We start from the raw sequence: 55,828 nt of genomic DNA, 5'->3' as shown, positions 1-55,828 counted from the left end.
CGCGCACCAGGTTCTCGGGCACCTTCTGGCCGCCCGAGATGTAGTGCACCGGCAGGCGGTGGCGGATCACGGTGTCGATCAGCGCGCCCGGGTGCGTGGCCTCGTCGACCTTGGTGAAGATGCAGCCCGCCAGCGCATGGCCCTGGCGGTAGGCGTGCACCACCTCGTTGAGCGTGTCGCCGTGGCTGGTGGCGTTGAGCAGCAGCAGCCGCTTCACCGGCCGCTGGCTGCTGCCGAGCATGGCGATCTGCTCGGGCACGGCGCGATCGCGCTGGCTCATGCCGACGGTGTCGATGAGCACCATGTGCCGATCGCGCAGGTCGTGCAGCACCAGCTGCAGGTCGGCCGCGTCCTTCACGGCATGCACCGGCACGTTGAGGATCTGGCCGTAGATGCGCAGCTGCTCGTAGGCGCCGATGCGGTAGCTGTCGGTGGTCACGAGCGCGAGCTTGTCGGCGCCGAAGCGCATCACGCAGCGCGCGGCCAGCTTGGCGGTGGTGGTGGTCTTGCCGACGCCGGTCGGGCCCATCAAGGCATAGACGCCGCCCTGCGCGAACAGCGCGTCCTCGTCTTCATGCACCGGCACCGCGCGCACGAGCTCGGAGCGCACGAAGGCCATGCCGTCGGCGTAGCTCTGGCCCGTGGGCAGCTTCTCGAGCATGGCCTTCGACAGGCGCGCGCTGAAGCCGGCGCCCAGCAGCGTGCGCAGCAGGCGCCCGCGCACCGGGTCGCGGCGCTGGCTGTCGCTCCAGACCACGCTGGCGAGCTGTTCCTCGATCATGCCGCGCATCGAATGGAGTTCGCTGAGCACGGTAGGGTCGGCCGGTGCGGCCGTGGCAGGCACGACTGCGGGCACCGCGGCCTGCACCGTCTGCTGCACATCGCCCTCGGCCATGGCGACGATCTCGACGCCCTGCGCGGTGGCGCGGTGCGTGAGCACGATGGCCTCGGCGCCGAGCGATTCGCGCACCAGGCGCAGGGCCTCGCGGCCGGTGGCGGCGACGAATTTGCGTGCGGTGGTGCGCACGTCGGTCTGGGGGTTCAAACGGCTCGTCCTCCAATGGCGGCGGTGATCTTGATGGTCCGGGCGTCAGGGATCTCGGCGTGCGAGAGCACCTTGAGCTGCGGCAGGCTGCGCCGCAAGAAGCGCGACAGCAGCACGCGCAGCGCGTGCTGCACGACCAGCACCGGCGCCAGCCCCATCTGCTCCTGGCGCACCATGGCGGCCTGTGCCTGCTTGAGCAGGTTGTCGGCAATGCCCGGCTCGATGCCGCTGCTGTTGTTCAGGGCCTGCTGCAGCACGCTGTCGAGCGAGCCGTCCAGGCCGATCACCTGCATCTCTTCGTCGCCCGGGAACAGCTGCTGCGTGATGGCGCGGCCCAGCGCCAGGCGCGTGAGCGTGGTGAGCTCGGTCGGGTCTTTCACCGTCGGCGCGTGCTCGGCCATCACGTCGAGGATGGTGCGCATGTCGCGGATCGGCACCTCTTCGTCGAGCAGGTTCTGCAGCACCTTGTGCAGCGTGCTCAGCGACAGCACCTTGGGCACCAGGTCTTCGGTGAGCTTGGGCGCGGTCTTGGCGATCTGGTCGAGCAGCTGCTGCACTTCCTGGCGGCCCAGCAGCTCGGCCGCGTGGGTGTGGATCAGGTGGTTCAGGTGCGTGGCCATCACGGTGCAGGCATCGACCACGGTGTAGCCGTACACCTGCGCCTGCTGGCGCAGGCTGCCGTCGATCCAGGTGGCCTCCAGGCCGAAGGCCGGGTCGCGCGTGGGCGTGCCGGTCAGCGTGCCCGTCACCTGGCCGGGGTTGATCGCCATCCACTGGTTGGGAAAAGCTTCGCCGCGGCCGATCTCCACGTCCTTCAGGCTGATGACGTAGGCGTTGGGCTTGATCTCCAGGTTGTCGCGGATGTGGACCACCGGCACCAGGAAGCCCAGCTCCTGCGCGATCTTCTTGCGGATGCTCTTGATGCGGCCCAGCAGCTCGCCCTGCTGCGACTGGTCCACCAGCGGGATCAGCCGGTAGCCGACCTGCATGCCCAGCGGGTCGACCATCGCCACGTCGTCCCAGGTGGCTTCGGCCTGCTCGGCCGAGGCGGGCACGCCCGCCCCCTGCGTGGCGGCGGCCGCGGCGGCCTGTTGCGCGGCGGCCTGCGGCTTGCGCTGCACCAGCCGCTTGCCGAGCCACACCAGGCCGCCCGCGATCAGCAGGAAGGCCAGGTTCGGCATGCCCGGGATCATGCCCAGCAGGCCGACGATGCCGGCCGTGAGGAACAGCACCTGCGGGTTGGAAAAGAGCTGGCCCGTGAGCTGGCTGCCCACGTCCTCGTCGGTGGTCACGCGCGAGACGATCACGCCGGCCGCGGTGGAGATCACCAGCGCCGGAATCTGCGCCACCAGGCCGTCGCCGATGGCCAGCAGCGTGTAGGTCTTGCCGGCCGTGGAGAAGTCGAGCCCATGCTGCAGCATGCCGACCACCAGCCCGCCGATGATGTTGATCACCATGATCAGCAGGCCCGCGATGGCGTCGCCGCGCACGAACTTGCTGGCGCCGTCCATCGAGCCGTAGAAGTCGGCCTCCTGCGCCACCTCGGCGCGGCGCTTGCGGGCGATCTCCTCGCCGATCAAGCCGGCGTTGAGGTCGGCGTCGATCGCCATCTGCTTGCCCGGCATGGCGTCGAGCATGAAGCGCGCGCCCACCTCGGCGATGCGGCCCGCGCCCTTGGTGATCACCATGAAGTTGATGAGCACGAGGATGATGAACACCATCACGCCCACCGCGAAGTTGCCGCCCACCAGGAAGTGGCCGAAGGCCTCGATCACCTTGCCGGCCGCGTCGGGCCCGGTGTGGCCGTGCATCAGCACCACGCGCGTGGAGGCCACGTTGAGCGACAGGCGCAGCAGCGTCGAGAACAGCAGCACCGCCGGGAAGGCCGCGAAGTCCAGCGCCTTCATGGTGTACATGCTCACCAGCAGCACCATCACCGACAGCGCGATGTTGAAGGTGAACAGCAGGTCGAGCAGGAAGGGCGGCAGCGGCAGCACCATCATGCTCAGGATGAGGATGATGAGGATCGGGCCCGCCAGGCCCTTGAACTGCGAGCCGGAGAAGATCCGCGCCGGCAGGCGCATCAGGTCGTTCAGTCCGTTCATGCCACCGCCGGCGAATACTGCAGGTCGGCCGGCACCGGCAGGTCGGTCGGCGTGCGCGGCGCCTCGCCGCCCTCGCTGTTCCATCGCTTGAGCTGGTACACCCAGGCCAGCACCTCGGCCACGGCCGTGTACAGCCCGGCCGGAATCTCCTCGCCCAGCTTCGTGTGCCGGTACAGCGCGCGCGTGAGCGGGGGCGCCTCCAGGATCGCGACCTTGTGCTCCTTCGCCATCTCGCGGATGCGCGCGGCCACCAGCTCGGTGCCCTTGGCCACCACGCGGGGCGCGCGCATGTCGCTGTCCAGGTACTGCAGCGCGACGGCGAAGTGCGTCGGGTTGGTGAGCACGATGTCGGCCTTGGGCACCTCAGCCATCATGCGGCGGCGCGCCATCTGCTGCTGTTGCCGGCGGATCTGCGCCTTGATGTGCGGATCGCCTTCGCTTTCCTTGTGCTCCTGGCGCACGTCCTCGCGCGACATGCGCAGCTTGCGGTAGTAGTTCCAGAGCTGGAACGGCACGTCGACGAGCGCGACGAGAAAGAGCGTGGCGGCGATGAGCGCGCAGTGCTTGGCCACCAGCACCAGCGCGTGCGGCAGCGCCTCGTGCGCGGGCTGCGACATGAGCGCCATCACGGCCTCGATGTCGTCCACGATGACCCACCACGCCACGCCGCCGATGAGCGCCGACTTGGCCAGCGCCTTCACGAGTTCGGCCAGCGCCTGCGCCGAGACCATGCGGCCGATGCCGGCCAGGGGATTGAGCTTGCCGAAGTTGGGTGCAACGGCCTTGCCGGAGAACATCCAGCCGCCGAGCATCAGCGGCGCGGCCACGGCCGCGACGACCATCATGGCGAACAGCGGCCCGATGGCCATGAGTGCGTGCAGCACCATGAGCCCGCTCTGCGAGAGCATGTGCGCGGGGTCGAAGGCGCTGGCGCGTTCGAACTGCAGGCCGCGTCGCAGCGCGCCGCTCAGGCTCGCGCCGAGCGACTCGCCCGCCAGCCACAGGCCGGCGCTCGCGGTGGCGAGCATGACGAAGGTGGTGAGCTCGCGCGAACGGGCCACGTTGCCTTCCTCGCGCGCCTTCTCCAGGCGCCGCTCGGAGGCGGGTTCCGTTTTCTCGAGATCGCTTTCCTCAGCCATTCATGCTCCGAACCAGCACTGGCGAAGTACGCCTTGCCCAGAACCAAATTATTGGATCCGGTGGTGCGGAACAATCTGCCGATCAGGGCCGGTATCGCCCTGCAATTCGGCCAATCAAGCAGGCTGCAAGCGGCTCAGAAACCCAGGCTTTCGAGCAGGTCGTCGACCTGCGCCTGGTCGGTCACGGCGTCGGGGTTGCCGGGCTTCACCTGCGGCCCGTTCTGCAGGCTCTGCACGGCCTCGTGGCGCTTCTCGGGCGGCGAGTTGTCGATGAGCACCTGCAGCAGCTGCGTCTCGACATCGTTCACGACTTCCATCATCTTCTTGATGACCTGGCCGGTGAGGTCCTGGAAGTCCTGCGCCATCAGGATCTCCATGAGCTGCGTGTTGATGGCGCTGGCGCGCTGGGGCACGTCGTTCAGGTAGCCGCGCGTGTCCAGCACGAGCTCGCGCGCCTGGTCGAGTTCGATCGGGTTCTCGAACCATTGGTCCCAGCGCTGCGTCAGGGCCTTGGCGTCGGTGGCCAGGGCTTCCTGCAGCGGCTGCGCCACGTCGATGGCGTTGAGCGCGCGGTGCGCGGCGCGCTCGGTGGTGGCCGCCACGTAGTTGAGGCGGTCGCGCGCATCGGGAATGGCCTGCGCGGCCTTGGCCACCTGCTTGTCCAGGCCCAGCTCGCGCAGGCCTTCGCGCAGCTGGCGCGTGAGGTGGCCGATGCGGCCCAGCAGTTCCTCGGTGGTGTTGTTGGTGGCGTCCACCGCGCCCGGGGTGTCCTGGCTCATGCCTTGGCCAGCTTCTCGAAGATCTTGGTGATCTTCTCTTCCAGCGTCGCCGCGGTGAAAGGCTTCACCACGTAGCCGTTGGCGCCGGCCTGCGCGGCCGCGACGATGTTCTCCTTCTTGGCCTCGGCCGTGACCATCAGCACCGGCAGCGTCTTCAGCTCGGGGTCGGCGCGGATGGTCTGCAGCATGGTCAGGCCATCCATGTTGGGCATGTTCCAGTCGGACACCACGAAGCCGAAGCTGCCGCCGCGCAGCTTCTCCAGGCCGGCCACGCCGTCCTCGGCCTCGTCGACGTTGAGGAACTCCAGCTCCTTCAACAGGTTGCGCACGATGCGCCGCATGGTCGGGAAGTCATCCACCACCAGGATCTTGATGCTCTTGTCGATCACGATTTTTTCCAGCTCCACAGGTCGTTGTTCAAACTCGTCATACCCGGTTCGCACGTTCACCGAACGTGCGAAGGTGCGCCATCACGCGGCGACTGATCTCGTTCAGCGGCGACACCTCGTCCACCGCGCCCAGCGCCACCGCCTCGCGCGGCATGCCGAAGACCACGCAGCTGGCCTCGTCCTGCGCCAGCGTGTGCGCGCCCGCGCGCCGCATGCGCAGCAGGCCCTCGGCGCCGTCCTTGCCCATGCCGGTGAGGATGATCCCGATGGCGTTCTTGCCCGCGTGCTTGGCGGCCGAATCGAACAGCACGTCGATCGACGGCCGGTGGCGGTTCACGGGCGGCTCCTGGTCCAGGTGCGCCACGTAGTTGGCGCCGCTGCGCGCCAGCGACAGGTGAAAGCCGCCCGGCGCGATGTAGGCATGGCCCGGCAGCACGCGCTCGCCCTGCTCCGCCTCTTTCACGCGGATGCGGCACAGGCCGTCCAGGCGCTGCGCGAAGGAGCGCGTGAAACCGGCCGGCATGTGCTGCGCGATGAGCACCGCGGGCGCGTCGGGCGGCAGCGGCTGCAGCACCTCGCGGATGGCCTCGGTGCCGCCGGTGGAGGCGCCGATGATGAGCAGCTTCTCGGTGCTCAGCAGCGGGCTGCGCAGCAGCGCCTCGGGCGCGGCCTCGTGCGCGGGCCGCGCCGCCGTGGCCGCTGGGCGCGCGGGCAGCAGCCGCGCACTGGCGGCCGTGCGGATCTTGCCGGCGATGAGCTCGGTGTAGTTGAGCAGGCCGTCGCGCACGCCCAGGCGCGGCTTGGTCACGAAGTCGATGGCGCCCAGCTCCAGCGCGCGCAGCGCGATCTCCGAGCCGCGCTCGGTGAGCGAGGACACCATGACCACCGGCATCGGCCGCAGGCGCATGAGCTTCTCGAGAAACTCCAGGCCGTCCATGCGCGGCATTTCCACGTCGAGCGTGAGCACGTCGGGGTTCGTGACCTTGATGAGGTCGCGCGCCACCAGCGGGTCGGCCGCGGTGCCGACCACGGTCATGTCGCTCTGGCTGTTGATGATCTCGGTCATCACGCTGCGGATCAGCGCCGAATCGTCGACGCAGAGCACCTTGATCTTTTTCTTGCTTGGCAGGCTCACCGGCTTCCTTTGGTTCTGTCGATCTCGTGCGGCGCGGCGGGCACCGACAGCCGGCGCAGCAGTTCGCCTTCGTCGCGGCGCACCCGCAGCACCTCGGTCTGTGCGCGCAGGCGGCGCACCACGGCCTTGCCGCTCTCGGGCAGGAAGCACACGCGGCGCGCATGCGGCCCGCGCAGGTCCTGCGCCGCCACTTCGATGCGTTCCGCCTCCAGGTAGCGCAGCACGAAGTCGGCGTTGCGGTCGCCGATGTTGAGCGTGGTCATGCCGGCCAGCACGGCGCCGCCGCCGAACACCTTGGCCTGCAGCCGCTCGCGCCGCGCGCCCGCGCGCACCAACTCGCGCACCAGCACGTCCATGGCGAAGGCGCCGTAGCGCATCGAGCCGCCACCGGGCTCGCCGTCGTCGGGCAGCATGAAGTGGTTCATGCCGGCCACGCCCGCCTGCGCGTCGTGCAGGCAGGCGGCCACGCAGGAGCCGAGCACGGTGCTCAGCACGGTGTGGTCGGTGGTCACGTAGTACTCGGAAGGCAGCAGCTTGACGGCCATGCGCCCGACATCGCGGTCGAAGTAGTGGTGGCTCGCCAGGCTCATGCGAGGCCCGGTGTGCGCGACAGCTCGTACACCGTCTGCCCCAGCGGGCGGAAGGCCGGGTTGACGAGCGAGGCGTTCTCGGAATGCCCGGCGAACAGCAGGCCGCCCGGCTTGAGCAGCGGCGCGAAGCGGTCGAGCACCTTCTTCTGCGTCGGCTTGTCGAAATAGATCATCACGTTGCGGCAGAAGATCGCGTCGACCGGCTCCTTCACCGACCAGGCGCTGTCCAGCAGGTTGACGCGCGAGAACTTCACCAGCGTGGCCACCTCGGGGCGCACGCGCACCTTGCCGGCGTTGGTGCCGGTGCCCTTGTTGAAGAAGCGCCGCAGCCGCTCGGGCGACAGGCGCCGCACCTGCTCGGTGGTGAAGACGCCGGTGGCGGCCTTGGCCAGCACCGCCGTGTCGATGTCGCTGGCGATGACGCGGGCCGAGCCCGCGCGCTCGCCCAGCGCTTCCATCAGCGTGATGGCGATCGAGTACGGCTCCTCGCCCGTCGAGGCGGCGGCGCACCACACGGTGACCGGGCCCGGCCGCTTGCGCACATGGTCGGCCAGCGTGGGAAAGTGGTGCGCCTCGCGAAAGAACGAGGTCAGGTTGGTGGTGAGCGCGTTGATGAACAGCTGCCACTCGTCGCCGTCGTGGCGCGCCTCGAGCTGGTCCAGGTACGGCGCGAACGCCGGCAGCTGCAGCTCGCGCAGGCGCCGCGACAGCCGGCTGTACACCATCTGCCGCTTCTGCTCGCCCAGGGCGATGCCGGCGCGGCGATGGATGAGGGTCCGGATTCTGGAGAAGTCGTGGTCGGTAAAGTGGAACTCGGTCGTCACAGCCAGCCTGGAAGCGTGACTTTCAATGGTCACGGAAACCGCCGTTTCCAATCGGCCGATCAGACGCGCAAAAGCCTTGCATTTCCGGGGGTCAGGCGGGCGGTGCGGTCACGGCCGGGCCGGCGTCGAGCGCCCATACCAGCGCCGACAGCTGCGCGGCGTTGACCTGCGCGGCGCTCAGGAAGAGCGCCTCCGACAGGCGCGCCGCGCGGCCGTCGTCGGTCTCGCAGCTTTCGGCCAGCGCCACGAAGGGGCCGTAGACGCCGCTGCGCGACAGAATCGCCTGCTGCACCGCCTCGGTGAGCTGCACCTTGCGCAGCACGCCTTCCATGGGCACGCCCAGCAGCTGGTCGAGCAGCGAGAACATGCCCGCCACGAACAGGTTGTCGGCCTCGCCGGGCGGCAGCATGCCCTGCCCCATCAGCTCGACGAAGCGCCCGCGCAGGATGGCCTTCTTCATCATGAAGGGCGAGCTGACCTTGTTGCTGGTGGCCAGCAGCAGCGACAGCCAGCGGTACAGCGGCGAGTAGCCCAGCATGGCGACCGCATGGCGCAGCGAGTGGATCTCGACCGCCAGCCCGACCGAGGGCGAGTTGATGTAGCGCAGCAGCCGGTAGGTGAGCGCCGCGTCGTGCTTGAGCGCGCCCTCGATGGCACGCACGTCTTCGTTGCGCAGGATCATCTGCATCAGGTGCACGATGAGCTGCGACTCGGGCTGCAGCGCATCGGCGCTGTCGCGCGCCGGCGGCAGGCGCACGGCGCCGTCGACGAAGACCTGCACGCCGCGTGCGGCGCAGGCCTCGAACTCGGCCCAGTTCGCCACGCGCGCGGCGATGGGCGCGGGGCCGGCGGGCGACACGTCCGCCAGCTGGGAAGGCAGCACCTCGCGGTGCGTGACGATGGCGCGCAGTTCGTCGTCGTCCGGCAGCGCGACGCCGCCGCACAGCATGAAGCCGAAGCCCTGCTCGCGCAGGAACAGCAGGATGGAGCGCATGTCGGCGTCCATCAGCTCGTCGGCCTTCATGCACAGCACGACGTTGCGAGGCGGCAGCGACTGCAGCTCGCTCTGGAACAGCGCATCGACGGTGACGTCGACGAACACCATCTGTGCGCCCAGCAGCCAACCGTGGCCGCCCGGATTCAGGTGCAGGCCCAGCGTGTCCATGAGCGCCTTGACGCCAGCCGCCGCACCCGCGTCGGTGCCTTGCCCCACCGCGCGCCAGGCCATGCGGTAGCCGACCACGCGGCGCTTGCCGTCCAGCAGCATGGCGTAGGCCACGTGGCCGTCGGCACCCACGGCGGGCGTGATGGCGGGCGTTGTGTCGGCTTGCGCCCCGTTGCCGTCGACGCCGGGGCGCCGGAAGAAATCGAACCTCATGCGGCCGTCCCTCGCGTCGGGATCAGGAAGCCAGCGCGTCGGAGCGGCGCGCGGCGCCCGCCAGGGCCGCCGCGCTGGCGGCCTGCGCGCGCTGGATGCGCGGCATCGCGCCCACGTCGACGATGAAGGCCACGCTGCCGTCACCCACGATGGTGGCGGCCGAGATGCCCGGCACCTTGCGGTAGTTGGTCTCCAGGTTCTTCACCACCACCTGGTGCTGGCCGAGCAGCTCGTCGACCAGCAGCGCGAAGCGGCTGTCGTCGGCCTGCACGATCACCAGGATGCCCTGCGTGGGCTGCGTCTGCGCGCCTGCCACGTCGAACACGCGGTGCAGCTCGATGAGCGGCAGGTACTCGCCGCGCACGCGGATCACGTGGCCGTCGGCGGTGATGGAATGCAGGTGCTCCGGCAGCGGCTGCAGCGACTCGATCACGTAGCTCAGCGGCAGGATGTACGCCTCGCTGCCCACGCGCACCGACATGCCGTTGAGGATGGCCAGCGTGAGCGGCAGCACGATGCGCGTGGACGTGCCCTGGCCGCCGCGCGAATGAATCTCGACATGGCCGCCCATCTCCTGGATGTTGCGCTTGACCACGTCCATGCCCACGCCGCGCCCCGAAATGTCGGTGACCTGCTCGGCCGTGGAGAAGCCGGGCGCGAAGATCAGCTGCCACACCTCTTCGTCGGGCATGGCGTCGTTCACCGGCAGGCCCTGCTGGCGCGCCTTGTCGAGGATGCGCTCGCGGTTCAGGCCCGCGCCGTCGTCGCTCACCTCGATCACGATGTTGCCGCCGTGGTGCTGCGCCGACAGCAGCAGCTGGCCGGTGGCGTCCTTGCCCTTGGCCAGGCGCACCTCGGGGGCCTCGATGCCGTGGTCCAGGCTGTTGCGCACCAGGTGCGTGAGCGGATCGACGATGCGTTCGATGAGGCCCTTGTCGAGCTCGGTCTCCTTGCCGTAGGTGTCCAGGCGCACCTGCTTGCCGAGCTTGGCGCTCACGTCGCGGATCACGCGCGGGAAGCGGCTGAACACATAGTCCATCGGCATCATGCGGATGGACATCACGGATTCCTGCAGGTCGCGCGCGTTGCGCTCCAGGTGGCCCAGGCCGCTCAGGAAGCGCTCGTAGGCCACGGGGTCGAGCACGGTCGCGGCCTGCGTGAGCATCGACTGCGTGATGACGAGCTCGCCCACGAGGTTGATGAGCTGGTCGACCTTCTCGACGTCGACGCGGATGGAGCTGGATTCCTTGGCGCCGGCGGGCACGGCCGCGGCCGGCACGGGGGCCGGTGCGACGGGTTGCTGCACGACGGGTTCTGCCACTGCGACCACGGGTGGGGCAACGTCGGCCACTTCGCGCGTGATGTCGATCTGCGATTCGTCGATGACGAAGCAGCACACGGCCACGATGTCGTCGGGGTCGCAGGTGGTGGCCAGCCGCACGGTCAGCTGGTCGTTGCTGCGCGTGCGCGTCAGCACGGTGCCCAGGTTGGTCAGCTCGCCGGCGAGCAGCTCGCATTCGCTGTCGGACAGGCGCGCGAAGCGCACGACCAGCACGCCGTCGCTGCTGCTGCCACCTTCATCGGCCGGCGCAGCGGCTTGCACGACAGGCGCCGGTGCGGGCGCGGGTGCCGGCACCGGTGCGGCGGCGGCGTTGTTCTCCATCGCCAGCTGCTGCAGCACGCCGCAGATGTGGGCGACCCTCTCGGCGTCCGGCTCCTTGCCGGCCTGGTAGGCGGTGAGTTGTTCTTGCAAGGCGTCCTTCGTTTCCAGAAAGGCATCGATCATCGGAGCGCTCAGGTGCAGCTGCCCGTGGCGGGCCCTGTCCAGCAGCGTTTCGAGCACGTGCGTGGTGTGGGTCAAGGCGGTGAAACCGAACGTGGCCGCGCCGCCCTTGATGGAGTGCGCCGCGCGGAAGATGGCGTTGAGCTGCTCGCCGTCGGGCGCCTCGACGTCGAGGTCGAGCAAGAGCTGCTCCATCTCCGCCAGCAGCTCGATGGCTTCGACGAAGAAGGCCTGGGTGAATTGACTGAGGTCCATCTGTGGTGCTCCGGGGCCCGCGCTCGCGCACATTCACGCACGCAGGCCGCTTCCTTGTTCTTGTTATCCCGCCGTGTGTCCTGCCGCCGTGCGCGCCTGCGCGGCCGGTGGCGGCAGGCCGATGCGCGTGGCGCCGGCGTCGTTGCTGTTCTCGCGCTCAATGCGCTCCTGCGTGCGGTGGTTCAGCAGGATGATGCTGATGCGGCGGTTGATGGGGTTGCGCGGGTCGGCGCGGTCCAGGTGCATGCTGTCGGCCAGGCCGATCACGCGCAGCACCTTGTCCTCGGTCATGCCGCCCGTGACCAGCTCGCGGCGCGAGGCGTTGGCGCGGTCGGCCGAGAGTTCCCAGTTGCCGTACGAACGGTCGTTGGTGTAGACGATGGCGTCGGTGTGGCCCGACAGCGTGAGCTTGTTGGGCAGGCCGTTGAGCACCGGCGCCAGCTCGCGAAGAATGGCGCGCATGTGCGGCACCACGCGGGCGCTGGCCAGCTCGAACATCGGGCGGTTCTCGCTGTCCACGATCTGCAGGCGCAGGCCTTCGGTGGTGATGTCGATGAGGATCTGCGAGCGGAACTGCTGGAACACCGGGCTCTTCTCGATCAGCTCGTCGAGCTTCTTCTTCATCTCGGCCAGGCGGATGGCGTCGGCCGCGTCCTCGCTGTCGGCCTCGGTGTGGCGCACCTCGCCCTCGGCGTGCATCACGTCGGCGCCGCCGCCGGGAATCATGCTGGTGCTCATGCTGCTCTTGTCGCCGCCGGCCAGCGCCACGCGCAGCGGCATGCGAAAGTGCTCGGCAATGCCTTCGCGCTGCTTGGGGCTGGAGATCGACAGCAGCCACATCACGAGGAAGAAGGCCATCATGGCCGTCATGAAGTCGGCGTAGGCGATCTTCCAGCCGCCGCCCGCATGGCCGCCGCCGTGCCCGCCGCCGTGGGCGCGCTTGATGATGATGCGGGGCTTCGCGTCGCTCATGGCCGTCGGGGAATCAGCGTGCCTTGACTTCGCGCACGTGGTCGTCCAGCTCGGTGAACGAGGGGCGCTCGGTCGAGAACAGCACCTTGCGGCCGAACTCCACGGCCAGCTGCGGCGCGTAGCCGTTCAGGCTGGCCAGCAGCGTGACCTTGGCGCACTGGTAGATCTTCATGCCCTCCTCGACCTTCTGCTCGATCAGCGAGGCCAGCGGCGACACGAAGCCGTAGGCCAGCAGCACGCCCAGGAAGGTGCCGACCATGGCGTGCGCAATGAGCGCACCCATTTCCGACGGCGGCAGGTGGGCCGAGCCCAGCGCATGCACCACGCCCATCACGGCCGCGACGATGCCCAGCGCGGGCAGTGCATCGCCCACGCGCGAGAGGCTGTGGCCGGGCACGGCCGCCTCGTGGCGGATGGTGTCGATCTCGTGGTCCATGAGGGCCTCGATCTCGTGCGCGTCGGTGTTGCCGCTGATGACCAGGCGCAGGTAGTCGCACAGGAACACGGTGATGCCCTCGTGCGCCAGGATGGTCGGGTAGCGGCCGAAGATCTCGCTTTGCTCCGGCGCTTCGACGTCGGATTCGAGCTTCATCATGCCCTCCTTGCGGGCCTTGGCGAGCAGCTCGTACAAGAGCGCCAGCAGGTCCATGTAGAGCTGGCGGTTGTGCTTGGAAGAACGCAGCAGGAGCGGCAACTCCCGGATGGTCGCCTTGATGGTCTTGCCGTTGTTGCCCGCGATGAACGCGCCGAGCGCGGAGCCGCCGATCATGAGCAGCTCCACGGGCTGGAACAGCACGCCGAAATGCCCGCCCATGAGGCCGTAGCCGCCGAAGACGGCGCCGATCACCACCAGATATCCCACCAGTACCAGCACGCGCTTCCCCTATGCCCTGAGGCGTCCAAAACAAAAAACCCGCGCCGGGCGCCGGGGCACTTTCACGAGACGGCGCCGCCAATGTCGAGCACCGGGCCGCCGGCAATGAGGCCGCCGCGGCGCACCGGTTCGAGCTTGGGCTTGCGCGCCTTGCCCGCGCGCGAAGGCGGGCGGCACAGCACGCACACATAGCCGTGCTTGTGGTCGTGGGCATGCGCCACGAAGTGGCCGCCGCAGCGGCTGCACGGGCTCAGCTGCAGCATGTCGCTGTCGAAGAAACGCACCATGGTCTCGGCGCGCGTGAAGTCGAGCACGACCTCGCTGCCCTGCGACTCGACCTGCTCGGTGTACAGGCGGTAGGCCTTGATGAGCGCGGGCAGCTCGCCCTCGCCGGCCTCGTCGCGCATGAAGCGATAGATGTTGTAGAACATCGACGAGTGGATGTTGGCCAGCCAGGTCATGTACCAGTCGGTGGAGAACGGCAGCAGGCCCTTGGGCGGCGAGACGCCCTTCAGTTCCTTGTACAGGCGGATCAGGCGCTCGCGGCTGAGCGCGACCACGGCCTCCAGGAACTGCAGGCGCGCACCCAGGCCGATGAGCTCGACCGCGAGCTGCACCTGCCGGACCTCGCCCAGGATGCTCTTGGCAGTCATGCGCTGGCCGAACCTGCTTTGCGCATCTGCGGCTGGGCTTGGGCCTGTGCCTGGCGCGCGCTCATCAGGATCGACATGTGGGCCTGCTGCAGCGCGGGCTCCTTGCCCTCGCCGACCACCGCGAACATGGGCCGGTCGTCCAGGCGGAAGCTGCACAGCAGGAAGTTGGACGCGGCCAGCTTCACGATCTGGCTGAGCGACATGTTCATGAGCAGATCGGCCAGCTCGCGCCCCACGCCGAGACGGAACATGGCTTCCGCCCGGTCCCGCTTCACGAGCTTCTGCGCGAGCAGCATGTAGGCCAGATTGATCTCGCCGATTTCCTTCGAAATCACGCCACCTGCGTTGACATTGCAATTTTCCACGTCTACTTCCATTTCCGATTCCATGTCGACTCCGCACGTCCATCCAACATGTATACATTATATACACACTTATTTACACTTCGAAGACAAAGTAGAGCAAAAAGTAAAAGGGTTTCGACGCGGTTTCCGACGGAAGGCTTCAGGCTTCCCTCTGGGGAAGCGGTTTCAGTCCTGGCACCGGCGCGCGGTCACGGAGCGCAAGCAATTGTTACGAGCGTGCGTATTCCGGCAATTGGCAATCCCCTCGCCAATTGAATTTATAAAGACTATCGAACGCGACAGAGCGTTAATCGGCGGCTTTATTCAGGGTCTTTCAATAGGTCAATGACTTTCCATAGAACAACCGCCGATCAAGGCGCCGCAGCCTCGGCGCCGCCTTCCAGCCGGTGAATCCAGGCCATCACTTCCGCGACCGCCTGGTACAGCTGCGGCGGGATCTGGCGGTCGAGGTCGATCTGCATCAGCAGCTTCACGAGGTCGGCCGACGCATGCACATACAGCCCGTGCGCGCGCGCCTCGCGCAGGATCGATTCGGCGACCACGCCATAGCCCTTGGCGACGACGACGGGGGCCTTGCGCGTGTCCGCATGCGAGAGCACGACGGCGCTGTGGCGGTTGCGAAGCTCGTTACTCATGCCGCCGCCTTCTCCGTGACCTGCAACTGCTGCAGCTGAAGCCCGACAGCCTCGAAGCGTTGCGCGAGCCGGCCGGCGTCGCCGCGCAGGCGGGCCACGGTGGCGTGCTCGCGCGCCTGCAGCTGCGCCTGCACGGTCGGGCCGCTCAGGCTCAGGCGCAGGTCGACCTCGCCCAGGCGCGGCAGCACGAGCGACACGGTGGTCGACCAGCGGCGCGCGGCTTCTTCCTCGGCGGGTTCGCCTTCGCGTGCGTTGGAGCTGGCGGGGTCTTCCTCGATGGTCCACGCCATCGGCACCTCGGGCCAGGCGTGGCCGCTCCAGCGAAACGCGGCGCTGGCCAGCAGGTCGAGCTGCTGGTGCACGACGGTGACGGCTTGCGGATGGATCACTTCGGCACTGCGCGGGGCGGGCGGGCCCGCGACGTCGACTGCAGCACGCGCGTGTTCTGCGATGCGGGGCGCAGGCATTTCCGGCGCGGGATCGGAGAGGCCGTAGGCCGCCTGCACGCGCGCCGCATCCGGTGCGGGCGCGGCGGCGGTCTCGCTGCGCGCAGCGCCACGCGCTGCTTGTGCGATGTCGGCTTCCGGCGCGTCGACCTGCGGGGCCTGCGCCTGCGCATTCGGCGCGGGCGGCGTTGCAACATCGACCGCAGCCAGCACCGTCACCGCAGCCACCACGCCCTGCCCTGCCGCCGTCGTTGGTGTCGTCGCCACCATCACCGGACTCGCCCAGCGCGCCTGCGGCTCCCGCGCCATCTGCGCGAGCGTGCGCGTGCCGGCCGCGAACTCGGCCAGGTGCGATTCGTAGAACAGCCCGCTGTCTGTCACGGTCTGCGCCAGCGTGCCCGCGAGTGCCGCGGTGTTCGTGCCCTGGCGCGCGACGGGCAGCAGCAACGGCGCCTCGCCCCGCACCGGCCCCGGCGCGGCCTGCAGGTCGGCCAGCACCGCGCCGATCACGCGCGCGGCCAGCGACAGGCGGGTGTCGATCGAAGGCGGTGCACCGCCGGCGGGCGGCGCAGCCACCTCGCCACCGGACGCGCCCGACGGCACCAACCGGTCCAGCGCCGCACGCGACGGCAGGCGCACGTCGTTCGCGGTCTTCGGCACGGCCACCGCCGCACCGGGCGCGCCCACCGTGGTCTCCGGCCGCAGGCCGAGCAGGTCGAGCGGCGGCGTCAGGCGCGCGGCCCTCAGTGCATCGATCAGTCCGGTGAGTCCCAGCATGGCCACGGTGGTGTCGTCCTGTCGGCGTGCGTCAGTGCGCGAGGCCGTAGGCCTTGCCCAGGTTCTTCTGGTGGTTGAGCGAATCCATGCGGCGGATCAGGTCGTCGAGTTGCGGCTTGATGAGCCCCGACAGCTCGGCCTGCTCGGTGCAGATGCGTTCGAGCAGGCGCAGCACGAGGTCGCGCTGCGCGGGCTCCAGCGACGCCAGCGGCTGGATCGCCTTCAGGCGCTCGACCGACGCCGAGCACCGCGCTTCCAGCTCGGGCAGCTGCCCCCATTCCTTGGCACGGGCCAGCGCCAGCATCGTCGAGATGCACGCGGCCAGCTGCTCGTAGCAATGGACGATCTCGCTGCGCACGGCCATCTGTTCCTGCCCCCAGGTCACGCTCTGCATCATCAGTTGGAGGGCCTGTCGTCGATCTCGCGCCAGGCGGACGCCAGGTGGTCGAGCAGGCGGTCGGCCTCGTCCAGCGCCTGCACGTCGTTGCGCAGGTTGGCCAGCAGCAGGCGTTGCACCACGTAGTCGTACAGCGACGAGAGGTTGCCGACGATGTCGCCGCCGGCCTCGCCGGCCGCTTCGGCATCGAGGCTGGCCTTCAGGCCGTTGTCGACGATGTTGATGGCCTTCGAAATCGCCTGCCCCTTGGCGCCGATGTCGCCGGCCGTCATGTGCAGGCGCGCCGCGCCGATGGCGGTCTTCGCGCCGTCGAACAGCATGTGGATCAGTTGCAGCGGCGACGCGCTCATGGCGCGCGTCTCCACGCCGACGCGCGCGTAGACGCCGGCACCGGTGCGGGAGTGGTGAGAGCTGTACATGTCGCGTCCTGTCCTCAGCCCTTGCTGGCGTTCATCGCATCGAACTGCTGCGCGAGGTATTTCAGCGTGCCGTTCATCTTGTTCATTGCCACGTCCAGCTGCACGAACTGCTTGCGATAGCGCTCCACCGTCGCGTCGGCGCGCTCCTTCATCGCGGTGTACTGGGTGTCGAGCTGCTTGAGCGAGCTCGTCACGCCGTCGGTGGCGACCTTGAGCGCGCCCTTGGTGCCGGTGAGGTCATCGACCAGCGCCGTCAGCTGCTTGCCGTAGCCGGCGGTGCTGCCGGTGCCGCTGGAGAACAGCTTCGCCACGCCCTCCAGGTTGGTGTCGATGGCCTTGTCGAGCTTGTCGTTGTCGATCGCCAGCGTGCCGTCCTTCTGGAACGAGATGCCGATGGACGTGAGCACCTTCAGGTCGTTCGGGCCACCCACCTGCGGCGCGACCAGCGCCTGGCGGATGCGCGTCTGCAGGTTACGCAAGGTCGAGTCGCCCACCAGCGGCGCGGCGGCCTTGGCGTCGGTGTCGAAGGCCGTGAGCGACTTCGCGGTGCTCTGCAGCGCGTTGTAGGCCTTCACGAAATCGGTGATGGCCGTCTTCACCGACGTCGTGTTGGCCTTCATCACCAGGCTGAGCTTGCCGGTCTGCACCAGCGTGAGCGTGGTGCCCTGGATGGCGTCGGTCACCGAGTTACTGGTGCTGGTGACGGCGATGTTGTTGACGGTGAGCTTGGCGTTCTGCGCCGCGGCGGTCTGCTTCAGGTTCTGCGTGCCGGCGGGGTCGTTGCCCAGCAGGCTCTGCAGCGCGGCGTCGCCGTCCACCGAGATGCGCATGGCCGAGGCCTCGCCGGTCTGCGTGGAAGTGAGCACGAGCCGGTTGGGCGTGCCGCTGCCGTCGTTCACGATGGTGGCCGACACGCCCGCGTTGGCCGCGTTGATCGCATCGCGGATGCCGCCCAGCGTGTTGTTGGTCGCATCGATGGTGATCGGCTTGGCCGTGCGCGTCGCGTCCTTGTCGAAGGTGGCGCCGGTGTACTGGCCGGTCACCGGGTCCAGCGTGCCGCCGGAGACCTTGCCGAAGTCGATGGTGATCTTGCCGCTGCCAATCGCGGCGGTGGTGCTGGCCTGGCCCTTCGCGATGACCGACTGCGCCTGCGCGAGCTGCGAGATGTCGATGGCATAGGTGCCGACCGACCGCGGGTCGGTGCCGCTCGCCGCCAGGATGCCGCTCACGCTGGGGGTGCCGGTGATGGCCTGGAACAGCGCCGGGTCGCCCAGCTTCTTGGCTGCGGCCTGGATGCCGGTGAGCGCGCTTTGCAGCGTGCCGTAGGCCGAGAGCTTGCTGTTGTAGCTGGTCTGCTTGGCCTTCAGGGCCACCAGCGGCTGGTTCTCCGCGGTCTGCAGCTGGGTGAGCAATGCGCCCAGGTCAAGGTTGGCGCCAACGCCGATGCTGCTGATCGATGCCATGTCGGGGGTGTCCTGAAATGCGAATGAAATGAAGAGGTCTGAAGCGGGTCGTGATCAGGCTTGCTGGCTCACCAGAAGCCCGGCCTGCCGGTCCATGACCTTGGCGATGCGAACGACCTCTTCGGTCGGAATCTGGCGAATGACTTCGCCGTTGCTGCGGTCGACCACCTTGACGATGAGCTTGTCGGTGTCGCGGTCGACCTCGAACTGCAGGCTGATCGAGCGGCTCTCCAGCGAGGCATTGACGGACTTCACCGCCATCTCGATCTGCACCGGCGTCGCCTCCTCGACCTCGGCCTCGGCCTTGCGCAGTGCGGTGGCCTCGGCGGCGGCCGCAGCGGCGCCACCGGTGCGGCCGGCAAGCAGTTGCTGCAGCCAGGGGCTTTCCACGGCGGAGGCGGCGGGTACGGGCTGGGACATGGTCTGCGTTCTTCTTCTGGAGTTCGTTGTCCTGTGCGGCCTCGCCACGAGCATGGCCGCACAGGACAACGCAGGCGGCTTCGGGTCGCCCCGAAGGCCTGCGAGCAAAAAACCAAGGCGCCGGGCGCCACCCTTGTGAGGGGCGCCCGGTGGTCTTAGCGAATCAACGCAGCAGCGACAGCACGCCTTGCGTGGTCTGGTTCGCCTGGGCCAGCACCGAGGTACCGGCCTGCTGCAGGATCTGCGCGCGCGTCATGTTCGACACTTCCACGGCGTAGTCCGAGTCTTCGATGCGCGAACGCGACGACGACAGGTTGGTGATGGTGGTGCCGAGGTTGGCGATCACCGAGTCGAAACGGTTCTGCACCGCACCCAGCGAGGAGCGCAGCTTGTCGACCTTCGACAGGGCGGCGTCCAGGGCCTTGAGCGGGTCGACCGTCGAGGTCTTGCCGCTGCGGGCGTTCAGCGTGAAGGCGCCAGCCTTGGCCGAATCGGCGTAGACCGCATTGCCAGCGCCGTCAGTCACTGCGCCGTTGCTGTGCACGCTGTAGGTCGACACGGTGGTGGCGGAGTTGCCGAACGAGCCGTCCGCGCCCACGTAGGCGCCGGTCACCGTGCCGCCAGCAGTGATCGTGACACCTGCCACGCCGCCGATGGTCGATGCCGCCACGGCGATGCCAGCACCTGCGGCCAGCTTGTCGTTCAGCGCAGCGGCCGAGATTTCGTCGCCGGTCACGTCGAAGTTGGCTGCACCGGCAGTGGCCGTGTAGGTGGTGCCGCCGACCTTGATGGTGCCGCCCGTGCCGGCAGCAGCCGCCATGCTGGTGGTCAGGCTGGTCAGCGTGGCTGCCGTACCCGTACCGCCTGCGTTGTTCTGCGTCAGGTTGCCAGCCGTGTCCACCCACAGCGCGGAGCCGTCGGTCGCCGTGATGGTGCCAGCGCTGTCGATCTTCACGTCCAGCGAGTTGCCGCCGATGGTGACCGTGGCGGTCTTGCTCGCGCCCGCTGCGGGCTGGAGCGAAGCGATCGTGGCAGCGTTCGTGCGGCCCGTTTCACCGAAGGTGAAGGCGGACTTCGCAGCGTTGTAGGTGTAGGTGGAACCTGCGGTGACGACCGAGTCGCCCGCCTTGGCACCCGCCAGCAGCTGGCTGCGCGTGGCCAGCGTGTTGGTGGCCGTGACGTCGTACTTCTGCGTGCCGTTGACCGGTGCGCCGTTGGCGACAGCGCCAGCCAGCGTCAGGTCGTCCTTGGTGGCGGCCTTGTTCAGCGTGCCCGTGCCGTTCACGTTGAAGCTTTCCAGGCCCAGGGTCTTGGCGCTGATTTCCTGCAGGTCGATGTCGATGGTTTCGCCATCGTTCGCGCCGACTTGCACCGTCAGCTTGCCGGCGTTGGCCGACAGGACCTTCACGCCGTTGAACTGGGTCTGCTCCGACACGCGGTTGATTTCGTCCAGGCGCTGGCCGATTTCCGACTGGATCGAGTCCAGGTCGGTGGCCGAGTTGGTGCCGGTGGCGGCTTGCACCGACAGGTCGCGGATGCGCTGCAGGTTGTTGTTGACTTCGGTCAGCGCGCCTTCGGTGGTCTGCGCGATCGAGATGCCGTCGTTGGCGTTGCGCGCGGCTTGCGTCAGGCCCTTGATGTTGGCGGTGAAGCGGTTGGCGATGGCCTGGCCGGCGGCGTCGTCCTTGGCGCTGTTGATGCGCATGCCGGAAGACAGGCGCTCGATGGCCGTGTTCAGGGCCGATTGCGACTTGTTGAGGTTGTTCTGCGTGAGAAGAGAAAGGCTGTTCGTATTGATGACTTGCGCCATGTTCGACTCCTGATTGACAAAAGGTTGTGGACTCCGGCCATCGGCCGTAACGCTGGACCCGCTTCCACGGTGAGACTCAAGCCATCGTTGAAGGGGATATCGGCGGGTGTCCGCAAACCTTTAGGGCCGCAACGAAAAAAGTTCTACGTTGCCGCCCTCTGCCTCGTCATGCCTGCATGCTCATGATTTCCTGGTAGGCCGTCACCAGCCGGTTGCGCACCTGCAGCCCGGTCTGGAACGCCACGTTGGCCTTCTGCAGGTCGACCATCACGTCGTTGAGCGCCACGCCGGGCTTGCCCAGCTCGAAGGATTCGGCCTGCGCGTAGGCCTGCTGCTGCGCGCCGCTGATGTTGGCGAGCGAGCGCTGCAGCTCGGCCGCGAAGCCGCCCGCGCCGGCCGGCGCAGAGGTCGTGGGCCCCATGCCGCTGGCGAGCGCGGTGGCGCGCATCTGCTGCAGGACGGATTCGATGGCATTGATGGACATGGGGAAAAGTTCACTTCCAGCTGACTTGACACGGAGCGCGCGAGCGCTCCAACCGGCAGGCAGCGTATCAAGGGAAGACCCCCATTCAAACGCGCAACTGAGGGCAAAACCCCCGGCTGTTCGACCGATCGAATTCCCCATCGCCTGCTGACAATCGTTCGCGAAACCACAGGCCGCGCACGACGTCGCCGGCCACCGGCATGACATCCCAACACCGAATTCCCTCTCTCACACCGGCGCCGGCCCTGCGCGGCGCAACGGCCCCGGCGAAGGCGCGCCGATGAGCACGGCCGCGCCCACGGGCGGCCTGGCGGCGGGCGCCAACGGCCTGCCCCCGATGCTGGAGCGCATGCGCGCGCAGCCCCGGCTGCCGCTGATCCTCGGCGCCGCGGCGCTGGCGACGGTGGCGGCCGCTTTCTTCCTGTGGAGCCGCGGCCCCGACTACAAGGTGCTCTACACCAACGTGTCGGACCGCGACGGCGGCGCGATCATCGCGTCGCTGCAGCAGATGAACGTGCCTTACAAGTTCGCCGAGGGCGGCGGCGCGATCCTGATCGCGGGCGACAAGGTCGCGGAAACGCGCCTGAAGCTCGCGGCGCAGGGCCTGCCCAAGGCCGGCGGCGTGGGCTTCGAACTGATGGACAACCAGAAGTTCGGCACCAGCCAGTTCGCCGAGCAGGTCAACTACCAGCGCGGGCTCGAAGGCGAGCTGGCGCGCTCCATCGAATCGATCGGCAGCATCGAGGCCGCGCGCGTGCACCTGGCGCTGCCCAAGCCGTCGCTGTTCGTGCGCGACCAGAAGAAGCCCTCGGCCTCGGTGGTGCTCACGCTGATGCGCGGGCGCAGCATCGACGAAGGCCAGGTGAGCGCCATCGTGCACATGGTGTCTAGCAGCGTGCCCGACCTGGACGCCAAGAGCGTCACGGTGGTCGACCAGCGCGGCAACCTGCTGTCGTCGGCGCGCGGTACCAGCCAGGGGCTGGACGTGAGCCAGCTCAAGTACGCGCAGGAGATCGAGCAGGGCTACGTGCGCCGCATCGAAGCCATTCTTCAGCCGCTGGTGGGCGCGAGCAACGTGCGCGCGCAGGTCGCGGCCGAGATCGACTTCTCGGTGGTGGAACACACCGACGAGAAGTACCGACCCAACCAGGACCCGGCGCAGGCCGCGATCCGCAGCCAGCAGTCCAGCGAATCGGCGCAGCACAACGGCGCGCCGCCGGGCGGCGTGCCGGGCGCGCTGTCGAACCAGCCGCCGGTGAACCCGACGGCACCGATCACCGCGCCCAAGCCGCCGAACGCTCCGGGCGCACCGAACACGCCGAACGCATCTCCCGCCGCTGCACCGGCCGGCCCGAGCAACACGCGCAAGGACGTCACGACCAACTACGAGCTCGACCGCACCATCCGCCACGTGCAGCAGGCCGCCGGCGGCGTGAAGCGCCTGTCGGTCGCCGTGGTGGTGAACCACCGCGACACGGTCGATGCCGCGGGCAAGACCAGCGCCCGCGCGCTCGCGCCGGCCGAGCTGGAACAGATCCGCAACCTCGCCAAGGAAGCGATGGGCTTCAGCCAGGAGCGCGGCGACTCGCTCAACGTGGTCAACAGCGCCTTCGCCCGCGACGGCGACAGCGAGGCCGGCCCCGCGCCCGACGTGCCGTTCTGGCGCGACCGCGACACCCTCGCGCTCGGCAAGACGCTGGTCCCGTACCTGCTCATCGGCCTGCTCGCGCTGTTCGCCTGGTTCGCCGTGGGGCGTCCGCTGATGCGCCGGCACCTGGCCGCGCCGCCGCCCGCGCAACCCGTGGCCGATGCAACAGCCGTGGCCCCCACCAGCACGGCCCCGGCCGAACCCGAAGAAACATTGCAGCAGCGCGAGTCCGCACGCCAGAAGGCCGACATGGACTACGCCCAGCAGACCGCCGACAAGGACCCCAAGCTCGTGGCCGCCCTGATCCAGCACTGGATGCACTCCGATGACTAGCAGCGAAGCAGGCACCCGCAAGAGCGCCATCCTGCTCATGGCGCTGGGCGAAGACCGCGCCGCCGCCGCGCTGCACCTGCTGCCCACCTCCGAAGTGCAGGCGCTGGGCCTGGCCATGTCCAAACTGAGCGCGGTGTCGCGCGACGAGCTGGCCTCGGTGCTGGCCGAGTTCCGCCAGGAGACCGAGCAGCTGTCGGCGCTGCACCTGGGCTCCACCAGCTACATCCGCGCCGTGCTCAAGAAGGCGCTGGGCGACGACCGCGCGAGCAACCTGCTCGAGGACATCCTGCTGCCCGACGAGCCGCACGGCGGCATCGAGCGCCTGAATGAACTCGAGGCCGGCGAGGTGGCCGAGCTCATCCGCGACGAGCACCCGCAGATCCTTGCGACGCTCCTGGTGCACCTGGACCGCATGAAGGCCTCGGAGGTGCTCGAGAAGCTGCCCGCGCGCCTGCGCCACGACGTGATCATGCGCGTGGCCACCTTCGGCGGCGTGCAGCCTTCGGCGCTGAACGAGCTGACCGAGGTGCTGACCGAAATGCTCGCCGGCCAGGGCCTGCGTCGCAGCCGCCTGGGCGGCGTGCGCACCGCGGCCGAGATCGTCAACCTGATGAGCACCACGGTGGAAGAAGAAGCCATCGCCCATGTGCGCGAACAGGACGAAGCGCTGGCCCAGCGCATCGTCGACGAGATGTTCGTGTTCGAGAACCTGCTGGGCCTGGAAGACCGCAGCATCCAGCGCCTGCTCAAGGACATCGAGAGCGACTCGCTCATCATCGCGCTCAAGGGCGCACCGCTGGAGCTGCGCGACAAGTTCCTCAGCAACATGTCGCAGCGCGCCGCAGAAACGCTGCGCGAGGACATGGAACTGCGTGGTCCCGTGCGCGTGTCGCAGGTCGAGACCGAACAGAAGGCCATCCTGCAGGTCGCCCGCCGTCTGGCGGACGCCGGCGAGATCGTGATCGCGGCGCCTGGCACCGATGACTTCGTCTGACCCCGGCGCCTTCGGCGCCTCCAACAGTTCGCGCGAGCGCCTCGCCGCCATCCACGCGGCCGCGCGCCAGGCCGGCGCCGGCACGCCCGCGCTGTCGGCGTGGGAGCGCTGGGAGATGGGCACGCTCGATGGCAAGGCGCCGTCGGGCACGGCGCTCTCGCGCCAAACAACGCAGCGGCCTTCCCCGCCTGCTGCGCCTCCCGCGCCCAAGGTCGACCTCGCCGAGCTGGCCCGCATCCGCAAGGAAGCGCGTGCTGCAGGCGAAGCCGAAGGCCGCGCCGCCGGGCTGGCCGAAGGCCGCCAGGTCGGCCACACCGAAGGCCTGGCCACAGGCCTCGCCGCCGCCAGCGTGCACGCCGAACGCCTGCGCGCGCTGGCCCGTTCGCTGCCCGAAGCGCTGCGCGGCGCCGAAGCCGAACTGGCCGAGACCGTGCTCGCGCTCGCGCTCGACGTGGCGCGCCAGGTGGTGCACCGCACCTACCAGGCCGAGCCCGAGTGGGTGCTGCCGCTGGTGCGCGACCTGCTGCATGCCGAACCCGCGCTGCGCGGCGAACCGCGCCTGCTGCTGCACCCCGACGACATCGCGCTGGTGAAGAACAGCCTGGGCAACGAGATCGAGGCGGCCGGCTGGCAGTTGCGCGCCGACGACAGCCTGGCGCGCGGCGGCTGCCGCGTGCAGTCGGCCACGGGCGAGCTGGACGCCAGCCTGTCCACGCGCTGGGAGCGCGTGGGTGCGGCGCTGCGTGGCGACGCTTCCTGAACCGATGCAGACGACGGCTACCAACCCTCATCTGACCAGCGTGCGCGCCGTGCTGGAACAGGCGCGCGCCGACGTCGCCCGCAGCACGACCACCACCGCCTCGGGCCGCCTCACGCGCGCCGTTGGCCTCGTGCTCGAAGCCGTGGGCCTGCAGCTGCCCGTGGGCAGCGACTGCCTCATCGAGCTGCCGCCCGGCCATCCGCAGCGGCATGCAGAAGCCGAAGTGGTGGGCTTCGCGGGCGACCGTCTCTTCCTCATGTCGCAGACCGAGGTGGCGGGCCTGCTGCCCGGCGCGCGCGTGCTCGCGCGGCCCGGCCTGCGCGAGCCCGGTGCGACTGGCGACGCCCACACCAAGCGCCTGCCCGTGGGCGAAGGCATGCTGGGCCGCGTGGTCGATGCGGCCGGCCGCCCGCTCGACGGGCTGGGCCCGCTCGACGTGGCGCGCCAGGTGCCGCTGGCGGCGCCGCCGATCAACCCGCTCTCGCGCGCGGTCATCGACTCGGTGCTCGACGTGGGCGTGCGCGCCATCAACGCGGTGCTCACCGTCGGCCGCGGCCAGCGCATGGGCCTGTTTGCCGGCTCGGGCGTGGGCAAGAGCGTGCTGCTGGGCATGATGGCGCGCTACACCAGCGCCGAGGTGATCGTGGTCGGCCTCATCGGCGAACGTGGTCGCGAGGTGAAGGACTTCATCGAGAACACGCTGGGCGAGGAAGGCCTGGCCCGCGCCGTGGTGGTGGCCGCGCCGGCCGACAACTCGCCGCTGCTGCGTCTGCAGGGCGCGGCCTACGCCACCTGCCTGGCCGAGTACTTTCGCGACCAGGGCAAGGACGTGCTGCTCATCATGGATTCGCTCACGCGCTATGCGATGGCGCAGCGCGAGATCGCGCTGGCCGTGGGCGAGCCGCCCGCCACCAAGGGCTACCCGCCCTCGGTGTTCGCGCGGCTGCCTGCGCTGGTCGAACGTGCCGGCAACGGCGCGCGCGACGCGCAGGGGCGCGGCGGCTCGATCACCGCCTTCTACACCGTGCTCTCGGAAGGCGACGACCAGCAGGACCCGATCGCCGATTCGGCGCGCGCGATCCTGGACGGCCACGTCGTGCTCTCGCGCACGCTGGCCGAGGCCGGGCACTACCCGGCCATCGACATCGAGGCTTCGATCAGCCGCGCGATGACGTCGTTGATAGCGCCCGCGCAGTTCGACACCGTGCGCCGCTTCAAGCAGATGCTGTCGCGCTACCAGCGCAACCGCGACCTGATCAGCGTGGGCGCCTACGCGCCCGGGCACGACCTGCAGCTGGACCAGGCGATTGCGATGTACCCGCGCATCGAGGCCTTCCTGCAGCAGTCGATGCACGAACGCACCGGCTACGAGGAGGCCATCGCCCACATGGACAGCCTGTTCACGAACACACCTTCCCCAGGACGCCCATGAGCAGCAGCAAGCTCCCCCTCGGCATGCTCATCGACCTGGCGCAAAGCCAGACCGACGACGCCGCGCGCCGCCTGGGCGCCTTGCAGAGCGCGCACCTGAGCGCGCAGCAGAAGCTCGAGCTGCTGCTGCAGTACCGCCAGGACTACCACGCGCAGCTCGACACCTTGATGCGCGGCGGCCTGCCGTCGTCGCAGTGGCGCAACTACCGCAACTTCCTCGGCACGCTCGACCACGCGATCGCGCAGCAGCGCGCCATCGCCGAGCGGGCCGGGCACCAGCTCGACCGGGGCCGCACCGACTGGCAGCGCGAGAAGCGCCGCCTCAGCTCCTTCGACACGCTGGCCGATCGCGTGCGCGCGCAGGAGCTGATGGCGCAGGCCAAGCGCGAACAGCGCGACAGCGACGAACGCGCCGCGCGCCAGTTCTTCGATCGCGCTTCGCACCCCACCCACTGAATCTCCTCCAGGAACCGACATGCCTCCCATGATCCCGCCGACTGTCACGCCTGCCGCCACCTCGCCGGTCGCGCAGGGCGGCGCACGTGGCCGCAGCAACGCCGACGAGGCGCAGGGCCGCGCGTTCGGTGCCGCGCTCGAGCGTTCGCGCGCGAGCCAGGCCGAGAAGGCGTCGGATGCCGACACCGTGGTGGCGGATGCCAAGCCGCTGCGCAAGGCGGAGCTTGCGGAAGAGGTGCGGGATGCGCAGCCTGCGGAGCCGGATCTTGCTTTTCTCGCAGCCGCAGTCACGCCGCAACAGGCGTTGGTGCTTGCGGGAGGTGCGGCCACGCAGGGCAGCGGTGCGCCTGAAACTTCGCTGGCGCCGGTCACGCCTGACGCGCAAGCCGGTCTGCCTGCAGGCACGGTCCGCCTGAGCAGCGACGCCGCCGCCGCGCCCGCGCCCGCTATCGCCACCGAAGACGCTTCCGCTCCCACTGCAACCGCCGCCGCACAAAGCGCAGCGCCTGAAGCCGACAACGCCACACCGCCTTCTCTGTACGAGATCGTGCGCGCCGCCGTGGCCGCGCAGCCGATGGCCGTCGATGGCAAGAAGCCGGCCGCCGCACCCGCAGGCCCACCCGTCGGCACCGCCGCACCGGGCCGCGCGGGCGCACCGCGCACCGTGAGCGCCACCACCACCGAACAGCTCGCAGCCGCGGCGCAAGCCCAGCCCGCCGTCGATGCGAAGCCTGCGACGACAGAAGCCACCACGGTCGCCGCAGTGTCGGCAAGTACATCAGGGGACGACGCGACGACTCCGTCCACCACCCCGTTCGCGCTTCAACAGCCCGCGACCGTCTCCACCGACCGCACAACCGAAAGCCCCGTCGCACGCCCCGCCGTGCACACGCTCGCCCCCGAAGTCGGCAGCGAGAAATGGGCGCCCGCACTCGGCCAGCAGCTCGCGCGCATGAGCCTCGGCGGCACGCACACGGCCGAGCTGAACCTCAACCCCGCCGGCCTCGGCCCGCTGAAGGTCACGCTGTCGGTCGGCGAGCACCAGGCGCAGGCCGCGTTCGTGTCGGCGCACGAGAGCGTGCGCAAGGCCGTCGAGGCTGCGCTGCCGCAGCTGCGCACCAGCCTGTCGGAGCAGGGCATCACGCTGGGCCAGACCTCGGTGGGCGCGGACACGCGCGCGCCGTTCGGGCAAGACGCGGCGTTCGCGCAGCAACAGCAGCAGCAACACCAACGACAGGGCGCATGGCGACCGCAGGGCACTGCCGCTGCCGCTGCCACCGACATCGCCCGCACGGCAACGGCAGCACCCCGCCCCGTTGCCACCCCACGCACGGGCCCGGGCGTCGACACCTTCGCCTGAAACGCCCCGCCCGCCTCCCGCAATGAACGGATGTGAAGCGCCTTTGTGCGCTTGTTCGGCCGTTCGCCGGCGGGCGACTTCGCAAAGAATAGATCGGACCCGTCCACCGTTTCACCATGGCTACCTCTTCTCCCGCCGCCACCGCGGCTGCGTCGGTCGCGACCGACCCGCCGGCCTCACGCCGCACCTCGAAACTGCTGATCGGGCTCGTGGCCGTCCTCGGCCTGGCCGTGGCCGGCGCGGCGGCGTACGTCTTCGTGCTGCCCCGCTTCACCGAGCACGCCGCCGCCGAAACGGCCAAGGCGCCGGTGCCCGAGAAACCCATCTTCCTGCTGCTGGAGCCGCTGACCGTCAACCTGCAGTCCGAAGGCCGCTCGCGCTTTTTGCAGATCGGCATGGCGCTGAAGGTGCGCGACGAGCAGGCCAAGGCGCAGATCGTCGAGTTCATGCCCGAGCTGCGCAGCCGCCTGCTGGTGCTGCTGTCGAACCGCCCACCCGAATCGCTGGTCACCTCGGAAGACAAGGCCCGGCTGGCCACGGAGATCCACAGCGCCCTGAACGCACCGCTGGCCGAGGGCCTGCCCGAGCTGGGCATCGCGAGCGTGTCCTTCAACTCCTTCGTCGTGCAGTGACGACGATGCCCGTTTGCGGACCCGCGATCCATGGCGTATGAACAGGTGCTCTCCCAGGACGAGGTCGATGCCCTGCTGCAGGGCGTCACCGGCGGCGACCTCGACCAGGCCGCCGCGCCCGCGCCGCCGCCCGACGGCCTGCCGGCCTACGACCTCGGTGCGCCCGACCGCGTGGTGCGCAACCGCATGCACACGCTGGAGGTCATCAACGACCGCTTTGCGCGCGGCCTGCGCAGCGCGCTGCTGAACTTCATGCGCCGCAGCCCCGACATCTCGGTGGGGCCGGTGCAGATCCAGCAGTTCGGCGAGTTCGTGCGGCACCTGCCGGTGCCCGCGAACATCAACATGGTCCACATGAAGCCGCTGCGCGGCACCGCCCTCTTCGTGTTCGACCCGAAGCTGGTGTTCCTCGTGGTGGACAACCTGTTCGGCAGCGACGGGCGCTACCACGTGCGCGTGGAAGGGCGCGACTTCACGCGCACCGAGCAGCGCATCATCAAGCGCCTGCTCGACCTGTCGCTGCAGTGCTATGGCGACGCCTGGCAGCCGGTGTTTCCGCTGGCCTTCGACTACGTGCGCGCCGAGATGCACGGCAAGCTCGCCAACATCGTGGCGCCCAACGAGGTGGTGATCAACACCACGCTGCAGATCGAGTTCGGCCCCATCGGCGGCTTTCTGCATGTGTGCCTGCCCTACTCGATGATCGAGCCGATCCGCGACCTGCTGTCCAACCCGATCCAGGACGAGGTCGAGGTCGACAAGCGCTGGGTCACGCAGATGTCGCGCCAGATGCAGGCCGCCGACGTCGAGCTCACCGCCGACTTCGTGACCATGCCCTCGACGCTGGGCGAGGTGATGAAGCTGCGCGTGGGCGACGTGATTCCCATCGAGCTGCCGGCGACGGTGGTCGCCAAGGTCGGCGGCGTGCCCGTGATGGCCTGCGGCTACGGCACCTCCAACGAGCGCTACGCCCTGCGCGTGCAACACATGATCTCCCACCAAGACAGCGATTCGAAGAACGACCATGACTGACAACACCTCTGCCGCCAGCGACGCGGACGACTGGGCCAGCGCACTGGCCGAGCAGACCGCGGCCAGCGCGCCCGCGCCCGACCCGGCCGTGGCACCTGCAACGGCGCAGGTCTTCCAGCAGATCCAGGATGCACCGGCTGCATCGTCCGCCACGCCCGTGGACATCGCGCGCGTGCTCGACGTGCCGGTGCAGCTCACCGCCGAGATCGGCCGCACGCGCATCACCATCAAGAACCTGCTGCAGCTGTCGCAGGGCTCGGTGGTCGAGCTCGACGGCCTGGCCGGCCAGCCGCTGGACGTGCTGATCAACGGCTACCTCATTGCGCAGGGCGAGGTGGTAGTGGTGAACGAGAAGTACGGCATCCGCCTGACCGACATCGTCACGCCCTCCGAGCGCATGCAGAAGCTCGCGCGCGCATGAACCTGGCGCGGGTGTCTTCGCTGCTCGCGCGGGGCGCCGCTCTGCTCGCACTGGGCTTTCATGCAGCACATGCAGCGCTGCCCACCGTGCCCACGCCGGTGCGCGAAGCCGCGCCGCCCGTTGCGGTCGGCGGCGCGGGCCTGCTGCAGGCGGGCTTCGGCATGGCGGCGGTCGTCGGCCTGATCTTCCTGTGCGCGTGGCTGGCGCGGCGCTTCGGCCTGCAGCGGCTGGGCGGCGGCCAGGTGGTGAAGGTGGTGTCCACCGCCATGGTCGGCCCGCGCGAGCGCGTGGTCGTGGTGGACGTGGCCGGCCAGTGGCTGGTGCTGGGCGTCACCAGCAGCCAGGTCCGCACGCTGCACACGCTGCCGGCCCAGGCAACGCCTGCGGCAGTCACACCCATGTCGCCACAGAACCCGGTGGGCCTGTTCGCCCAGAAGCTGCGCGACTCCCTCGCGGGCAAGGCGCGCACCGCCCCATGACGCGCCCTGCCCTGCACCGCGGCCTGCGCACCGCCTTGCTGCTGCTCGCCGCCACGCTGCCCGCCGCCGCGTGGACCCAAGGTCTGCCCGGCCTCACGAGCACGCCGGGCCCCGGCGGCAGCCAGACCTGGTCGCTGAGCGTGCAGACGCTGGTGCTGCTGACCTCGCTCACCTTCCTGCCCGCGCTGCTGCTGTCGATGACCAGTTTCACGCGCATCCTCATCGTGCTGGGCCTGCTGCGCACCGCCATCGGCACGCAGACCTCGCCGCCCAACCAGATCCTGGTGGGGCTGTCGCTGTTCCTCACCTTCTTCGTGATGTCGCCGGTGTTCGACAAGGCCTACACCGAGGCCTACGTGCCGTTCTCGGAAAGCAAGCTCAGCGCCGAAAAAGCGCTGGAGCGCGGCATCGCGCCCTTCAAGACCTTCATGCTCAAGCAGACGCGCGAGACCGACCTGGCGCTGTTCGCTCGGCTCGCCAAGGCGCCCGAGATGCAGGGGCCCGAAGACGTGCCGCTGCGCATCCTGCTGCCGGCCTTCGTCATCAGCGAGCTGAAGACGGCGTTCCAGATCGGCTTCACCATCTTCATTCCCTTTCTCATCATCGACCTCGTGGTGGCGAGCGTGCTGATGTCGATGGGCATGATGATGGTGCCGCCCGCGTCCATCGCGCTGCCCTTCAAGCTGATGCTGTTCGTGCTGGCCGACGGCTGGCAGCTGCTGATCGGCGCGCTCTCGAAGAGCTTCTATTTATGACGCCCGAATCCGTCATGACCATGGGCCACCGGGCCATGGAAATCTCGCTGCTGCTGGGCGCACCGCTCCTGCTGGTGGCGCTGGTGATCGGCCTGGTGGTCAGCATCTTCCAGGCGGCCACGCAGATCAACGAGGCCACGCTGTCCTTCATTCCCAAGCTGCTCGCCGTGTTCGCGACGCTGGTCATCGCCGGGCCGTGGATGCTCGACCGCATGCTCGACTACATGCGCGCCCTGTTCGCCAGCATCCCGCAGATGCTGGCGTGACGCCCTCGGTCTTTTCCGTCACCTCGGGCCAGCTCGAGGCCTGGCTGGTGGCCTTCCTCTGGCCCTTCGTTCGCATGCTGGCCATGGTCTCCACCGCGCCGGTGTTCGGCGAGCCCTGGGCGACGCGGCAGGTGAAGGTCGGCATCGCCGCCGTGCTGACGCTGGTGATCTCGCCCACCCTCGGGCCGCTGCCGGCGGTGCCCGTGGTGTCGGCAGGCGGCCTCTGGATCATCGTGCAGCAAGTGCTGATCGGTGCCGCCATGGGCTTCTCGATGCGGCTCATCTTCACGGCCGTGCTGGCCGCGGGCGAATACATCGGCCTGCAGATGGGGCTGTCGTTCGCGTCCTTCTTCGACCCCATGAGCCACGGCAGCACGATGGTGGTGTCCCGGTTGCTGAACATGCTGGCGATGCTGATCTTCATGGCGCTGGACGGCCACCTGCTCATGCTGGAAGCGCTGGCCGCGAGCTTTCACACGCTGCCCATCGCCGACGCGCCGCTCGCGGCCGGCGGCTGGATGTTCCTGGTGCTCGCGGGCGGCGACATCTTCGCAAGCGGCCTGCTGCTGGCGCTGCCGCTGATCACCGCGCTGCTCACGCTCAACCTCGCCATGGGCATCCTGAACCGCGCCTCGCCGCAGTTCAGCATCTTCGCAGTGGGCTTTCCGCTCACGCTGCTGGCGGGGCTGGTGATGCTGCAGCTGCTGATGCCGCACCTGGCGGCGTTCCTGGAGCCGCGGTTTGCGGAGTCGCTCTCGAACATGCTGCGGTTCACGCAGGGGCTGCGGCGCTGAGGGTTGAAGGGCTGCTTGCGGCCAGTCGGCTGGTTTGAAGGACTGCAGGGTCACGGGATGGCGCGCCGCTCCCACTAAGATGATTCCGGCCGCAACACGGAAGGTCGCGCATGTCACACCCCATTTATCTGTCCAGCTCCTCCCTGCCCCGGATGCCGGAAGGCAGCCGCAACGAATGGCGCAGCTTCTTCGGCCATGGCGCCGAGCTGGAGGCCAACGCGTTCTTCCCGCTGTTCTGGCGGGCACTCTTCAGCACCAGCGACATCCGGCATGCGCGCTTCATCGACGAATACGACATCGATGACGAAGCCTCGGCCGTCGACCGCGAGGAATGCATCGAGGATTTCGGCGCCGACGCGACCTACCCCTACCTCGTCATTGACAAGCCCGCAGCGGTTGCGCGGCTGACGGAGCGGCGTGAAGCGATCCTCGGCGCCGTCGGAGAACGCTACCGCCCGATCTACGCGTCCTTTGAAGCACTGATTGCGCAGCACTTCGGGGACTACCTCCTGCTGCGCACCTCCGGCTTGCCAGATGCGGCCGACGCCGAGCCATGGCTGCGCGCCGATCTTGAGGACATCGACGGTCTCCACAACGGCAAGGCGCTCGAAAGCCTGATGTCGGATCTTGCGAGGCACGATGCGGACCCGGTCTGGACCTTGAGCGGCCTCGCGTCATCCAGCGATGGCGCCTGGCCCACGCCGGCGTTGCGAGAACACTTCCCCGACCCGCGACAAAGGAAGGCTCGCAGACCGCCGACCGCACAGCAGATCGACGAACACGATCGCGCGTTCGCGGAACCCAAGGCGCACGCGGCCAAGAGCTGGCTCGACCCCGCCCTGGAATGGCTGGGCGCCTTCGTGGCGGCGGGTGCGGCCTTGGGCGCCTATTACTTCACCCAATCCACCTGGCTGGCCGTGCTGGCATTCTTGTGCGTCGCAGTGGCCTTGGGCTTCGGCATTGCGAGGCTGCGCGCCCCGAGACGATGACCCCGGCCCTCGCCATCAACAAGCCTGCTCCCGCTACATCGCGCGAAACAGGTGCCCGAACGCCCGGCTGACCTTGAGCGATCGCGCCAGGCCCCGCACCGACAGGCTGTAGCGCCCGTTCTCGTCGCGGGTGGCGCTCACGACGCAATGGGTGTTGACGAGCACGCCGCGATGCACCTGCGTGAAGTCGGTGGCGTCGATCCGCGACACCAGATCGCGCAGGCTCATGCGCACCAGCGCCTCGCCCTGGGCCGTGACGACATTGACGTACTTCTCGGCGGCTTCCAGGCAGATCACCTCCGAGACCGGAATCATCCGCACGGTGTTGCCGACGCCTGCGCGGATGACCTTGATCTTTTCGGGCGCGTCCGCCGGATCGGTGATCGACTGCACGCGCTCCATCAGGGCCGCCATGCCACCGGCCACCGGTGTCCGGGCGCGCTCGTGCAACCTGTGCTTCAGGCGTTGCACGCAGACCTGCAGGCGTTCGAGCGTCGCCGGCTTGAGCATGTAGTCCATCGCCGCATGCTCGAACGCCGAGATCGCAAAATTGTCGTACGCGGTGATGAAGACGAAGAGTGGTTCGGCCTGGTCGTCGGGCCACTCGTCAGCGACGGACTCGGCGACTTCCAGGCCAGTCTTGCCCGGCATCTTGATGTCCAGGAACATCACATCGGGCGCCAGGGTCTGGGCCAGCTCGATCGCCTTCAGGCCATCTTCGGCGACGCCCACGATCTCCAGCTCGGGCCAGGCTTCGTGCAACAAGCGCTGCAGTGTTCGCGACAGCACCGGTTCATCTTCGGCAATCACGCCGCGCCACGCGCTCACGATGGAATCCTCACGACCGCGCGAACGCCGCACGGCGATCGCGCTTGCAGAGACAGGGACGCACGCAAGCCATAGCGGGTCTGGAGGCGATCACGCACATTTTTCAGTCCGGCCCCACAGACCTCGTCGCCACCCGAAGCGGGCAGGTGCGGCGACAAGCCCAGACCGGAATCGTCCACAGCGACCTCGATGCCGCCCTCGATCGAACGTGCCAGCACTTCGACGCCCCCTGCGCCCAACTTCGGCTCCAGGCCGTGCCTGATGGCGTTCTCGACCAGCGGCTGCAACAGCATCGGCGGGATGGCGATCCGCTCCAGCTCGGCGGGCAGGTCGAGCCGGTAGGCCAGCCTGGGGCCCATGCGCAAGGACATGATGTCGAGGTACGCCCTCAGCTGGGCGAACTCCGACTGCAGCGTCGTCACCTCGTCGCGTGACGCTGCATGCGTGCTGCGCAGGTAGACGATCAGCTGGTCGATCATGCGCTCGGCCTGTCGCGGGTCTTCGTCGACGAGCGAGCGCAGAGTCGCCAGCGTGTTGAACAGCATGTGGGGTTCGAGTTGCGCGCGCAGCAGCCGCAGTTCCGATTCGGTGACCAGGCGCTGGGCGTCGGACCGGGCGACCGCCTCCTTGGCAAGCTGGTCACGCGTCGCAGCGACGTAGAGGACGAACAGGGCCAGCACCAGGCCGAAGGCGAACGCCACCATGTAGTCGCTGTCATGGCCCACGACGCGGCCGATCGGTTCGTCCAGGATCAGGAGCGCGACCAGGTGCCCCCCGAAGTACCCCGTCGGGATGGCGATCGCGCCGGTCAGAAGCCAACGGGGCAGCGCCTGCATTCGCCGCAGTCGTCCAAAGCGGCCCAGCACCGCGACGCACGCGATGAACACCATGCCGACGCATTCGACGAAGACGAACAGGCGCGCCGGTGTTTCGAGCGCAGGAGCGGCCCAGAAGAGCAGCCCGGCCGCGATCGCGCACAGCAGGAACGCGCCGGCCGTCAGCCGCACGGCGCCCAGCCAGCGGGCGGGAATGGGTGAATCAACGCGGATCACGGGGGGCCGTCGGCTGCATGCATCGCGCCACTGTAGAGGTTGGCACGCCATGCCGCCACCGATCGAGGGCCGGTGGGGCGAGTTTGTCCTCGAGCCGTCGTTTGAGGGGACCGAACGGCGACCGCTCGATGCCGCCTCACGACCGTTGATGCCCTCCACCGGGCGTTTGGGCGCCAAACCGGATGCGCGCCTGGCTGCGGCCGCCGACAGTGCGGGCCTCACCACCCGGGAGTCCCCATGCAACGATCTTCTTCTCTTTCGCACACGCTGCTTTGCGCCGCGGCCGCCGTCTGTGCCGCCCTCGTCACGACGAACGCACAGGCCTTCGACGGCATCGTGGAAAAGCAGGTGTTCAACCTGCCCACCTACACGACCGTGAACGGCCAGGTCATCAAGGGCGTGCGCATCGGCTATGAAACCTATGGCCGTCTGAATGCGGCGCGAGACAACGTGATCCTCATCAATCACTTCATCACCGGCACCTCGCACGCCGCCGGCCGGTATGCGGCGAGCGACGCCGCGCCGGGTTACTGGGACACGATCATCGGCGCCGGCCTGCCGATCGACACCGATCGGTTCTTCGTCATCGCGACCGACGCGCTGGCCAACCCCAATCGCGCATCGGCCACCGTCGTCAGCACCGGCCCGGCCAGCATCGACGCCGCCACCGGCAAACCGTATGGTCCGCGCTTCCCGGTGCTGGCGGCGCGGGACACGGTGGAGGTGCAGAAGGCCCTGCTCGATGCGTTGGGCATTCGAACCCTCTACGCCGTGGCGGGCGCGTCGGCCGGCGCCTGGATGTCGGTGGAATGGGCCTCGGCCTACCCGGAGCGCGTGCAACGCCTGGTGTCCATCGTGGGACCTGGCGTCGACAGCCCGGCCTACGCCATCGCCAAGATGAGCTCGTGGGGCGCGGCCGTGCGGCTGGACCCGAACTGGGCCCACGGCGACTACCACGGCAAGGCCGAACCGCTGGCAGGCATGACGCAGGCCATGCGGCTGGTCACGCTCGACGCGCTCAGCTTCGCCTGGGCCGACAAGGCCTTCGGCCAGAAGTGGGCCGACCCGGGCAAGAACCCCGGCGAAGCGGCCGCGAACCAGTTTGCGGTCGATGCCACCCTCGAGAAGATCGGCGAAGCGCGTGCCAGGGGCATGGACGCCAACAGCTGGCTGTACACGCTGAAGGCCTTGCAGTTGCCCAGCGCCAAACCAGAACGCATCAAGGCCAGGTCGCTGTTCGTGGGCATCAGCTCGGACCAGATCTTTCCGCCGCTCCTGTCCAAACGCGCCGTGGAGATCCTCAAGGCGCAAGGCACGCCGGCAGAGTATGTCGAGATGAACAGTCCCAACGGCCACGCCGATGCACTGGGTGCCACCATCGGCCTGGCCGGGCCGGCGATTGCGTCGCTCCTGGCGAAGTAGGCGCGCGGTCTGTGGCGTTGTCAGCAAGCGTCCGGTCGGGAAGAGGAAGCCGGCCTCTTTCAAATTCCGTCCGCCAGTTTTCTGGAATCGCGCGATGGATGCAGGCTTTCTTTTGGAGGCTGAAGCAGCCATTCCTCAGGCAAATTGCGCCAGCCCATGCCCGACGGACCAGTTCTCCCTGGGTGCATCGGCCAGGGTCACGAACACATCCTCCGGCCGTATCCCCGGACTCTCGGCCAGCAGCTGCGCAATGCGCTGGAACAGCGCCTTCTTCTGCTGCGCGGTGCGCGTGTTGAAAACGGTGATCTGGATGTACAGGAGATCGTCGCTGCGCGCGACGCCAAAGGCGCCTCCATATCGGAAGTTGGCGGCCTCGTGCTCGGTGATCGTCATGAACTGGTCGTCTTGCGGCACGTTCAACGTGTCGCGCAGGGCGCGATAGAGGCTGTCGAAGATCGCCTGCCGGTACGCCTCTGGCTTTCCCGCGCGCATCGAGATATGAATGGTGGGCATCGCTACTCCGGTCATCTTGGAACAGCGGATGTTATGTATTCGGATTTGCTATTGATACTTATCTCAATAACAATCTTTTGTCATGACTGACCGCCCGCTGGATCTCGATGCCGTTCAGGCCTTCGTTCGCATCACCGAACTGGGCAGCTTCACGCGCGCCGCAGAAGTCATGCAGACCACGCAGGCAGGGATCAGCCTGAAACTGAAACGCCTCGAAGACAGGCTGGGTTGCCGGCTTCTGGAGCGCACACCCCGGCACGTGGAACTGTCGGCGCGCGGTGCCGCCTTCCTGGGACATGCCCGGGAACTCCTGGCGGTCCACGATCGCACGCTGGCGGCCTTTGCGAGCGCCCGCCAGCGGCTGACCATCGGCATCAGCGACCACGTCGCGGGCCCGGAGTTGCCCGCGCTGATCGCCCGCATGAACGCGCAAGACGCGCAGCTGCTGATCGATATCCGGATCGGTTCGTCGGGCGATCTGCTCCAGAGCTACGACCGACGCGAACTCGACACGGTCATCGTCCGGCTGCATGCCGGACGCACGGACGGGAAGCTTCTGACGCAGGAGCGCTTCGGCTGGTTCGCTGCCGCGGGCTGGCTGCACCGCGTGGGTGAGCCCCTGCCGCTGGCCACGATGGCGCAGCCCTGCGGCGTGCGCGCGCTGGCGGAGCAGCTTTTGGACACGGCCGGCATCCCGTGGACCGAAGTCTTTGTGGGGGGCGGCGTCGCGGCCGTGGCGGCGGCGGTGATGGCCGGCCTGGGCGTCGCGGCCTTGGCGCCGCGCATGCTGCCCCTGGGCTGCGTCGACGTGGGGCCGAAGCTGGGTCTGCCCGACCTGCCGCGCCTGCCGGTCCTGCTGCACTCCCGGGTCCGGGAGGCTCGGGCGCGGGAGGCCGTGGACGCACTGTCTGCGGCGTTCAGGAGCGTGGCGAGAAACTGATCCGACCGCGTCAGGGCGCGCGTTCGTCCACCACGAAGCCCCAGAAATCGTCGCCGCAGTGGATGCAATGGTCCAGGAAGGATTGCATGCCGCTGGCGTGGAACCACACCAGGCCCTGCGCTTCGTCGCACAGCGCATCGGCCTGCGCGTCCAGGCTGAGCGACGGGAGGTGGGCCGGCTCCATGTCGGCCAGAAATTCCTGCGTGTCCAGCTTGCCTGCAAAGAGGTCGTGGTCGAGGCTGGCGATCCTGCCCTTGTGCCGGCCGTGCAGCACCTCCACGAACGGGTTGCCCGCAGGGTCGCTGCCGATGTCCAGAAACCAGGCGGCCAGCAGGCTCTCGGCCTGCAGTGTCTCCAGGTCGCAGTGGGGGTCCGATGCGCCGAAGCTGTTGAGCACCCGGAAGTTGGCGTGCGACGCGCTGCTCGCCGTGCCGTCTGGCTGCACATAGGCAGCGATGTCGCCGGCCTGTTCCATCTCGTACAGGGAGAAGCCGTTCTGGGTTCGCAGGAAGGTGGCGTAGGCGTTCGAGAAACCGAGGCGGCGCTGCAGCGTGTCGACCGCCTGAGCGGAGGCCGGTGCGCGGCCAAAGGGATTGGGGAAGAGTACTTTCATGGCGTGCGCTGCAGCCTAACGCGGATCACGGCGCACCGGCCCCGCGTCGCTTTCGTGCACCGCCCCTATCGGCCAGGCAGGTTCAGGCCGTAGCCCATTCTGGGCCAGAAGCCGAACCGCGAGAATGCGGGGCAACAGACACTTCAGAGGAGCTCGCCTTGACCACCGTCGCCATCACCCCCGCCATCACCGTCAGCAACAGCAGTGCCTTTGTCCTGTTCGGCGGCGTGAACGTCCTCGAGTCGAAAGACATGGCCCTGCGTGCCGCGGAAGAGTACGTGCGGGTCACCCAGAAGCTCGGCATTCCCTATGTCTTCAAGGCGAGCTTCGACAAGGCCAATCGCTCGTCCATCCATTCCTACCGGGGCCCCGGCCTGGAAGAGGGCCTGAAGATCTTCGAGGCCGTCAAGGCGGCGTTCGGCGTGCCCGTTCTCACCGACGTGCACGAGCCCTGGCAGGCGAAACCCGTCGCCGAAGTGGTGGACGTCCTGCAGCTGCCCGCGTTTCTCGCCCGCCAGACCGACCTGGTCGTCGCGCTCGCCCAAACCGGCAAGGTCATCAACGTCAAGAAGCCCCAGTTCCTGAGCCCGACGCAGGTGCTCAACATCGTGGAGAAGCTCAAGGAGGCGGGGAATTCCTCCGTCATCCTGTGCGACCGCGGCACCTGCTTCGGCTACGACAACCTCGTGGTGGACATGCTCGGCTTCGGCACCATGAAGAAGGTCACCGGAAACCTGCCGGTCATCTTCGACGTGACCCATGCGCTCCAGCAACGCGAGGCCAACGCCATCGCCTCCGGCGGGCGGCGCGAGCAGGTGGCCGAGCTGGCGCGTGCGGGCCTGGCGGTGGGCCTGGCGGGCCTCTTTCTCGAAGCGCACCCCGACCCGGCGCAGGCCAAGTGCGACGGTCCCAGCGCCCTGCCGCTGGACCAGCTGGAGCCCTTCCTCACGCAGCTGAAGGCATTGGACGACCTGGTGAAGTCGTTCGCGCCCCTTCACATCCGCGCCTGAACAGGACGCTCCCGCAGGGGCCTCTAGCGGCTGTCGAGCCGGGCCTTCATGTAGCAGGCCCGCAGCAGCGCCTGTTCGCGGTGGGGATCGTGCAGGCCATTGCCCATCGGCCGGGTCCGACTCGCCGCCTCCTGCAGCGCTCCGGCGTGGTACTCGGCCAGCGACTGGGGCGGAACGGCCAGCGCGCCTGCGGCGTATTCGACCCTGGCTTTTTCCGTCATCCAGCCCTGCACGCGCTCGCGAGACCCGGTGTGCGTGCGGCGGTAGTAGCGGTCGGCCTCCACCTCCGATTGATAGAAGGTGTCGATGGCGGTCCGCAGGGCGTCCGAGCAGCGCGACATCAGCATTTCCACGGAGGGTTCGCTGCGCGAGGATGCTCTCGCCGCGGGGACGCTGCCCGCCTGGACCGTCGGGCGTTCCGGCGCCGCGGCCTCGTTCGGCATGGCGGCCGAGTCGCAGTTCCTGGCGCCCGAATGCCTGCATTCGGAGACGAGCCGCACGTATTCCTGCTGATAGACCTTGCGCGTGGCCGCGCGGTCTTCGGGTGTCAGGTTGCCACAGCTGCGATCGAGGTACTCGATCATCGTGTAGTTGTGGACCCGGTCCGCGCCAGGGCCCGAGGCCTGCGTGGCGCGTTGCTGCAGCGCCTTGCATTCTTCAGATGAGGCGCGCGTTCGCTGCGAGGGCGCAGGATTCACGGCCTTCGCCTCCTTCTCGGAGAAGCAGTACCCCCGGTAGCCTCGCCCCTCCACATACCGCCACCGGCCCGTGCCCCGGTGCTTGGTCGAGCAGGCCCACCAGTGCACGGTGCCGTGCAGGAGGTTGCCCTCCTTCTTGCCGGGGCCCAGTGTGCTGAGTCCGCCGTTGGGACACTGGAAGGCCTCGGAGCTGTCGAAGAAGTGCTTGGTCTGCCGCGGGTTCTCGACGCAGAAGCCGACGTCGACGCTGTAGTTGCACTGGTTGAAAAGCGTGCTGTCCTTGCCGATGACGCAATGGCTGTCGGTGCCGTCGTTCGCAGCCAGGGCGGGCAAGGCCGTGCCCAGCAGGAAGACGCTCAGGGCCAGGGTGCGAACGATCGGCATGCTTTTCTCCTCCAGGATGGCGCCTGAATCTAGCCCGACGATTCGCAAACGAAATACCGCTTTTGTGGGAGGCCACGGGAACCGGTGGCCCGCCTCGCAAGACGCAAGTGGAGAAGCAATCCCACGCCAACGGCAGGCAGCGTGCTTCCTACCTCGTGTTCATCGCACCCGCGATGTCTCGCTTCTATTCCTCCGGCCTGACGTCCATTCCCAGCGCCTCGGCGATGGTCAAGGCTTGCACGGCGGTGATGACTGCGCCTTGGAGCTGCACGTGCTGCGGTTCGAGTGCGCTCAGGTCACTGCCACGCAGGTCGCAGCGCGAGAAGTTGGCGCTGTGCAGCCAGGCCCCCGACAGATCGACATCGCGAAGAACGCCGCCGTCGCACCGAGCGCCCGTGAGGTCGACCTCGCGCATCCGTGTGCCGTTGAACGACGCCTTGCGCAAGTCGGCCCCCGGGAGGCCGGCAAACGACCAGTCGCCGCCGACCGCTTTCATCACCTCGAACATGCAGCCATCGAACATGCTGCCGATGAACTTGCAATCGATGAAGCTGGCGTCGAAGAACTTGCAGGCGACAAACGTGCAATTGACGAAAGCCGCATCCGTGTGGACCGACGCATTGAAGCGCGCGCTCCGGAACGTGCAGTCGGTGAACACCGAGCCGGTGTTCCTGGCCTCCGTCATGTCCAGATCGCTGAACAGGACGGCGGTGTAGGTTTGCCGGTCGACGTCCTTGCCGTACCAGCGCTCTCCAGTCAGCGTGGTCCGGGTCGCAGGTGCCGGTGCCCCATATGCACGTTCGGCCATGGATCGATTCTCCGAGGAAGGTGGGGATGGTGCGCAGCTGCCAGGCGGACGACCGACGGCAGCCAGTCGACGCATTCTGCCCGCGTCCATCGCGACGATCGGCTTTCCCCCTCCGGTGGCCAGCACGCAGCCGCTGGCCACCCCACCCTCACAGGTAGTTGAAAAGCGAAATGCTGTTCAACTTGGCAAACGTCATCTGCGTCGCCTGCAGCGACGACTGCCGCTGGTAGAACTCGGAAATCGCCGTGTACGGATCGAGGTCCTCGATCGACGACAGGTAGCTTTCTTCCTGCAGCTTGTTCATCGCACCCGCGCTGTCGAGCGCCTGCAGCTCGACCTGGCGCGAGCCCACCGACGACAGCACCGTGAGCACGTTGTCGTGTGCGTTCGTGACCTTCACGTTAGCGGTGCTCAACGCATTGCGCAGCTGCGCCTGGGCCGCCGCGCCGCCGCCGTTGAGCGGTGCGCGCAGCGCGCTCACCAGCTCGCCCAGGGCCGCGAAGATGTCGGTGCCGGCGTTCTGCGCGGTCGACACGTCGAAGCTGTCGCCGGTGGCCGGCGTGCCGCTGATGGCGATCTGCACGCCGCCGAACGAGATCGGCGTGCCGGCGGTGAACGGGCCGCTCGCGGCCACCACGGGCGGCGTGTCCTTGGTCATCACCGTGTAGTCGGTGCCGGTGAAGCGGATCGTGAAATCCTTGCCGTAGTTCGGTGCGGTGGCGTCGGTGATGCTCACCGCGCCGAACACGCCCGAGCCGGTGTTGGCAGGTGAGCCCGAGGTCACGTAGCCCGCACCGCCCTGCACCGACTGGAAGATGCTGCGGCCGTCGTCCGAGGTCGACATCTGGCGCGCCACGTCGATCTGCATCAGCCGCTCGCCCTGGTCGCCCACGTACTGCACGCCGCCGCCGGCGGCCATCACGAAGGGCGGGCTGCCGCTCTTGAAGCCGGCGAACAGGTACTGGCCGCTGCCGTTGTCGCTGTTGGCCACGCCCACGAGCTGCTCCAGGCTGCTCTGGATGGCCGTGGCAAGCGAGCCGCGATCGGCGTCCGACAGGCCGCCGCCGCCGGCCTGCACGACCAGCGTCTTCACGTGCTGCAGGATCGACGTCACCGAGTCGAGTGCGTTCTCTTCGGTCGACAGCGCCAGTGCCGCGCGCTGGCGGCTGGTGGTGAACTGGGCGCCCTCCGCCAGCGTCTGGCTCACGCCCAGCGCGCGCGCCGCGCCCACCGGGTCGTCGCCGGCCGTCAGGAACTTGGAGTTGGTCGCCAGCTGCTGCTGGACCTTGAACAGCTTCTGCTGCTGCAGGCCCATCGACTGCAGGCTCTGTTCGTAGAAGGATTGGGTGCTGATGCGCATCGCGGGTCCTGGAATCTGTGCGGAGGTGAACGACTAGCTGCGGATGCCGAGGATGGCGTCGAACATCGCCGAGGCGGTCTGGATCACCTTGGCGTTGGCCTGGTACATCTGCTGGAACATCAGCAGGTTGCCGGTTTCCTCGTCCTGCACCACGCCGGAAATCGCGCGCTGGCTGGCCTTGATCTGGCCGGTCACGCTGTCCTGCGTGACGGCGGCCACCTTGATCGACATGGCGCGGTTGCCGACGTCGCTCACCAGTTGCGAGTAGGCGCCGTTGAAGGTCGCGGTGCCGTTCGACATCGTGGTCTTGCGCTGCAGCGCACCCAGCAGCAGCGCGTTGCCGCCGTCGGAGACACCGCCCGTGTTCTTGCCGATGGTGAAGGTGTCGCCCTGCGCGGGCGCGCCCGTCATGGCGACGGTGATGCCGTCGAAGCTCATCTTCGCGCCGGCCGTGTAGGGCACGGGCGTGCCGGCCGGGTAGCTGGTGGCGGTGCCGTCGGCGCGCGTGACGGTCACGGCCGAGCCGGCCGGAAAGCCCGACAGCGTGCCGGTGCCCGCGTTGAAGCTCAGCGTGACGTTGCCGGCCAGCGGCGAGCCCGGGTAGGCGGCATCGACGGTGGCCGCGCCCAGTGCGCCGCTGCCCTTGTTGCCCGCGGTGTTGCCGGTGATCACGGGCGAGGCGGCCGCCACCTTGGCCGGGTCGCGCACCAGCACCTCGAGGTCGCGCGCGCCGGTGCGCGTGGGCTGCACCAGGAACGAATCGCCGGCCTGCGCCGTGCCGCTCGCGGCCGTGAGGCTCACGCCGTCGAAGCTGATCGGGAAGGTGGTGAAGCTGCCCATCGGCGTCTTGTCCGACAGCCGCGTGACCGTGTAGGTGAGCGTGCCCGCCACGTCGGTGACGCTCACGTTGTAGTCGCTCGTGGTGAGCTTGGACGCATCGGTCAGCGTGGCGCCGAGCTCGAGGTTGCCGGCGTTGCCGGCATTGGCGATGGTGCCCGGCACGGCCTGCGAGAAGAAGTTCTGGCCCAGCGCGCCGTTCAGGTCCACGCCCAGCTTGTGCTGCGCGTTCACCGCGTCGGCCACCGACATGGCGAGCCGGCCGATGGCGTTCTGCGTGGGGATCAGCGTGTCCTTGCGGAAGGCCATGAGGCCGCCGAGCACGCCGCCGGTGAAGGCGCTGTCGTCCAGCTCGACGGTGTTGCCGGCAAAGCCCGACAGCGCCACCACCTGGCGCGTGGGGTCGGCCGACGACGTCACCGCCGCCATCTTGGAGGCATGGTCGCCCACCACCAGCGACTGGCCGGTGGCGATGAACACGTTGTACTTGCCGTCGTCCTGCTGCAGCACGCGCACGTCGACCACCTGGCTCAGCTCGCTCACGAGCTGGTCGCGCTGGTCGAGCAGGTCGTTCGGTGCCTGGCCGCCGGCCACCGCACTCATCTGGCTGATCTGCTGGTTCAGGCTGGCGATCTTGGCGGCGTAGGTGTTGATCTGGCTCACGCTGCCCACGATCTGCTCGTTGACCGAGGTGTTCAGGTCCGACAGGTACTGGTCGGTCGCGCGGAACTTGCTGGCCAGCGACTGCGCCGCGCTGATCATCTGCTGGCGCGCGGCCGGGTCGGCCGGCGTGTTGGCCACGCCCTGCACGCTGGTGAAGAAGCTCTGCATCAGCGGCGCGATGCCCGAGGTCTTGTCGGCCAGCAGCTGGTCGATGCGGTTGACCTGCACGCCGTTGGTGGCCAGCGCGGCCGACTGCGACTGCGCGGTGGCCAGCTGCGCCGTGAGGTAGCGGTCGTAGCTGCGCGACACGGTCGTCACGTTGGCGCCCGAGCCGATGAAACCCGAGCCGCTGGCGATGCCGCCGGCGGAGGCGATCTGCGCGATCTGGCGGCTGTAGCCGGCCGTGTACACGTTGGCGGTGTTGTGGGCCGTGGTCATCAGCGCGGTGCGGGCGACCGCGAGGCCGCTCAGACCTGTGTAGAACATGCTTCCGGACATAAGGCTTTACCTGTCAAAGGGGTGTGGGGGAGCGGCATCACGCGATGCCTCCCCATGGTTATCGGCAGCGCGCGCCCAAAGTTGAGGGCGTGTGCGCTCATACCGACTTGCTCAGAACTCCGACCAGTCGCCCTTGGCGTCGCCAGCCATGGCGAGCTGCGGTGCGCCGGTCGGTTCACGGCGCGTGGGCAGCGCCTTGGCGCGCGGCTTGGGCGTCGGCTTCGGCGGCTTGGGGATCGGCGTGATGCGCGTGAAGCTGGCGCGGGTCGTTGCGACCGCGTTCGCGTCGAGCTTGAAGACGCTCACGGCCTGCACGAGGGCGCCGGCCTGTTCCTGCAGCGACTGTGCGGCGGCCGAAGCTTCTTCGACCAGCGCCGCGTTCTGCTGCGTGACCTGGTCCATCTGCGTGATCGCCTGGTTGATCTGCTCGATGCCGGAGGTCTGTTCCTGGCTCGCGGCCGTGATCTCGCCCATGATGTCCGTCACGCGCTTGACGCTGCCCACGATCTCTTCCATCGTGCGGCCGGCTTCGGCGACCTGCTTGCTGCCTTCTTCGACCTTTTCTACCGAGTCACCGATCAGGGTCTTGATTTCCTTGGCGGCGGCTGCGGAGCGTTGGGCGAGGCTGCGGACTTCAGAAGCCACGACTGCGAATCCGCGACCTTGCTCACCTGCACGAGCCGCTTCAACCGCCGCATTCAACGCCAGGATGTTGGTCTGGAACGCGATGCCATCGATCACGCCGATGATGTCGACGATCTTCTTGGACGATGCATTGATCGAACCCATCGTGTCCACGACCTGCGACACGACCGCGCCGCCCTTGACGGCAACTTCCGAAGCGGAGACCGCCAGCTGGTTTGCCTGCCGCGCGTTGTCCGCGTTCTGCTTCACCGTCGAAGTCAGCTCTTCCATCGAAGCGGCCGTCTGCTCCAGCGAACTGGCCTGCTCTTCCGTGCGCGACGACAGGTCCTGGTTGCCCGAAGCGATCTGCCCCGAGGCCGTGGCGATGGTCTCCGTGCCCGTGCGCACTTCACCCACCACCTTGGCGAGATTCGCGTTCATGTCCTTCAGCGCCTGCATCAGCTGCCCGGTCTCGTCGCGGCTGTCCACGCGGATGTTCGCGCTCAGGTCGCCCGCGGCCACCGTCTCGGCCACGCCCACGGCCTTGGCCAGCGGACGCACGATGCTGCGCGAGATGAAGAAGGCGAACAGGCCGCCCAGCAGCACCGTGAGCGCCGTCAGCAGCAGGCGCAGGTTGAAGCTCTTCGCATTCGCCGCGTCGATGGCGTGGCTCATGTCGTCGATGGCGCGGCGTTCGATGGCCAGCAGCTCGAGCACGCGGTTCTCATAGGCCTTGGCGGCCGGCTGGAACGACAGCTGGTAGGCGCGCACGGTCTCGACCGTGTTGCCGCTGGCCTTGGCGCGGGTCACCTCGTCCTTGGCGGCCTGGTACTTGGCGCGCAGCTCGACGATGGACTTGTAGGTCGCCTTCTCTTCGTCGGTGACCAGCAGCGCCTCGACCTTGGCCATGGTCTCGCTGCCTTTCTTCACGCTCTCGGAGATCACGTCGGCAAACAGCATCGGCAGCGCCTCGTCGGTGGTGCGCGCGATCATCGAGGTGCGCGCGATGGCCGAGTAGGTCAGCACGTACCAGTCGGAAATGAGCCGCTCCTTGGCCAGCGGGCTCTGCATCATGATGCGCGTGGCTTCGGCGTTCTTGTGCGCCGACATCAGGCCCACCGCGCTGGAGATGAGCGTCAGCCCCAGCACGATGGCGAAGGCAAGGGTCAGGCGGGTGCCGATGCGAAGGTTCGAAAAGAATGTCATGGGGTGGTCCTCAAACGGTGGCGGCGGCTTCGATGAGGCCCATTTCTTCGCTGGACATCAGCCGGTCGATGTCCACCAGGATCAGCATGCGTTCATCCAGCGTGCCCAGGCCGATCAGGTAGTCGGTGTCGAGCACCGAGCCCATCTCGGGCGCCGGCTTGATCTGCTCGGCCGTGAGCGTGATCACGTCGGACACGCTGTCCACCACCATGCCCACCACGCGGCCCGCGATGTTCAGCACGATCACCACCGTGAACTGGTCGTAGGTGGGCGCGCCCAGCTCGAACTTGATGCGCATGTCGATGATCGGCACGATGATGCCGCGCAGGTTGACCACGCCCTTGATGTAGTCCGGCGCGTTCGCGATGCGCGTCACGGCGTCGTAGCCGCGCAGCTCCTGCACCTTCTGGATGTCGATGCCGTATTCCTCGTCGCCGAGCTTGAAGGTCACGACCTCCAGGCGGTTGGCCACGGCGGACGCGGACGGGGCCGCGCCGTTCGATCGCGGCGATGTGTCTCTGGTGTTGTTCAACATGTGTTCTTCTCCTCGTTCAATACGCATCCCGGGCGCCGGCACCCTCGCCCGCCCCGGTCCTGAATACCCCTGCGGCCCGGACCAGGCCCTCCGCCTGTTCCTGCAGCGACTGCGCCGTGGCCGACGCTTCTTCGACCAGCGCCGCGTTCTGCTGCGTCACCTGGTCCATCTGCGCGATGGCCTGGTTGATCTGCTCGATGCCCGAGGTCTGCTCCTGGCTCGCGGTCGTGATCTCGCCCATGATGTCGGTCACGCGCTTCACGCTGCCGACGATCTCCTGCATGGTGCGGCCGGCCTCGGCCACCTGCTTGCTGCCCGCCTCGACCTTCTCCACCGAGTCGCCGATGAGGGTCTTGATTTCTTTCGCCGCCGCGGCCGAGCGCTGCGCGAGGCTGCGCACTTCCGACGCGACCACGGCGAAGCCCTTGCCCTGCTCGCCCGCGCGCGCGGCTTCGACGGCCGCGTTCAGCGCGAGGATGTTGGTCTGGAACGCGATGCCGTCGATCACGCCGATGATGTCGACGATCTTTTTCGACGAGGCGTTGATCGAGCCCATCGTGTCCACGACCTGCGACACCACGGCACCGCCCTTCACCGCCACTTCGGACGCGGACACGGCCAGCTGGTTCGCCTGCAGGGCGTTGTCCGCGTTCTGCTTCACCGTCGAGGTCAGCTCTTCCATCGACGCCGCCGTCTGCTCCAGCGAGCTGGCCTGCTGCTCGGTGCGCGAGGACAGGTCTTCGTTGCCCGAGGCGATCTGGCTCGACGCTGACATCACGCCCGCGACGTTCGCGCCCACGTCCGCGACGATCGCGAAGAGGTTGGCGCTCATCTGGTTCAGCGCGCGCAGAAGCCCCGCGATCTCGTCGCCCGGCCGCACCGTGAAGCGCACGAGGTCGCCGCCCGCGATGGTGCGTGCGACCTCGATGGCTTCGTCGAGCGGACGGAACACCGTGCGCCCGAGGAACGCACCGAGGCCCAGCCAGGCCAGCGCGGCGCCGAGGCTGCCCGCTGCCACGGCGGTGGGCAGCCAGCTGTGCGCGCCGGACGCTGCCGTCAGGCGGGACGCTTCCATCCAGCCCAGCGCGCCCAGGCCTGCTGACAGCGCAGCCCCCGCGACGGTCACGCCGAACACGCGGCGCCGCACCGGGATGCGCCGCAGCCGCGCCAACGGATGGGCCCAGCCGCTGCGCACCACTTCGCCCTGCAACAGCTCGAGGCCCTTGGCCTCGCCCTCGCGCATGCGGCGATAGAGCGCATCGGCGGCGGCCACGTCCTCGCGCGCGGGACGGCTGCGCACGGACATGTAGCCCTCCACGCGGCCCTGGTGGCGGATCGGCGTGACGTTGGCGAGCACCCAGTAGAAGTCGCCGTTCTTGCGCCGGTTCTTGATCAGGCCGGTCCAGGGCAGGCCCTGGTCGAGCGTGCGCCACAGGTCGGCGAAGGCCTCGGGCGGCACGTCGGGGTGGCGCACGATGTTGTGCGCCTTGCCCAGGAGTTCGCCGGCCGTGAAGCCGCTGGCCGCGACGAAGGCCGGGTTGACGTAGGTGATGCGGCCCTTGAGGTCGGTGCGGGACACCAGGGCCTCTTCCTTCGAGAGTTCGTATTCGATGTCGGTGACGGGCAGATTGACACGCATGGCCGGTGCGTCGCCTTCAGGCCAGGGCCAGCGCGTTGCCGTGGCTGCTGCTGCCGCCGAGGCGGAACACGCCGACGACCTGCGACAGGCTGCCCGCCTGCTCCTGCAGCGACTGCGCGGCGGCCGACGCTTCCTCGACCAGCGCCGCGTTCTGCTGCGTGACCTGGTCCATCTGCGTGATCGCCTGGTTGATCTGTTCGATGCCCGAGGTCTGCTCCTGGCTGGCCGCGGTGATCTCGCCCATGATGTCCGTCACGCGTTTGACGCTGCCTACGATCTCTTCCATCGTGCGGCCGGCTTCTGCGACCTGCTTGCTGCCTTCTTCGACCTTTTCCACCGAGTCGCCGATCAGGGTCTTGATTTCCTTGGCGGCGGCTGCGGAACGTTGAGCCAAGCTGCGGACTTCGGAGGCCACGACTGCAAAGCCTCGGCCTTGTTCACCCGCGCGGGCAGCTTCAACCGCTGCATTCAGCGCCAGGATGTTGGTCTGGAATGCGATGCCATCGATCACGCCAATGATGTCGACGATCTTCTTGGAAGATGCATTGATCGAGCCCATCGTGTCCACGACCTGCGACACGACAGCGCCACCCTTCACTGCGACTTCCGAAGCAGAGACGGCCAGTTGGTTCGCTTGACGTGCGTTGTCCGCGTTCTGCTTCACCGTCGAAGTCAGCTCTTCCATCGACGCGGCCGTCTGCTCCAGCGAGCTGGCTTGCTCTTCGGTACGCGACGAAAGGTCCTGATTGCCCGAAGCGATCTGCCCCGAGGCCGTGGCGATCGTCTCCGTGCCCGTGCGCACTTCACCCACCACCTTGGCGAGATTCGCGTTCATGTCCTTCAGCGCCTGCATCAGCTGGCCCGCTTCGTCGCGGCTGTCCACGCGGATGTTCGCGCTCAGGTCGCCTGCGGCCACGGTCTCGGCCACTTCGAGCGCATGGCCCAGCGGACGCACGATGCCCAGCGTGAGGCGCCAGGCGAACAGCGCGGCCAGCGCCAGCGCGATGGCCGACAGCACGAGCAGCGTGGTGCGGCCTTCGGTGTGGTCGGCCGCGATGCCCTTGGCGGCCGCGTCGATCTTCTCGCGCTGGTGGTTGGCCAGGTTTTCGACGGCGCCGGCGTAGACGGCGAGCGCCGCGCTGAACTTGGTGTCGACCAGCACATTGGCTTCGTCGATCTTCTTCTCGTCTTTGAGCTTGTTGAGCGTGCCCACGGTCTCGAGCACGACCACGCGCGCCGCGACCACCGCGGCATAGAGCGCCTTTTCTTCCGGCGTGGCGAGCATGGCTTCCAGCTGCTTCTGCGCCGGCGTGATGCGCGCCGAACCCGCCGCCTGGAGCTTGGCGAAATAGGCCGCCACCTCGGGGTCGGTGGTCTTGACCATCGCGTAGTTCGCCACCGTGTTCGACTTGAGCAGGCTGAGCCATTCGGCCGCCAGCCGCTCCTTGACGAGCGCGCCCTGCACCATCTCGTCGGTCGCCTGGCCCACGTTCGTGAGGCGCAGCACGCCGGTGCCCGCAATGAACGCCATCAGCAGCAGCAGCACCGCGAAGCCGAGCCCCAGGCGGGTGCCGATTTTCAGATCCTTCAAACTCATTGCGCTTCTCTTCCTTCAATAACGGGGGACGGTGGCCGCATCGCGCGGCAGGCCACCGGCATGACATGACGGCATGGCGGGACGGCGGCCTGCGCCACCCCGTCTCCCTGTTATCGGCAGCGCGCCGCCAGACTTGAGTCTTTTTTCTAAAGAAAGGCGCGGATCGGGGCGCGGGCGCATGCGTTCCCTGTCAGGCGTCGGTGGCGTTGACGTGCTGGAACACCCGGTCCAGCCGCTCGGCCACCTTGGCGTCGTGGTGGCTTGCACGGGCCCGCGCATGCGCCGCGAAGCCCGCGAGACCCAGGCCCGTCAGGCCGGCGGCACCTGCGAGTGCCCACACGGCATGGAGCGCCCAGGCGCAGCCGGTGCCGACGTGGAAGCCGAGGAAGAGCGCCACGGCCAGCAGCAGGAGCAATGCGGCGAAGCCCATGCCGACGCGGCGCAGGGCTTTCGGATGGAAATGCGTGGACACGGGGCGTTCAGGCCGCAACGGCTTCGTCGGCGTCGAGCTTGAAGGTGCTCACGGCCTCGACCAGGGCGCCGGCCTGTTCCTGCAGCGACTGCGCCGCGGCCGAGGCCTCTTCGACCAGCGCCGCGTTCTGCTGCGTGACCTGGTCCATCTGCGTGATCGCCTGGTTGATCTGCTCGATGCCCGAGGTCTGCTCCTGGCTCGCCGCGGTGATCTCGCCCATGATGTCCGTCACGCGCTTGACGCTGCCCACGATCTCTTCCATCGTGCGGCCGGCTTCTGCGACTTGCTTGCTGCCTTCCTCGACCTTTTCCACCGAGTCGCCGATCAGCGTCTTGATTTCCTTGGCGGCGGCTGCGGAGCGTTGAGCGAGGCTGCGAACTTCGGACGCGACCACTGCGAAGCCTCGGCCTTGCTCGCCGGCTCGTGCAGCTTCGACCGCGGCATTCAGCGCCAGGATGTTGGTCTGGAACGCGATGCCGTCGATCACGCCGATGATGTCGACGATCTTCCTGGACGACGCATTGATCGAGCCCATCGTGTCCACCACTTGCGACACGACAGCGCCGCCTTTCACTGCAACTTCCGAAGCCGACACGGCCAGCTGGTTCGCCTGTCGCGCGTTGTCCGCGTTCTGCTTGACCGTCGAGGTCAGCTCTTCCATCGACGCCGCCGTCTGCTCCAGCGAACTCGCCTGCTCTTCGGTACGCGAAGAAAGATCCTGGTTGCCCGCCGCAATCTGCCGCGACGCCACCGCGATCGAATCGGTCGAGGCCTTGATGCGCGTCACGAGGTCGGTGAGCGTGTCTTCCATCTCGCCCATGCCGCGCAGCAGCCGGCCGAAGTCGCCGCCGCGCTCGGTCTCGAATTCCTGGCTCAGGTCGCCGGAGGCCACGGTCTCGGCGATCAGCAGCGCCTCGGCCACCGGATCGGCGATGCTGCGCGTGAGCAGCCATGCGAGCACCGCGCCCAGCGCCAGCGCGGCCACGGCCAGCGCGACGATGTAGAGGAGGCCCGCACGGTACTGCGCGTCGATGGCGGCGGCGGTGCTGTCGATGTGCTTCTGCTGGTGCGTCACCATGGCGCGGATGCCCGCGTCGTAGCCGTCGAGCATCGGCAGCAGCTGCGTGTCGGTGCGCGTCGCGGCCTCGTCCTTGCGGCCTTCGGTCTTCAACTGGAGGATCTGCTGGCGCAGCGCGATGTACTCGCCGCGCCGCTTCTGGATGTCGGCGCTCAGCGCCAGCTCTTCCGGCGACACGAGCAGCGCCTCGAGCGCCTTCTGCGTCTCGGAGATGGTGGCGCTGGTGGCGGCGATCTGCTTTTGCAGGTGGGCCTGCACCTGCGCGTCGTCGCTCTTGAGCAGCGAGAAGGTGCGCACGCTGTTGGTGGCCGTGCCCAGCTGCCAGGCCGTGGCCAGGCGCTCCTTCGACAGGGTGCGCGAGGCCATGTCCTGCGTGGCCTCGCCCACGCCCTGCAGCCGCAGCACACCGATGCCCGCCACGGCCACCAGCAGCGCCAGCACCAGCGCAAAGCCGGCGCCCAGCCGCATTCCGATCGTCCAGTTCTTTATCGTCATTCGCTTGTCTCCTCTCGGGGCCTCTCGTGTCGTTGTTCTCGGGTCCGGGCAGTCAGGCTGTGCGACCGGCTCAGCCGAACTTCTGCATGATGCGAACCAGCTTCTCGCCGTAGCGCGGGTCGGTGGCATAGCCCGCGCGCTGCAGGCCGTGCGCCGCCTGCGCCGGGTCGGCGGTGGCCAGCACGTTCGCGTAGCGCGGGTTGCGCGTGATGAAGCGCGCGTAGTCGGTGAAGGCCTCCTCGTACGAGGCGTAGGCGCGGAACTTCGCGCGCACCTTCTGCGGCTCGCCGTCGATGTATTCGGTGGTGGTGGTCTCGACCGTCGCGCCCTTCCAGCCCTTGTCGGCCTTGATGCCGAAGAGGTTGAAGCTTTGCGTGCCGTCATCGGCGCGAATTTCTCGCTTGCCCCAGCCCGATTCGAGCGCGGCCTGCGCCAGGATCAGCGGCGCGGGCACGCCGCTGGCGGCGCTGGCCGCCTGCGCGGAGGCGCCCATGCGGTCCACGAACGCATCGACCTGGCCTTGCAGCGAGGCGTTCGCGACGGGTGCGGGGCCGCTCCTGACTTGATAGACGCCCAGGTCGGCCGCCGTCGACACGCGCGCGCCGGGCGCCGAGCCGATGGGGATGCCCGCGCGCGGGCCGTACGGCAGGCCGGCGGGCGGCTCCAGCGACATCGGCCGTGTGCCGATGCCCTCGTCGGCTTCGGGCGCCGCCGACGGTATCTGCCGCCGCAGCTGCGCCAGCATCGCCTCGGCCAGCCCCACGCCGCGTCCCGAGAGGTTCTGCGTGAGCTGCTGGTCGAACATCGACAAGTAGACCTTCTGGTCCTGGCTGTCGAGCAAGCCGCTCGAAGGCGTCGCCTCTCGCATGCTCTTGAGCACCATGTTCATGAACAGCGCCTCGAACTGGCGCGAGACCTGTTGCAGGCCTTCTTCGGGCGAGGTGCGCACAGTGCGCCGCAGCGCATCGACGCCCTGCACGTCGAGCGCGAAACGCTGGTCGAGCGCGCCGCTGCGGCTGGCCGCGTCGGTGCCGGTCCATGCGCTGTTGGGAGAGATGGTCATGCCGTCGACCTCAGATGATCTCGAGCTCGGCGCTCAGGGCCCCGGCCGACTTCATGGCCTGCAGGATCGACACCAGGTCCTGCGGGTTGGCACCCAGGCTGTTCAGTCCCTTGACCACATCGGCCAGCGAGGCGCCGCCGCGCACCATCTGGATCGCGCCGCCGCCCTGGTTGACGGAAATCTGCGAGGTCTGTGCCACCACCGTGCTGCCGCCCGAGAACGCGCCCGGCTGGCTGATCACCGGCTCGGTGTTGATCACCACCGACAGGTTGCCGTGCGCGATGGCGCAGTCTTTCACGCGCACCGCCTGGTTCATCACGACCGAGCCCGTGCGCGCGTTCACCACCACCCGCGCGCCCGCCTGCGTGGGCGTGACCTCGAGCTCCTGCAACTGCGCGAGAAAGCCCACGCGCCGCTGCGGCTCGGGCGCCTGCACGCGGATCACGCGTGCGTCCATCGCTTCGGCGGTGCCGGCGCCGAACTGGCGGTTGATGGCGTCCGTGGCGCGCTGCGCGGTGCCGAAGTCGGAGCGGTTCAGCTCGATGGTGAAGGAGCCCTCCGCGCCCACCGGCGCCTCGACCGTGCGCTCCACCAGCGCGCCGGCGGGAATGCGCCCCGAGCTCAGCTGGTTGACCTGCACCTTGCTGCCGTTGGCCGACGCACCCGCGCCGCCCACCACCATGTTGCCCTGCGCCACCGCGTAGGTCGCACCGTCCACGCCCTTGAGCGGCGTCATCAGCAGCGTGCCGCCGCGCAGGCTCTTGGCATTGCCCATGGACGACACCGTGACGTCGATGTTCTGCCCCGGCCGCGCGAACGACGGCAGCGTGGCCGTCACCATGACGGCCGCCACGTTCTTCAGCTGCATGTTCACGCCCTGCGGGATCGTGATGCCCAGCTGCTGCAGCATGTTGTTCAGGCTCTGCGTGGTGAACGGCGTCTGCATCGTCTGGTCGCCCGTGCCGTCCAGGCCGACCATGAGGCCGTAGCCGATGAGCGGGTTGTCGCGCACGCCCTGGATGCTGGCGAGTTCCTTCAGGCGTTCCGCATGCGCGGGCGCGATGAACAGGAGCGCGCACAGCGCCGCGATGCGCCAGCGATTCGAGGTGCGCGAAGACTGGAGGTGTGTCATCAGAATGGCATCACATTCAAGAAGATGCGCTGCATCCAGCCCATGTGCTGGGCCTCGTCGATGTAGCCCTTGGCCGAGTACTCGATGCGCGCATCGGCCACCAGCGTCGAGGGCACGGTGTTGTTGCCCGACACGGTGCGCGGGTTCACCACGCCCGAGAAGCGGATGTACTCCGTGCCCTGGTTGATGCCCATCTGCTTCTCGCCGCTCACCAGCAGGTTGCCGTTGGCCATGACGTCGGTCACGGTGACGGTGATCACGCCGTTGAAGGTGTTGTTGGCGTTGGCGCCGCCCTTGGCGTTGAGCGTGTTGGTGCCCGACAGCTTGGTCTCCTGCCCGTCGAGCAAACCGCCGATGAGCTTGGGAATGGCCGCGAACACGCTGGTCGTGTTGCCCGTGCGGCTGGCATTGGCGCCCGAGTTCTTGGTCGCGTTGACCTTCTCGCTGATGAGGATGGTGAGGATGTCACCGACGTTGCGCGGGCGGCGGTCTTCGAACAGCGCGTTGGCACCGGGGCCATCCTGGAAGATCGCACCGGGTGCACGTCGCGCCTGCACCGCCGCGTACTGGTCGGCACGCGCCGTCATCGGCTGGTGCACCAGCGGCTCGCGCGGCACCTGCGCGCAGCCGGCGGCCAGCGCGGTGGCGAGCAGCAGCGCCGCCGCCCGGCGAAGAAGACGCACCCCCGCCCGCATCACAACTGGGCCAGGCGCTGCAGCATCTGGTCCGAGGTCTGGACCGCCTTGCTGTTGATCTCGTACGAGCGCTGGGTGGCGATCATGTTGACCAGCTCTTCCACCACGTTGACGTTGGAGGCCTCGACATAGCCCTGGCTCAGCGTGCCCGCGCCGTCCACGCCGGGGTTCACCTGGTT

General features: G+C 68.4%; 57 protein-coding genes (2 of these 57 running past the window's edge). 17 read left to right on the top strand and 40 right to left on the bottom strand.

Annotated elements, in window-relative coordinates:
• From flhF to fliE, 22 genes are all read right to left on the bottom strand, one after another.
• Positions 1-1,045 carry the start of a flagellar biosynthesis GTPase FlhF gene (gene flhF / locus AC07YS_RS05850; protein ID WP_495267317.1) on the bottom strand. The gene continues 1,280 nt to the left of window position 1, outside the view, so the window shows 1,045 of its 2,325 coding nt (coding positions 1-1,045); the start codon lies at positions 1,043-1,045; its stop codon lies beyond the left edge, outside the window.
• On the bottom strand, positions 1,042-3,150 hold the full coding sequence (gene flhA / locus AC07YS_RS05845; RefSeq protein ID WP_495267318.1) for a flagellar biosynthesis protein FlhA: 2,109 nt from the start codon (positions 3,148-3,150) through the stop codon (positions 1,042-1,044). The genes flhF and flhA overlap by 4 nt, the downstream gene beginning before the upstream one ends.
• On the bottom strand, positions 3,147-4,289 hold the full coding sequence (flhB, locus tag AC07YS_RS05840) for a flagellar biosynthesis protein FlhB (RefSeq protein ID WP_095946641.1): 1,143 nt from the start codon (positions 4,287-4,289) through the stop codon (positions 3,147-3,149). Before flhB ends, flhA begins: the two co-directional genes overlap by 4 nt.
• A gap of 134 nt (positions 4,290-4,423) precedes the next feature.
• Positions 4,424-5,068, bottom strand: a complete 645-nt coding sequence (gene cheZ, locus AC07YS_RS05835; RefSeq protein ID WP_495267319.1) for a protein phosphatase CheZ — start codon at positions 5,066-5,068, stop codon at positions 4,424-4,426.
• Positions 5,065-5,457: a chemotaxis response regulator CheY gene (cheY, locus tag AC07YS_RS05830; protein ID WP_056582361.1), complete on the bottom strand. Its 393-nt coding sequence runs from the start codon at positions 5,455-5,457 to the stop codon at positions 5,065-5,067. Before cheY ends, cheZ begins: the two co-directional genes overlap by 4 nt.
• 37 nt (positions 5,458-5,494) lie before the next feature.
• Positions 5,495-6,586, bottom strand: coding sequence for a protein-glutamate methylesterase/protein-glutamine glutaminase (locus AC07YS_RS05825; RefSeq protein ID WP_354343279.1), 1,092 nt, complete (start codon positions 6,584-6,586; stop codon positions 5,495-5,497).
• A gap of 2 nt (positions 6,587-6,588) precedes the next feature.
• Complete coding sequence (cheD, locus tag AC07YS_RS05820) at positions 6,589-7,182, bottom strand: chemoreceptor glutamine deamidase CheD (protein WP_062469392.1); 594 nt, start codon at positions 7,180-7,182, stop codon at positions 6,589-6,591.
• A complete protein-coding gene (locus AC07YS_RS05815; RefSeq protein WP_260685006.1) occupies positions 7,179-8,039 on the bottom strand; it encodes a CheR family methyltransferase in 861 nt (286 codons plus the stop codon). The genes cheD and AC07YS_RS05815 overlap by 4 nt, the downstream gene beginning before the upstream one ends.
• A 58-nt stretch (positions 8,040-8,097) precedes the next feature.
• Positions 8,098-9,384 (bottom strand): EAL and HDOD domain-containing protein, encoded by a 1,287-nt coding sequence (locus tag AC07YS_RS05810; protein WP_495267320.1) that lies wholly within the window; start codon positions 9,382-9,384, stop codon positions 8,098-8,100.
• Between the two features lie 22 nt (positions 9,385-9,406).
• Positions 9,407-11,422 carry a chemotaxis protein CheA gene (gene cheA, locus AC07YS_RS05805; protein WP_495267321.1) on the bottom strand — a complete coding sequence of 672 codons (2,016 nt, stop codon included), beginning with the start codon at positions 11,420-11,422 and terminating at the stop codon, positions 9,407-9,409.
• Between the two features lie 63 nt (positions 11,423-11,485).
• A complete protein-coding gene (motB, locus tag AC07YS_RS05800; protein WP_495267322.1) occupies positions 11,486-12,394 on the bottom strand; it encodes a flagellar motor protein MotB in 909 nt (302 codons plus the stop codon).
• A gap of 13 nt (positions 12,395-12,407) precedes the next feature.
• Entirely contained in the window at positions 12,408-13,268 is an 861-nt protein-coding gene (motA, locus tag AC07YS_RS05795; RefSeq protein ID WP_070061563.1) for a flagellar motor stator protein MotA, read from the bottom strand.
• A gap of 62 nt (positions 13,269-13,330) precedes the next feature.
• Positions 13,331-13,921 (bottom strand): flagellar transcriptional regulator FlhC, encoded by a 591-nt coding sequence (gene flhC / locus AC07YS_RS05790; RefSeq protein ID WP_062469371.1) that lies wholly within the window; start codon positions 13,919-13,921, stop codon positions 13,331-13,333.
• The gene (gene flhD, locus AC07YS_RS05785) at positions 13,918-14,286 is read right to left on the bottom strand and encodes a flagellar transcriptional regulator FlhD (RefSeq protein WP_370680118.1); all 369 of its coding nucleotides are present in this window, start codon (positions 14,284-14,286) and stop codon (positions 13,918-13,920) included. The genes flhC and flhD overlap by 4 nt, the downstream gene beginning before the upstream one ends.
• Before the next feature lie 350 nt (positions 14,287-14,636).
• A complete protein-coding gene (locus AC07YS_RS05780; RefSeq protein WP_489059556.1) occupies positions 14,637-14,921 on the bottom strand; it encodes an EscU/YscU/HrcU family type III secretion system export apparatus switch protein in 285 nt (94 codons plus the stop codon).
• Positions 14,918-16,144 carry a flagellar hook-length control protein FliK gene (gene fliK / locus AC07YS_RS05775; RefSeq protein ID WP_495267427.1) on the bottom strand — a complete coding sequence of 409 codons (1,227 nt, stop codon included), beginning with the start codon at positions 16,142-16,144 and terminating at the stop codon, positions 14,918-14,920. Before fliK ends, AC07YS_RS05780 begins: the two co-directional genes overlap by 4 nt.
• Positions 16,145-16,175: 31 nt before the next feature.
• Complete coding sequence (locus AC07YS_RS05770) at positions 16,176-16,541, bottom strand: flagellar protein FliT (protein WP_223301366.1); 366 nt, start codon at positions 16,539-16,541, stop codon at positions 16,176-16,178.
• Positions 16,541-16,960, bottom strand: a complete 420-nt coding sequence (fliS, locus tag AC07YS_RS05765) for a flagellar export chaperone FliS (protein ID WP_070061560.1) — start codon at positions 16,958-16,960, stop codon at positions 16,541-16,543. The genes AC07YS_RS05770 and fliS overlap by 1 nt, the downstream gene beginning before the upstream one ends.
• 14 nt (positions 16,961-16,974) lie before the next feature.
• Positions 16,975-18,423, bottom strand: coding sequence for a flagellar filament capping protein FliD (gene fliD / locus AC07YS_RS05760; RefSeq protein WP_495267323.1), 1,449 nt, complete (start codon positions 18,421-18,423; stop codon positions 16,975-16,977).
• A gap of 54 nt (positions 18,424-18,477) precedes the next feature.
• Complete coding sequence (locus AC07YS_RS05755) at positions 18,478-18,843, bottom strand: flagellar protein FlaG (RefSeq protein ID WP_139700351.1); 366 nt, start codon at positions 18,841-18,843, stop codon at positions 18,478-18,480.
• Between the two features lie 163 nt (positions 18,844-19,006).
• A complete protein-coding gene (locus AC07YS_RS05750) occupies positions 19,007-20,653 on the bottom strand; it encodes a FliC/FljB family flagellin (protein ID WP_495267324.1) in 1,647 nt (548 codons plus the stop codon).
• Between the two features lie 166 nt (positions 20,654-20,819).
• Complete coding sequence (gene fliE / locus AC07YS_RS05745; RefSeq protein ID WP_062469349.1) at positions 20,820-21,137, bottom strand: flagellar hook-basal body complex protein FliE; 318 nt, start codon at positions 21,135-21,137, stop codon at positions 20,820-20,822.
• A 280-nt stretch (positions 21,138-21,417) separates the two neighbouring features.
• Here fliE and fliF point away from each other — a divergent pair, with 280 nt between their 5' ends.
• From fliF to AC07YS_RS05675, 14 genes are all read left to right on the top strand, one after another.
• Complete coding sequence (fliF, locus tag AC07YS_RS05740) at positions 21,418-23,118, top strand: flagellar basal-body MS-ring/collar protein FliF (RefSeq protein WP_495267325.1); 1,701 nt, start codon at positions 21,418-21,420, stop codon at positions 23,116-23,118.
• Complete coding sequence (fliG, locus tag AC07YS_RS05735) at positions 23,111-24,112, top strand: flagellar motor switch protein FliG (RefSeq protein ID WP_495267326.1); 1,002 nt, start codon at positions 23,111-23,113, stop codon at positions 24,110-24,112. Before fliF ends, fliG begins: the two co-directional genes overlap by 8 nt.
• The gene (fliH, locus tag AC07YS_RS05730) at positions 24,099-24,872 is read left to right on the top strand and encodes a flagellar assembly protein FliH (RefSeq protein WP_495267327.1); all 774 of its coding nucleotides are present in this window, start codon (positions 24,099-24,101) and stop codon (positions 24,870-24,872) included. The genes fliG and fliH overlap by 14 nt, the downstream gene beginning before the upstream one ends.
• 4 nt (positions 24,873-24,876) lie before the next feature.
• Positions 24,877-26,304 (top strand): flagellar protein export ATPase FliI, encoded by a 1,428-nt coding sequence (fliI, locus tag AC07YS_RS05725; RefSeq protein ID WP_495267328.1) that lies wholly within the window; start codon positions 24,877-24,879, stop codon positions 26,302-26,304.
• Positions 26,301-26,759, top strand: a complete 459-nt coding sequence (fliJ, locus tag AC07YS_RS05720; RefSeq protein ID WP_062469337.1) for a flagellar export protein FliJ — start codon at positions 26,301-26,303, stop codon at positions 26,757-26,759. The genes fliI and fliJ overlap by 4 nt, the downstream gene beginning before the upstream one ends.
• 19 nt (positions 26,760-26,778) lie before the next feature.
• Positions 26,779-28,119: a flagellar hook-length control protein FliK gene (locus AC07YS_RS05715; RefSeq protein ID WP_495267329.1), complete on the top strand. Its 1,341-nt coding sequence runs from the start codon at positions 26,779-26,781 to the stop codon at positions 28,117-28,119.
• A 116-nt stretch (positions 28,120-28,235) separates the two neighbouring features.
• On the top strand, positions 28,236-28,751 hold the full coding sequence (fliL, locus tag AC07YS_RS05710) for a flagellar basal body-associated protein FliL (RefSeq protein WP_095744072.1): 516 nt from the start codon (positions 28,236-28,238) through the stop codon (positions 28,749-28,751).
• A gap of 30 nt (positions 28,752-28,781) precedes the next feature.
• Positions 28,782-29,783: a flagellar motor switch protein FliM gene (fliM, locus tag AC07YS_RS05705; RefSeq protein WP_062469328.1), complete on the top strand. Its 1,002-nt coding sequence runs from the start codon at positions 28,782-28,784 to the stop codon at positions 29,781-29,783.
• Positions 29,776-30,204, top strand: coding sequence for a flagellar motor switch protein FliN (gene fliN, locus AC07YS_RS05700; protein WP_062469325.1), 429 nt, complete (start codon positions 29,776-29,778; stop codon positions 30,202-30,204). Before fliM ends, fliN begins: the two co-directional genes overlap by 8 nt.
• A complete protein-coding gene (gene fliO / locus AC07YS_RS05695) occupies positions 30,201-30,683 on the top strand; it encodes a flagellar biosynthetic protein FliO (RefSeq protein WP_495267330.1) in 483 nt (160 codons plus the stop codon). Before fliN ends, fliO begins: the two co-directional genes overlap by 4 nt.
• On the top strand, positions 30,680-31,438 hold the full coding sequence (gene fliP / locus AC07YS_RS05690) for a flagellar type III secretion system pore protein FliP (protein ID WP_495267331.1): 759 nt from the start codon (positions 30,680-30,682) through the stop codon (positions 31,436-31,438). Before fliO ends, fliP begins: the two co-directional genes overlap by 4 nt.
• The gene (gene fliQ / locus AC07YS_RS05685) at positions 31,435-31,704 is read left to right on the top strand and encodes a flagellar biosynthesis protein FliQ (RefSeq protein ID WP_062469313.1); all 270 of its coding nucleotides are present in this window, start codon (positions 31,435-31,437) and stop codon (positions 31,702-31,704) included. Before fliP ends, fliQ begins: the two co-directional genes overlap by 4 nt.
• Positions 31,701-32,498, top strand: a complete 798-nt coding sequence (gene fliR, locus AC07YS_RS05680) for a flagellar biosynthetic protein FliR (protein WP_492734244.1) — start codon at positions 31,701-31,703, stop codon at positions 32,496-32,498. Before fliQ ends, fliR begins: the two co-directional genes overlap by 4 nt.
• A 110-nt stretch (positions 32,499-32,608) precedes the next feature.
• Positions 32,609-33,487: a hypothetical protein gene (locus AC07YS_RS05675; RefSeq protein ID WP_495267332.1), complete on the top strand. Its 879-nt coding sequence runs from the start codon at positions 32,609-32,611 to the stop codon at positions 33,485-33,487.
• 33 nt (positions 33,488-33,520) lie between these two features.
• Here the strand turns inward: AC07YS_RS05675 and AC07YS_RS05670 are convergent, their stop codons facing one another.
• Together AC07YS_RS05670 and AC07YS_RS05665 are read right to left on the bottom strand one after the other, a co-directional pair.
• Positions 33,521-34,315, bottom strand: coding sequence for a LytR/AlgR family response regulator transcription factor (locus AC07YS_RS05670; RefSeq protein WP_495267333.1), 795 nt, complete (start codon positions 34,313-34,315; stop codon positions 33,521-33,523).
• On the bottom strand, positions 34,312-35,367 hold the full coding sequence (locus AC07YS_RS05665; protein ID WP_495267334.1) for a sensor histidine kinase: 1,056 nt from the start codon (positions 35,365-35,367) through the stop codon (positions 34,312-34,314). Before AC07YS_RS05665 ends, AC07YS_RS05670 begins: the two co-directional genes overlap by 4 nt.
• Before the next feature lie 237 nt (positions 35,368-35,604).
• Between AC07YS_RS05665 and AC07YS_RS05660 the strand changes: the two genes are divergently transcribed.
• A complete protein-coding gene (locus AC07YS_RS05660; RefSeq protein WP_495267335.1) occupies positions 35,605-36,789 on the top strand; it encodes an alpha/beta fold hydrolase in 1,185 nt (394 codons plus the stop codon).
• Between the two features lie 135 nt (positions 36,790-36,924).
• Here the strand turns inward: AC07YS_RS05660 and AC07YS_RS05655 are convergent, their stop codons facing one another.
• On the bottom strand, positions 36,925-37,302 hold the full coding sequence (locus tag AC07YS_RS05655) for a tautomerase family protein (protein ID WP_062469294.1): 378 nt from the start codon (positions 37,300-37,302) through the stop codon (positions 36,925-36,927).
• A gap of 82 nt (positions 37,303-37,384) precedes the next feature.
• Between AC07YS_RS05655 and AC07YS_RS05650 the strand changes: the two genes are divergently transcribed.
• Entirely contained in the window at positions 37,385-38,242 is an 858-nt protein-coding gene (locus tag AC07YS_RS05650; RefSeq protein WP_495267336.1) for a LysR family transcriptional regulator, read from the top strand.
• A gap of 10 nt (positions 38,243-38,252) precedes the next feature.
• Here the strand turns inward: AC07YS_RS05650 and AC07YS_RS05645 are convergent, their stop codons facing one another.
• Complete coding sequence (locus tag AC07YS_RS05645) at positions 38,253-38,855, bottom strand: SMI1/KNR4 family protein (RefSeq protein ID WP_495267337.1); 603 nt, start codon at positions 38,853-38,855, stop codon at positions 38,253-38,255.
• Positions 38,856-39,013: 158 nt separating this feature from the next.
• Here AC07YS_RS05645 and kdsA point away from each other — a divergent pair, with 158 nt between their 5' ends.
• A complete protein-coding gene (gene kdsA / locus AC07YS_RS05640; RefSeq protein WP_495267338.1) occupies positions 39,014-39,865 on the top strand; it encodes a 3-deoxy-8-phosphooctulonate synthase in 852 nt (283 codons plus the stop codon).
• A gap of 23 nt (positions 39,866-39,888) precedes the next feature.
• Here kdsA and AC07YS_RS05635 read toward each other — a convergent pair whose 3' ends face one another.
• The 14 genes from AC07YS_RS05635 to flgG form a co-directional block, all read right to left on the bottom strand.
• Positions 39,889-40,947, bottom strand: a complete 1,059-nt coding sequence (locus AC07YS_RS05635) for a hypothetical protein (RefSeq protein ID WP_495267339.1) — start codon at positions 40,945-40,947, stop codon at positions 39,889-39,891.
• Between the two features lie 184 nt (positions 40,948-41,131).
• The gene (locus tag AC07YS_RS05630) at positions 41,132-41,755 is read right to left on the bottom strand and encodes a pentapeptide repeat-containing protein (protein WP_495267340.1); all 624 of its coding nucleotides are present in this window, start codon (positions 41,753-41,755) and stop codon (positions 41,132-41,134) included.
• A gap of 148 nt (positions 41,756-41,903) precedes the next feature.
• Positions 41,904-43,115, bottom strand: coding sequence for a flagellar hook-associated protein FlgL (gene flgL / locus AC07YS_RS05625; RefSeq protein ID WP_495267341.1), 1,212 nt, complete (start codon positions 43,113-43,115; stop codon positions 41,904-41,906).
• Between the two features lie 33 nt (positions 43,116-43,148).
• A complete protein-coding gene (gene flgK / locus AC07YS_RS05620) occupies positions 43,149-45,101 on the bottom strand; it encodes a flagellar hook-associated protein FlgK (RefSeq protein WP_495267342.1) in 1,953 nt (650 codons plus the stop codon).
• A gap of 123 nt (positions 45,102-45,224) precedes the next feature.
• The gene (locus AC07YS_RS05615; protein ID WP_159278095.1) at positions 45,225-46,943 is read right to left on the bottom strand and encodes a methyl-accepting chemotaxis protein; all 1,719 of its coding nucleotides are present in this window, start codon (positions 46,941-46,943) and stop codon (positions 45,225-45,227) included.
• Between the two features lie 10 nt (positions 46,944-46,953).
• Positions 46,954-47,478: a chemotaxis protein CheW gene (locus tag AC07YS_RS05610; protein WP_255221027.1), complete on the bottom strand. Its 525-nt coding sequence runs from the start codon at positions 47,476-47,478 to the stop codon at positions 46,954-46,956.
• A 16-nt stretch (positions 47,479-47,494) separates the two neighbouring features.
• The gene (locus tag AC07YS_RS05605; protein WP_495267343.1) at positions 47,495-49,117 is read right to left on the bottom strand and encodes a methyl-accepting chemotaxis protein; all 1,623 of its coding nucleotides are present in this window, start codon (positions 49,115-49,117) and stop codon (positions 47,495-47,497) included.
• A 16-nt stretch (positions 49,118-49,133) separates the two neighbouring features.
• On the bottom strand, positions 49,134-50,714 hold the full coding sequence (locus AC07YS_RS05600) for a methyl-accepting chemotaxis protein (RefSeq protein WP_495267344.1): 1,581 nt from the start codon (positions 50,712-50,714) through the stop codon (positions 49,134-49,136).
• A 190-nt stretch (positions 50,715-50,904) separates the two neighbouring features.
• Entirely contained in the window at positions 50,905-51,186 is a 282-nt protein-coding gene (locus tag AC07YS_RS05595) for a hypothetical protein (RefSeq protein ID WP_307637168.1), read from the bottom strand.
• Between the two features lie 7 nt (positions 51,187-51,193).
• On the bottom strand, positions 51,194-52,759 hold the full coding sequence (locus tag AC07YS_RS05590; RefSeq protein WP_495267345.1) for a methyl-accepting chemotaxis protein: 1,566 nt from the start codon (positions 52,757-52,759) through the stop codon (positions 51,194-51,196).
• 70 nt (positions 52,760-52,829) lie between these two features.
• Positions 52,830-53,822 carry a flagellar assembly peptidoglycan hydrolase FlgJ gene (flgJ, locus tag AC07YS_RS05585; RefSeq protein ID WP_495267346.1) on the bottom strand — a complete coding sequence of 331 codons (993 nt, stop codon included), beginning with the start codon at positions 53,820-53,822 and terminating at the stop codon, positions 52,830-52,832.
• Between the two features lie 10 nt (positions 53,823-53,832).
• Positions 53,833-54,954 (bottom strand): flagellar basal body P-ring protein FlgI, encoded by a 1,122-nt coding sequence (locus tag AC07YS_RS05580; protein ID WP_492685863.1) that lies wholly within the window; start codon positions 54,952-54,954, stop codon positions 53,833-53,835.
• A complete protein-coding gene (locus tag AC07YS_RS05575) occupies positions 54,954-55,649 on the bottom strand; it encodes a flagellar basal body L-ring protein FlgH (RefSeq protein ID WP_095946601.1) in 696 nt (231 codons plus the stop codon). The genes AC07YS_RS05580 and AC07YS_RS05575 overlap by 1 nt, the downstream gene beginning before the upstream one ends.
• On the bottom strand, positions 55,649-55,828 hold the 3' end of the coding sequence (flgG, locus tag AC07YS_RS05570; protein WP_062469245.1) for a flagellar basal-body rod protein FlgG. The gene runs 603 nt beyond the window's last position; the window shows 180 of its 783 coding nt (coding positions 604-783); its start codon lies beyond the right edge, outside the window; it ends in the stop codon at positions 55,649-55,651. Before flgG ends, AC07YS_RS05575 begins: the two co-directional genes overlap by 1 nt.

This window comes from Variovorax sp. GW458-11-26-14-LB1 (assembly GCF_059423965.1).
Note: the sequence above shows the minus strand (reverse complement) of the source record. Positions and strands in the feature narration are given on the sequence as shown.

Coding starts and splice junctions, on each gene's coding strand:
- flhA (WP_495267318.1), bottom strand. CDS start 3,150: ATGAACGGACTGAACGACCTGATGCGCCTGCCGGCGCGGATCTTCTCC.
- flhB (WP_095946641.1), bottom strand. CDS start 4,289: ATGGCTGAGGAAAGCGATCTCGAGAAAACGGAACCCGCCTCCGAGCGG.
- cheZ (WP_495267319.1), bottom strand. CDS start 5,068: ATGAGCCAGGACACCCCGGGCGCGGTGGACGCCACCAACAACACCACC.
- cheD (WP_062469392.1), bottom strand. CDS start 7,182: ATGAGCCTGGCGAGCCACCACTACTTCGACCGCGATGTCGGGCGCATG.
- AC07YS_RS05810 (WP_495267320.1), bottom strand. CDS start 9,384: ATGAGGTTCGATTTCTTCCGGCGCCCCGGCGTCGACGGCAACGGGGCG.
- cheA (WP_495267321.1), bottom strand. CDS start 11,422: ATGGACCTCAGTCAATTCACCCAGGCCTTCTTCGTCGAAGCCATCGAG.
- motB (WP_495267322.1), bottom strand. CDS start 12,394: ATGAGCGACGCGAAGCCCCGCATCATCATCAAGCGCGCCCACGGCGGC.
- flhC (WP_062469371.1), bottom strand. CDS start 13,921: ATGACTGCCAAGAGCATCCTGGGCGAGGTCCGGCAGGTGCAGCTCGCG.
- AC07YS_RS05780 (WP_489059556.1), bottom strand. CDS start 14,921: ATGAGTAACGAGCTTCGCAACCGCCACAGCGCCGTCGTGCTCTCGCAT.
- fliK (WP_495267427.1), bottom strand. CDS start 16,144: ATGCTGGGACTCACCGGACTGATCGATGCACTGAGGGCCGCGCGCCTG.
- AC07YS_RS05770 (WP_223301366.1), bottom strand. CDS start 16,541: ATGATGCAGAGCGTGACCTGGGGGCAGGAACAGATGGCCGTGCGCAGC.
- fliS (WP_070061560.1), bottom strand. CDS start 16,960: ATGTACAGCTCTCACCACTCCCGCACCGGTGCCGGCGTCTACGCGCGC.
- fliD (WP_495267323.1), bottom strand. CDS start 18,423: ATGGCATCGATCAGCAGCATCGGCGTTGGCGCCAACCTTGACCTGGGC.
- AC07YS_RS05755 (WP_139700351.1), bottom strand. CDS start 18,843: ATGTCCCAGCCCGTACCCGCCGCCTCCGCCGTGGAAAGCCCCTGGCTG.
- AC07YS_RS05750 (WP_495267324.1), bottom strand. CDS start 20,653: ATGGCGCAAGTCATCAATACGAACAGCCTTTCTCTTCTCACGCAGAAC.
- fliE (WP_062469349.1), bottom strand. CDS start 21,137: ATGTCCATCAATGCCATCGAATCCGTCCTGCAGCAGATGCGCGCCACC.
- fliF (WP_495267325.1), top strand. CDS start 21,418: ATGAGCACGGCCGCGCCCACGGGCGGCCTGGCGGCGGGCGCCAACGGC.
- fliG (WP_495267326.1), top strand. CDS start 23,111: ATGACTAGCAGCGAAGCAGGCACCCGCAAGAGCGCCATCCTGCTCATG.
- fliH (WP_495267327.1), top strand. CDS start 24,099: ATGACTTCGTCTGACCCCGGCGCCTTCGGCGCCTCCAACAGTTCGCGC.
- fliI (WP_495267328.1), top strand. CDS start 24,877: ATGCAGACGACGGCTACCAACCCTCATCTGACCAGCGTGCGCGCCGTG.
- fliJ (WP_062469337.1), top strand. CDS start 26,301: ATGAGCAGCAGCAAGCTCCCCCTCGGCATGCTCATCGACCTGGCGCAA.
- AC07YS_RS05715 (WP_495267329.1), top strand. CDS start 26,779: ATGCCTCCCATGATCCCGCCGACTGTCACGCCTGCCGCCACCTCGCCG.
- fliL (WP_095744072.1), top strand. CDS start 28,236: ATGGCTACCTCTTCTCCCGCCGCCACCGCGGCTGCGTCGGTCGCGACC.
- fliM (WP_062469328.1), top strand. CDS start 28,782: ATGGCGTATGAACAGGTGCTCTCCCAGGACGAGGTCGATGCCCTGCTG.
- fliN (WP_062469325.1), top strand. CDS start 29,776: ATGACTGACAACACCTCTGCCGCCAGCGACGCGGACGACTGGGCCAGC.
- fliO (WP_495267330.1), top strand. CDS start 30,201: ATGAACCTGGCGCGGGTGTCTTCGCTGCTCGCGCGGGGCGCCGCTCTG.
- fliP (WP_495267331.1), top strand. CDS start 30,680: ATGACGCGCCCTGCCCTGCACCGCGGCCTGCGCACCGCCTTGCTGCTG.
- fliQ (WP_062469313.1), top strand. CDS start 31,435: ATGACGCCCGAATCCGTCATGACCATGGGCCACCGGGCCATGGAAATC.
- AC07YS_RS05675 (WP_495267332.1), top strand. CDS start 32,609: ATGTCACACCCCATTTATCTGTCCAGCTCCTCCCTGCCCCGGATGCCG.
- AC07YS_RS05660 (WP_495267335.1), top strand. CDS start 35,605: ATGCAACGATCTTCTTCTCTTTCGCACACGCTGCTTTGCGCCGCGGCC.
- AC07YS_RS05655 (WP_062469294.1), bottom strand. CDS start 37,302: ATGCCCACCATTCATATCTCGATGCGCGCGGGAAAGCCAGAGGCGTAC.
- AC07YS_RS05650 (WP_495267336.1), top strand. CDS start 37,385: ATGACTGACCGCCCGCTGGATCTCGATGCCGTTCAGGCCTTCGTTCGC.
- AC07YS_RS05645 (WP_495267337.1), bottom strand. CDS start 38,855: ATGAAAGTACTCTTCCCCAATCCCTTTGGCCGCGCACCGGCCTCCGCT.
- AC07YS_RS05635 (WP_495267339.1), bottom strand. CDS start 40,947: ATGCCGATCGTTCGCACCCTGGCCCTGAGCGTCTTCCTGCTGGGCACG.
- AC07YS_RS05630 (WP_495267340.1), bottom strand. CDS start 41,755: ATGGCCGAACGTGCATATGGGGCACCGGCACCTGCGACCCGGACCACG.
- flgL (WP_495267341.1), bottom strand. CDS start 43,115: ATGCGCATCAGCACCCAATCCTTCTACGAACAGAGCCTGCAGTCGATG.
- flgK (WP_495267342.1), bottom strand. CDS start 45,101: ATGTTCTACACAGGTCTGAGCGGCCTCGCGGTCGCCCGCACCGCGCTG.
- AC07YS_RS05615 (WP_159278095.1), bottom strand. CDS start 46,943: ATGACATTCTTTTCGAACCTTCGCATCGGCACCCGCCTGACCCTTGCC.
- AC07YS_RS05610 (WP_255221027.1), bottom strand. CDS start 47,478: ATGTTGAACAACACCAGAGACACATCGCCGCGATCGAACGGCGCGGCC.
- AC07YS_RS05605 (WP_495267343.1), bottom strand. CDS start 49,117: ATGCGTGTCAATCTGCCCGTCACCGACATCGAATACGAACTCTCGAAG.
- AC07YS_RS05600 (WP_495267344.1), bottom strand. CDS start 50,714: ATGAGTTTGAAGGATCTGAAAATCGGCACCCGCCTGGGGCTCGGCTTC.
- AC07YS_RS05590 (WP_495267345.1), bottom strand. CDS start 52,759: ATGACGATAAAGAACTGGACGATCGGAATGCGGCTGGGCGCCGGCTTT.
- flgJ (WP_495267346.1), bottom strand. CDS start 53,822: ATGACCATCTCTCCCAACAGCGCATGGACCGGCACCGACGCGGCCAGC.
- AC07YS_RS05580 (WP_492685863.1), bottom strand. CDS start 54,954: ATGACACACCTCCAGTCTTCGCGCACCTCGAATCGCTGGCGCATCGCG.
- AC07YS_RS05575 (WP_095946601.1), bottom strand. CDS start 55,649: ATGCGGGCGGGGGTGCGTCTTCTTCGCCGGGCGGCGGCGCTGCTGCTC.